Annotated in this window: 53 protein-coding genes and 4 pseudogenes (1 of these 57 cut by a window edge); 55 read left to right on the top strand and 2 right to left on the bottom strand. The window is 46.1% G+C overall.

The window, feature by feature from the left end:
• The 14 genes and pseudogenes from BN6465_RS08215 to BN6465_RS08150 form a co-directional block, all read left to right on the top strand.
• Positions 1-701, top strand: the 3' portion of a protein-coding gene (locus tag BN6465_RS08215; protein WP_066733325.1) for a TrkH family potassium uptake protein. 673 nt of this gene lie to the left of the window's left edge; only the last 701 of its 1,374 coding nucleotides appear in the window; the start codon falls outside the window, past its left edge; its stop codon occupies positions 699-701.
• A gap of 12 nt (positions 702-713) precedes the next feature.
• Positions 714-1,367, top strand: a complete 654-nt coding sequence (locus tag BN6465_RS08210) for a potassium channel family protein (protein WP_066733324.1) — start codon at positions 714-716, stop codon at positions 1,365-1,367.
• A complete protein-coding gene (locus BN6465_RS08205; protein ID WP_066733322.1) occupies positions 1,367-2,149 on the top strand; it encodes a TrmH family RNA methyltransferase in 783 nt (260 codons plus the stop codon). The genes BN6465_RS08210 and BN6465_RS08205 overlap by 1 nt, the downstream gene beginning before the upstream one ends.
• A gap of 188 nt (positions 2,150-2,337) precedes the next feature.
• Positions 2,338-2,979, top strand: coding sequence for a cell wall hydrolase (locus BN6465_RS08200; RefSeq protein ID WP_066733320.1), 642 nt, complete (start codon positions 2,338-2,340; stop codon positions 2,977-2,979).
• A gap of 23 nt (positions 2,980-3,002) precedes the next feature.
• Complete coding sequence (argF, locus tag BN6465_RS21565) at positions 3,003-5,057, top strand: ornithine carbamoyltransferase (protein WP_074017779.1); 2,055 nt, start codon at positions 3,003-3,005, stop codon at positions 5,055-5,057.
• 5 nt (positions 5,058-5,062) lie between these two features.
• A complete protein-coding gene (locus BN6465_RS08190; RefSeq protein WP_066733318.1) occupies positions 5,063-6,043 on the top strand; it encodes a biotin--[acetyl-CoA-carboxylase] ligase in 981 nt (326 codons plus the stop codon).
• Between the two features lie 14 nt (positions 6,044-6,057).
• A complete protein-coding gene (locus tag BN6465_RS08185) occupies positions 6,058-6,396 on the top strand; it encodes a DUF6145 family protein (protein ID WP_066733317.1) in 339 nt (112 codons plus the stop codon).
• Positions 6,393-7,367: a tRNA dihydrouridine synthase DusB gene (gene dusB / locus BN6465_RS08180; RefSeq protein WP_199882807.1), complete on the top strand. Its 975-nt coding sequence runs from the start codon at positions 6,393-6,395 to the stop codon at positions 7,365-7,367. The genes BN6465_RS08185 and dusB overlap by 4 nt, the downstream gene beginning before the upstream one ends.
• A gap of 154 nt (positions 7,368-7,521) precedes the next feature.
• On the top strand, positions 7,522-8,004 hold the full coding sequence (greA, locus tag BN6465_RS08175) for a transcription elongation factor GreA (protein WP_066733315.1): 483 nt from the start codon (positions 7,522-7,524) through the stop codon (positions 8,002-8,004).
• Between the two features lie 74 nt (positions 8,005-8,078).
• Positions 8,079-9,560 (top strand): annotated as a pseudogene (lysS, locus tag BN6465_RS08170) (lysine--tRNA ligase); the annotation flags it as partial.
• A gap of 225 nt (positions 9,561-9,785) precedes the next feature.
• Positions 9,786-10,391 carry a helix-turn-helix domain-containing protein gene (locus BN6465_RS08165; RefSeq protein ID WP_003525258.1) on the top strand — a complete coding sequence of 202 codons (606 nt, stop codon included), beginning with the start codon at positions 9,786-9,788 and terminating at the stop codon, positions 10,389-10,391.
• Positions 10,392-10,499: 108 nt separating this feature from the next.
• The gene (locus BN6465_RS08160; protein ID WP_022156502.1) at positions 10,500-11,165 is read left to right on the top strand and encodes a phosphatase PAP2 family protein; all 666 of its coding nucleotides are present in this window, start codon (positions 10,500-10,502) and stop codon (positions 11,163-11,165) included.
• A gap of 135 nt (positions 11,166-11,300) precedes the next feature.
• The gene (locus BN6465_RS08155) at positions 11,301-12,692 is read left to right on the top strand and encodes a zinc-ribbon domain-containing protein (RefSeq protein ID WP_066733313.1); all 1,392 of its coding nucleotides are present in this window, start codon (positions 11,301-11,303) and stop codon (positions 12,690-12,692) included.
• Positions 12,689-12,868: a hypothetical protein gene (locus tag BN6465_RS08150; RefSeq protein ID WP_029731069.1), complete on the top strand. Its 180-nt coding sequence runs from the start codon at positions 12,689-12,691 to the stop codon at positions 12,866-12,868. The genes BN6465_RS08155 and BN6465_RS08150 overlap by 4 nt, the downstream gene beginning before the upstream one ends.
• A gap of 74 nt (positions 12,869-12,942) precedes the next feature.
• Here BN6465_RS08150 and ant(6) read toward each other — a convergent pair whose 3' ends face one another.
• Complete coding sequence (ant(6), locus tag BN6465_RS08145; protein ID WP_002582178.1) at positions 12,943-13,815, bottom strand: aminoglycoside 6-adenylyltransferase; 873 nt, start codon at positions 13,813-13,815, stop codon at positions 12,943-12,945.
• Positions 13,816-13,869: 54 nt separating this feature from the next.
• Positions 13,870-14,637, bottom strand: a complete 768-nt coding sequence (locus BN6465_RS08140; protein WP_002582179.1) for a nucleoside phosphorylase — start codon at positions 14,635-14,637, stop codon at positions 13,870-13,872.
• A gap of 619 nt (positions 14,638-15,256) precedes the next feature.
• Here BN6465_RS08140 and BN6465_RS08130 point away from each other — a divergent pair.
• The 41 genes and pseudogenes from BN6465_RS08130 to BN6465_RS07945 form a co-directional block, all read left to right on the top strand.
• Positions 15,257-16,081 (top strand): ParA family protein, encoded by an 825-nt coding sequence (locus BN6465_RS08130; RefSeq protein WP_014635910.1) that lies wholly within the window; start codon positions 15,257-15,259, stop codon positions 16,079-16,081.
• Positions 16,038-16,982, top strand: coding sequence for a ParB/RepB/Spo0J family partition protein (locus tag BN6465_RS08125; protein WP_014635909.1), 945 nt, complete (start codon positions 16,038-16,040; stop codon positions 16,980-16,982). The genes BN6465_RS08130 and BN6465_RS08125 overlap by 44 nt, the downstream gene beginning before the upstream one ends.
• Positions 16,983-17,214: 232 nt before the next feature.
• Positions 17,215-17,919, top strand: a complete 705-nt coding sequence (locus tag BN6465_RS08120; RefSeq protein WP_041179104.1) for a hypothetical protein — start codon at positions 17,215-17,217, stop codon at positions 17,917-17,919.
• 70 nt (positions 17,920-17,989) lie between these two features.
• Positions 17,990-22,240 carry a SpaA isopeptide-forming pilin-related protein gene (locus tag BN6465_RS08115; RefSeq protein WP_066733311.1) on the top strand — a complete coding sequence of 1,417 codons (4,251 nt, stop codon included), beginning with the start codon at positions 17,990-17,992 and terminating at the stop codon, positions 22,238-22,240.
• A 148-nt stretch (positions 22,241-22,388) separates the two neighbouring features.
• A complete protein-coding gene (locus BN6465_RS08110; RefSeq protein ID WP_066733310.1) occupies positions 22,389-22,682 on the top strand; it encodes an exodeoxyribonuclease VII small subunit in 294 nt (97 codons plus the stop codon).
• 9 nt (positions 22,683-22,691) lie between these two features.
• The gene (locus BN6465_RS08105; RefSeq protein ID WP_066733309.1) at positions 22,692-23,285 is read left to right on the top strand and encodes a hypothetical protein; all 594 of its coding nucleotides are present in this window, start codon (positions 22,692-22,694) and stop codon (positions 23,283-23,285) included.
• Positions 23,286-23,298: 13 nt separating this feature from the next.
• Positions 23,299-23,532: a hypothetical protein gene (locus BN6465_RS08100; protein WP_066733305.1), complete on the top strand. Its 234-nt coding sequence runs from the start codon at positions 23,299-23,301 to the stop codon at positions 23,530-23,532.
• Positions 23,510-24,067, top strand: coding sequence for a hypothetical protein (locus BN6465_RS08095; protein ID WP_066733303.1), 558 nt, complete (start codon positions 23,510-23,512; stop codon positions 24,065-24,067). The genes BN6465_RS08100 and BN6465_RS08095 overlap by 23 nt, the downstream gene beginning before the upstream one ends.
• Positions 24,068-24,072: 5 nt before the next feature.
• Positions 24,073-24,756: a hypothetical protein gene (locus BN6465_RS08090; RefSeq protein ID WP_066733301.1), complete on the top strand. Its 684-nt coding sequence runs from the start codon at positions 24,073-24,075 to the stop codon at positions 24,754-24,756.
• Positions 24,757-24,771: 15 nt separating this feature from the next.
• Complete coding sequence (locus BN6465_RS21430) at positions 24,772-31,710, top strand: N-6 DNA methylase (protein WP_330384773.1); 6,939 nt, start codon at positions 24,772-24,774, stop codon at positions 31,708-31,710.
• Positions 31,691-32,065: a TnpV protein gene (locus BN6465_RS08080; RefSeq protein ID WP_001129922.1), complete on the top strand. Its 375-nt coding sequence runs from the start codon at positions 31,691-31,693 to the stop codon at positions 32,063-32,065. The genes BN6465_RS21430 and BN6465_RS08080 overlap by 20 nt, the downstream gene beginning before the upstream one ends.
• Before the next feature lie 366 nt (positions 32,066-32,431).
• Complete coding sequence (gene tet(O) / locus BN6465_RS08075; protein WP_000691758.1) at positions 32,432-34,351, top strand: tetracycline resistance ribosomal protection protein Tet(O); 1,920 nt, start codon at positions 32,432-32,434, stop codon at positions 34,349-34,351.
• A 51-nt stretch (positions 34,352-34,402) separates the two neighbouring features.
• Positions 34,403-34,576 carry a cysteine-rich KTR domain-containing protein gene (locus tag BN6465_RS20180; protein ID WP_002779755.1) on the top strand — a complete coding sequence of 58 codons (174 nt, stop codon included), beginning with the start codon at positions 34,403-34,405 and terminating at the stop codon, positions 34,574-34,576.
• Positions 34,577-35,066: 490 nt separating this feature from the next.
• A complete protein-coding gene (locus BN6465_RS08070; RefSeq protein WP_105116765.1) occupies positions 35,067-35,576 on the top strand; it encodes a sigma-70 family RNA polymerase sigma factor in 510 nt (169 codons plus the stop codon).
• Positions 35,577-35,670: 94 nt separating this feature from the next.
• Positions 35,671-36,096, top strand: a complete 426-nt coding sequence (locus BN6465_RS08065) for an RNA polymerase sigma factor (RefSeq protein ID WP_000323895.1) — start codon at positions 35,671-35,673, stop codon at positions 36,094-36,096.
• 83 nt (positions 36,097-36,179) lie between these two features.
• Positions 36,180-36,654, top strand: a pseudogene (locus BN6465_RS20735) (RNA polymerase sigma factor).
• A gap of 154 nt (positions 36,655-36,808) precedes the next feature.
• A pseudogene (locus BN6465_RS08055) lies at positions 36,809-37,841 on the top strand (AAA family ATPase).
• A 517-nt stretch (positions 37,842-38,358) separates the two neighbouring features.
• Entirely contained in the window at positions 38,359-39,324 is a 966-nt protein-coding gene (gene mobV, locus BN6465_RS08050) for a MobV family relaxase (RefSeq protein WP_001820668.1), read from the top strand.
• Between the two features lie 8 nt (positions 39,325-39,332).
• Positions 39,333-40,187 carry a ParB/RepB/Spo0J family partition protein gene (locus tag BN6465_RS08045; RefSeq protein WP_000743700.1) on the top strand — a complete coding sequence of 285 codons (855 nt, stop codon included), beginning with the start codon at positions 39,333-39,335 and terminating at the stop codon, positions 40,185-40,187.
• Between the two features lie 45 nt (positions 40,188-40,232).
• Complete coding sequence (locus tag BN6465_RS08040) at positions 40,233-40,463, top strand: YdbC family protein (RefSeq protein WP_001206986.1); 231 nt, start codon at positions 40,233-40,235, stop codon at positions 40,461-40,463.
• 71 nt (positions 40,464-40,534) lie between these two features.
• Positions 40,535-40,726, top strand: a complete 192-nt coding sequence (locus BN6465_RS08035; RefSeq protein WP_001820669.1) for a hypothetical protein — start codon at positions 40,535-40,537, stop codon at positions 40,724-40,726.
• 54 nt (positions 40,727-40,780) lie between these two features.
• Positions 40,781-42,637, top strand: a complete 1,857-nt coding sequence (locus BN6465_RS08030) for a recombinase family protein (protein WP_001820670.1) — start codon at positions 40,781-40,783, stop codon at positions 42,635-42,637.
• A 1-nt stretch (position 42,638) separates the two neighbouring features.
• Positions 42,639-43,577, top strand: coding sequence for a hypothetical protein (locus BN6465_RS08025; RefSeq protein ID WP_066733299.1), 939 nt, complete (start codon positions 42,639-42,641; stop codon positions 43,575-43,577).
• Positions 43,567-43,959, top strand: coding sequence for a hypothetical protein (locus tag BN6465_RS08020; RefSeq protein ID WP_066733297.1), 393 nt, complete (start codon positions 43,567-43,569; stop codon positions 43,957-43,959). Before BN6465_RS08025 ends, BN6465_RS08020 begins: the two co-directional genes overlap by 11 nt.
• A gap of 16 nt (positions 43,960-43,975) precedes the next feature.
• Positions 43,976-44,929, top strand: coding sequence for a DUF3991 and TOPRIM domain-containing protein (locus BN6465_RS08015; RefSeq protein ID WP_066733295.1), 954 nt, complete (start codon positions 43,976-43,978; stop codon positions 44,927-44,929).
• Complete coding sequence (locus BN6465_RS08010; protein ID WP_066733290.1) at positions 44,926-45,843, top strand: DUF3846 domain-containing protein; 918 nt, start codon at positions 44,926-44,928, stop codon at positions 45,841-45,843. Before BN6465_RS08015 ends, BN6465_RS08010 begins: the two co-directional genes overlap by 4 nt.
• A 133-nt stretch (positions 45,844-45,976) precedes the next feature.
• Positions 45,977-46,120: a DUF3789 domain-containing protein gene (locus BN6465_RS20160; RefSeq protein ID WP_074017777.1), complete on the top strand. Its 144-nt coding sequence runs from the start codon at positions 45,977-45,979 to the stop codon at positions 46,118-46,120.
• On the top strand, positions 46,101-46,442 hold the full coding sequence (locus BN6465_RS08005) for a plasmid mobilization protein (RefSeq protein ID WP_015573066.1): 342 nt from the start codon (positions 46,101-46,103) through the stop codon (positions 46,440-46,442). The genes BN6465_RS20160 and BN6465_RS08005 overlap by 20 nt, the downstream gene beginning before the upstream one ends.
• Positions 46,433-47,803, top strand: coding sequence for a relaxase/mobilization nuclease domain-containing protein (locus BN6465_RS08000; RefSeq protein WP_066733288.1), 1,371 nt, complete (start codon positions 46,433-46,435; stop codon positions 47,801-47,803). The genes BN6465_RS08005 and BN6465_RS08000 overlap by 10 nt, the downstream gene beginning before the upstream one ends.
• Positions 47,787-48,581, top strand: a complete 795-nt coding sequence (locus BN6465_RS07995; protein ID WP_066733286.1) for a PcfB family protein — start codon at positions 47,787-47,789, stop codon at positions 48,579-48,581. The genes BN6465_RS08000 and BN6465_RS07995 overlap by 17 nt, the downstream gene beginning before the upstream one ends.
• A gap of 5 nt (positions 48,582-48,586) precedes the next feature.
• On the top strand, positions 48,587-49,471 hold the full coding sequence (locus BN6465_RS07990) for a hypothetical protein (protein WP_003525218.1): 885 nt from the start codon (positions 48,587-48,589) through the stop codon (positions 49,469-49,471).
• A gap of 9 nt (positions 49,472-49,480) precedes the next feature.
• A complete protein-coding gene (locus tag BN6465_RS07985; protein WP_066733283.1) occupies positions 49,481-49,684 on the top strand; it encodes a hypothetical protein in 204 nt (67 codons plus the stop codon).
• Positions 49,671-50,177, top strand: a pseudogene (locus BN6465_RS07980) (type IV secretory system conjugative DNA transfer family protein); the annotation flags it as partial. The gene BN6465_RS07985 and the pseudogene BN6465_RS07980, both read left to right, overlap by 14 nt.
• Positions 50,178-50,251: 74 nt before the next feature.
• Positions 50,252-52,336: a DUF4368 domain-containing protein gene (locus tag BN6465_RS07975; RefSeq protein WP_242868064.1), complete on the top strand. Its 2,085-nt coding sequence runs from the start codon at positions 50,252-50,254 to the stop codon at positions 52,334-52,336.
• Positions 52,337-52,354: 18 nt separating this feature from the next.
• A complete protein-coding gene (locus BN6465_RS07970; RefSeq protein ID WP_066733279.1) occupies positions 52,355-52,729 on the top strand; it encodes a TnpV protein in 375 nt (124 codons plus the stop codon).
• Positions 52,730-52,739: 10 nt separating this feature from the next.
• Positions 52,740-53,030 carry a hypothetical protein gene (locus BN6465_RS07965; RefSeq protein ID WP_066733276.1) on the top strand — a complete coding sequence of 97 codons (291 nt, stop codon included), beginning with the start codon at positions 52,740-52,742 and terminating at the stop codon, positions 53,028-53,030.
• A gap of 232 nt (positions 53,031-53,262) precedes the next feature.
• Positions 53,263-53,442 carry a hypothetical protein gene (locus BN6465_RS07960; RefSeq protein ID WP_066733274.1) on the top strand — a complete coding sequence of 60 codons (180 nt, stop codon included), beginning with the start codon at positions 53,263-53,265 and terminating at the stop codon, positions 53,440-53,442.
• Positions 53,443-53,562: 120 nt separating this feature from the next.
• On the top strand, positions 53,563-55,623 hold the full coding sequence (locus tag BN6465_RS21195) for a sortase B protein-sorting domain-containing protein (RefSeq protein WP_066733273.1): 2,061 nt from the start codon (positions 53,563-53,565) through the stop codon (positions 55,621-55,623).
• A gap of 258 nt (positions 55,624-55,881) precedes the next feature.
• On the top strand, positions 55,882-56,055 hold the full coding sequence (locus BN6465_RS20960; protein WP_199882806.1) for a hypothetical protein: 174 nt from the start codon (positions 55,882-55,884) through the stop codon (positions 56,053-56,055).
• The gene (locus BN6465_RS07950) at positions 56,052-57,110 is read left to right on the top strand and encodes an AAA family ATPase (protein ID WP_066733272.1); all 1,059 of its coding nucleotides are present in this window, start codon (positions 56,052-56,054) and stop codon (positions 57,108-57,110) included. Before BN6465_RS20960 ends, BN6465_RS07950 begins: the two co-directional genes overlap by 4 nt.
• Before the next feature lie 146 nt (positions 57,111-57,256).
• On the top strand, positions 57,257-57,671 hold a 415-nt coding region (locus tag BN6465_RS07945; RefSeq protein WP_199882805.1), incomplete at its 3' end, for a plasmid recombination protein.

Here is a 57,671-nt window from a genome sequence, read left to right as displayed (position 1 = left end):
GTCGCAGGTATTTTCGGCGGCTTAGATTACACACGAAAATTGTATTAGTCATGACGGTGCTGCTGATTGGAGTGGGCACGTTTAATTTCTTCCTTTTAGAATATTCCAATCCGGGCACTTTCGGGAATCTGCCTCTGGGAGAGAAGATTATGGCCGCCATGTTCCATTCGGTGTCTACCAGAACCGCCGGGTTTGCCACGGTTCCGCAGGATGCTCTGCGGGAAGGAAGCCTGTTCACTACCTGCATATTGATGTTCATCGGAGGTTCGCCGGGAGGAACCGCGGGCGGTGTGAAGACTACGACAATCGCCATGCTAATTCTGACATGCATTACATTCATCCGGGGCGGCGAGGATACCGAGTGCTTTGGCAGGAGAATCAAGCCGGAAAATATTCGTACCGGATTCTGTATCGTGATAGTTTCCTTTGTCACTCTGCTCGTAGGGACGACGCTCGTCACTGTATTTGAGGGCGATGTGGGGCTGGGCCGTGTACTCTACGAGACGACGTCGGCCGTAGGGACCGTAGGATTGTCGGCCGGTTTAACACCGTCGCTCACTGGGGCAAGTAAAGTCGTGATTATGGTGCTGATGTATCTGGGACGTATCGGACCGATTACGCTGGCGCTGGCATTTGGGGCCAAAAAGAACCCGAGAGATAAAATAAGGCAGCTTCCGGCCAGAGGCATTATGGTCGGATAAGGAGGAGAATAAATGAGAAAACAATTTGCGGTTTTAGGACTTGGTAATTTTGGCTTTAGTCTGGCGACCACGCTGGAAAACTTCGGATGTGAAGTCATCGCGGTGGATTCATCCGCCGAGAGGATTCACGAAATTGCGGACGATGTATCCTATGCTATGAGGGCAGAGCTGCAGGATCCGGAATTGATAAAGATGCTGGGCGCCCGGAATCTGGACGGCGTCATTGTGGCTATATCCGAAAATCTTGAAGTCAGCATTCTGGCAACGCTTTTGGCAAAAGAACTGGGAGCGCCCTTTGTTCTGGCGAAGGCCCGCAACGATATCCACGCCGATATTTTGAAAAAGCTAGGCGCGGATGCCGTGGTATTTCCAGAGCGGGAGATGGGAAGCAGGGTAGCCAAAAGCATTGTCGCTACGAACTTTGCAGACTGGATAGAACTTTCTCCGGAATACAGCATGATTGAGACCAGTGTTCCGCAAGGATGGATCGAACATAACTTAAAGGAGCTTCGCGTGAGGGAGCGCTATGGTATCAATGTAGTCGGCGTAATCCGGGACGGCCATGTTCAAGTCAATATGAATCCAGATGAAAATTTCGAGGACGGAGACATGTTGATTGTGATTGGTGAAAACGAAATGCTTAAAGACTTTTCAGAGGAAAAATGATGATAACAAGTACAGGAAATGCAAAAGTAAAACAATTGATTCAGCTACAGAAGAAACGGAAGGCCAGAGACGAGGCGAAAGTCTTTCTGGCGGAAGGGCTAAGGATGGCCTTGGAAGCGCCCAGAGAACAGGTGCTGGATGTATATGTATCTGAAAGTTTTTATAATAAAAGAAATAAAGAGCTCAAGCTGGATGCGTGGGGCGGGAAACTGTGTGTGTTCACGGACTCTGTCTTCGCTCATGTATCAGATACGAAGACTCCGCAGGGAATCCTGACCGTGATGAGACAGATGGAATATAAATTAGAAGATATCCTCGGCCGTGAGAAGCCTCTGCTTGTGATTCTAGATAATCTTCAAGATCCCGGCAATCTTGGAACCATACTGAGAGCCGGAGAGGCGGCAGGGGTTACCGGCGTGATATTGAGCAGAGACTGTGTGGATATCTACAATCCCAAAGTAATCCGCTCTACCATGGGAAGCATTTACCGCATGCCGTTTCTCTATGTAGATGAGCTCCCACAAGTGGTTTCAGCCATGAAGGAGAGCGGGATTCAGAGCTTTGCGGCACATCTGGACGGAAAGCGGAGCTACGATCAGGAAAGCTATACTGGCGGCACCGCATTTCTGATAGGAAATGAGGGAAATGGACTGCGGGCGGATGTGGCGAAGGCGGCGGATACTTATGTCCGAATTCCTATGTGCGGTCAGGTAGAATCGCTAAATGCGGCGGTCGCCGCGTCGGTGCTCATGTTCGAGGCGGCCAGACAGCGCAGGGAATAAGAAAACGTAAGAGTAAAAACATTCCATTTGACAAAAATTGTTGATATATGTTAATATAACCTCCAATCAAATGTAACATTTCTGTAATAAGTTGTAATAAGTTTGCAATTATATGCGTATACTAGTAAAAGGAAGATAAAATCATATCTTCATTTTTAAATGTTACAGAAATTCAAGGAGGTCTAAACATGAAACAAAATAAAACAAAAGCATTGATATGTGCCGCAATGGTATGTGTCATGGGCATTCATACAGGGTTTACCAGCGAAGCCGCCAGTCGGTGGAGTATTGTGGCGGAAGTAGAACGGCCGGAGAAGGCGGAAACAGAGGCGAAGGGACAAGCGTATGTACAAGCCTTTCAAAAAGCGGCGGAGGTTCTGGAAGCAAAACAGGAAGAAGAGCGTCAGGCCAGAGAGGCGGAAGAGGCGAAAGCTCTGGAGGCAGCGCAGTCGGCAGCACAGGGAGCAGTGAGCACGGAGGTTACTGCCGTGTCAGGCAATGATGCAGATCTGCTGGCGGCATTGATTTATTGCGAAGCAGGCGGAGAACCATATGAAGGTCAGGTCGCGGTAGGGGCCGTAGTGATGAACAGGGTAAAAAGCCCTTCATTTCCAAACAGCATCAGCGAAGTCATCTATCAAAGCGGGCAGTTCGGCCCGGCTGTCACAGGAAAGCTTTCCAGAGTGATGGCGGCAGGCAAGACGACAGACAGCTGCTATCAGGCGGCGCAGGAAGCGATTGCCGGAAACAGCCCGGTAGGGGACGCGGTATATTTCGGTGACGGACAGAACTTCGGCCAGCTCATTGGCGGACATTGGTTCCATTCATAGACAAAAGAAAAGGAAGTGGTTGTATGAAACCGGTCATTGATATGAACAGAGAATATGGTTTGGTATTCGACGGCGGAGGAGCGCGCGGCGCCTATCAGATAGGCGCGTGGAAAGCGCTCGAGGAAGCCGGCGTTAAGATTAACGCAGTGGCGGGTACTTCAGTGGGCGCTTTGAACGGCGCCCTTGTTTGTATGGGAAGTGTTGAACAGGCGGAACATATCTGGGAAGAAATGACGTTCTCTAACGTGATGGACGTGGAGGATGAACTGATGGAACGGCTCTTTCAAGGCGAGATACCGCTCCGCGTCCTTATTAAAGAAATGTGGCAGAAGGTGACCGACGGTGGCATTGACATCACACCTCTGCGCAAGTTCATACATGAAGTGATCGACGAAGAGCGCATCCGCGCCTGCGGCAAGGAATTCTGCATACTCACCTTTTCCGTCACAGACTTCAGAGAGCTGGACCTTAGTATAGAAGAAATAGAAGAAGGACTGCTGGAAGATTTCCTGATGGCCAGTGCATACCTTCTTGGATTCAAGAATGAACCGCTCCACGGAAAGACATACATAGACGGGGGCGTTATCAACAATGTGCCTACGAATTCCCTCTTGAAACGTGGTTACAAGGATATCATTCAAGTCCGGATCTTCGGCCCGGGAAGAGTGCCAAGGGCAGTGATACCGGAGGAGGGCAGTGAGTATGAGGTGATTCCCCGTGTGAGTCTCGGCAGTATTTTGGAATTCTCCGGAAAGCGGAGCCGCCAGAACATGAAAATCGGATATTTTGACGCAAAAAGAATGCTTTATGGCCTTGCGGGGAGCATTTACTATATTGAACAAACCCACGAAGAGTGTTATTATGTAGAAATAATGAAAAACATAGGCGAGCTTGAGAAGGCGGAATACCGCTTCAAGCTTAAACTGCCGCTGAATTGTGCGGACGCAGAACTGTTTCTGGCGATGCTGGAGGCGAGCGCAAAGCTTATGCGGATTCAGAAATACAACGTATACACTGTGGATGCGCTTTGGGACAAGGTATGTGAGCGTTATGAGTTATTGATGGAGACGGGACGCATAGAATTTCCAAAGTTTGTTCACGCCTTAACCGGAATGAGAAAGGACTACAAGATGAATTTAAAAGGACGCAATTTTTTGACACTGAAAGACTACACGCCGGCAGAGATTGACTATCTTCTGAACCTTGCCGCTGATTTGAAGGAGAAGAAGAAAAGGGGCATTACGGGAAACAGCCTGAAGGGAAAGAATATCGCCCTTATTTTTGAGAAGCCTTCCACGAGAACGAGGTGTGCCTTCACAGTCGGCGCACAGGACGAGGGAGGGATTCCTACTTACCTTGCAGGGGATGAGATTCAGCTGGGCCATAAGGAGAGCATTGAGGATACGGCCCGTGTACTGGGAAGGATGTTCGACGGGATTGAGTTCCGTGGATTTGAGCAGGAATATGCAGATATTCTTGCAGAGTCCAGCGGTGTTCCTGTGTGGAATGGCCTTACAGACACCTATCATCCGACACAGTGCCTTGCGATGCTGATGACAATGCGTGAAGAATTTGGATATTTGAAAGGCCTGAAAGTGGCTTACTTGGGAGACGGACGTAACAACGTGGCAACCAGCCTTCTGATCGGCTCGGTCAAAATGGGAGTCAGTGTGACTATCTGCGGGCCGAAGCAGCTGTGGCCTAGCAAAGAACTAGTGGAAGAGTGTCAGGAATACGCCAAAGAATCCGGTGCGGTCATCGAGGTCACCTCTGACTTAGACGGCGTAAAAGGGGCAGATGTCCTGTACACAGATGTATGGATTTCTATGGGCGAGGAAAAGAAGGAACAGGAAAGAGAACGCATTTCAAAGCCATATCAGGTGAATAAAGAACTGATGGAGCGTACCGGAAAATCCACCACCATTTTCTCCCACTGTCTGCCGGCCGTAAAGGGCAAAGAAGTGACAGAGGAAGTATTTGAAAGCGAAGCATCCAAGGTATTTGAAGAGGCGGAGAACAGGCTGCATACCATCAAGGCGATTATGGTGGCAACACTTGGGGATATGGAAGAAGCATAGAAGCGATGAAGGCAGAAATTTTGAAAATGCTCCGTGAGAGCGAAGGGTACTTGTCCGGGCAGCAGATCTGCGATGCATTTCAAGTGTCAAGGACAGCCGTCTGGAAGGTGATCAACCAGCTCAAGGAGGAAGGCTATCAGATAGAGGCAGTGCGCAATAAAGGCTATCGGATTGTGGACTGCCCCGATGCGGTGAACAAGGAAGCGGTAAAGAGTTATTTGAAGACTGCGTGGGCCGGACAAAATTTATTCTATTATGAAGAAACGGATTCTACCAATACACAGGCGAAGCGGCTTGGGGAAGAAGGGGCGGCCCATGGGACGCTCGTAGTTGCCGGGCAGCAGAACGCAGGGAAAGGGCGCCGTGGGAAAAGCTGGTCGTCTCCTCCGGGAAGCAGTATCTATATGTCCATTCTGCTGCGTCCCGAACTGCCTCCGGACAAGGCGCCGATGCTGACACTTGTGATGGCTTATGCGGCAGCCCTTGCGATATTGGAGCAGGAAGATATTGGCGTAAAGATTAAGTGGCCCAATGATCTGGTATTAAATAAGAAGAAAATCTGTGGAATCCTCACGGAGATGAGCGCAGAAGTTGACTATATTAATTACGTAGTCATCGGGATAGGTATCAACGCGAACACGGAGTCGTTTCCGGAAGAGCTTTCGGAGACGGCTACTTCTCTGCGCCTTGAGAGTGGAGAATCTGTTTGCCGGGCAAGACTGATTGCCGGAGTGATGGAGCGGTTCGAACAGTGCTACGAGGAATTTGTCCGGGCGGGAGACTTATCTCCTTTTGCGGCAGGGTATAACGATATTTTGGTGAACTGCGGAAGAGAGGTCCGCATTCTGGAGCCCGGAAGAGAAAGGAATGGCATATCTGCCGGAATTGACAATGGCGGGCGGCTTCTTGTAGAATATGAAGACGGTACCACAGAGGCAGTTTTTGCGGGTGAAGTGTCTGTGCGTGGTATCTATAATTATGTATAGAAGGGAACGAGACGATGTATGAGGATAAAATAGTGCTTTGCGGGGCAAACTCGTACGAGCAGAAATATTATCTGAATCCGGATTTTGAGAATCTGCCCCAGCATATCAAAGATGAGCTTAAGATTTTGTGTGTTTTATATGTCAATGATGTAGGCGGAATTCTGACATTAGTTTTTGAAGATGACGGAGAACTAGAATTTCAGGTGACCGCCGAAGAGGGCGATCCGATGTTCGATGAAATCGGCAGTCGTCTTAAAATTAAGGAGATTCAGATGGATGAGTCGAAACAGGAGCTCTTAGGCCAGCTTCAGTTATATTACAAAGTATTCTTTCTGGGAGAAGAGCTATCATGATTCAGACACTAAAGATAGGAAATGTAGAGCTTTCCAACAGATATATACTGGCACCGATGGCAGGAGTTACGGACCTGCCATTTCGTTTGCTTTGCAGGGAGCAGGGGGCAGGACTTCTCTGCATGGAGATGATAAGCGCCAAGGCGATTCAGTATCAGAATAAAAATACAGAGAGCCTGTTGGAAATACATCCGGACGAACCGCCCGTGTCACTGCAGCTTTTTGGCTCTGAGCCGGATATCATAAGCGAGGTGGCAAAAAGGATTGAAGAGCGGCCATTCTCCATTCTGGATATCAACATGGGATGTCCGGTGCCGAAGATTGTAAAAAATGGGGAAGGATCAGCGCTTATGAAGCAGCCCAAACTTGTCTACGAGATAGTCAGCAAGACGGTAAAGGCAGTCAGAAAACCGGTGACGGTGAAAATACGCAAAGGGTTCGACGACGAGCACATCAATGCCGTGGAGATTGCTAAGATTGTGGAAGAGGCGGGGGCCTCCGCGGTCGCGGTTCATGGAAGGACGAGAGAGCAGTATTATTCGGGGAAGGCTGACTGGGATATTATCCGGCAAGTGAAGGAGGCTGTCGCCATACCGGTCATTGGAAATGGGGATGTGACGGACGGTGAGGCTGCCGGACGGATGTTTCGGGAGACCGGCTGCGACGGTGTCATGATTGGGAGAGGCTCACAGGGAAACCCGTGGATATTCAGCAGCCTTTTGGAATATGAAAGAACCGGTACATTTCCGCCCAGACCCGGTATTCATGAGCTGAAAGAGACAATGCTTCGTCATGCAAGGCTGCAGATAGCGTACAAAGGCGATTATATGGGAATCCGTGAGATGAGAAAACATGTTGCGTGGTATACGACAGGGCTTAAGAATTCCGCCCGTCTCAGAGATGAAATCAACCGCACAGAGAGCTATGAAGAGCTTAAGAATCTGCTGGATTCTAGGCTGTCTGCCGAATAGAAACTATAAATGTAAATTGCTTGACATTGTGCACTCTATTAGGTATAATATTGAAATTGTGAAAGTAGACATATAATGAGTAAAACAGGGTAACCTGTTCCTTAGGACTTTAGAATTAAGTAACAAAATCATTTGAGAAAGGGAAGCTGGAGAAATGGAAGAAAAGAAGACATTGCTCACTTACACAGGGCTTAAAAAACTGGAAGACGAACTGGAAAATTTGAAGGTCGTAAAAAGAAAAGAAGTTGCTGCTAAAATCAAAGAGGCCAGAGAGCAGGGGGACTTATCCGAGAACGCAGAGTATGATGCGGCGAAGGACGAACAGCGCGATATCGAGGCAAGAATCGACGAGCTGGAGAAAATTCTCAAGAATGCAGAAGTAGTCGTGGAAGACGAAGTAGATTTAGAGAAAATCAGTATCGGCTGTACAGTTGATGTTTACGATAAAGAATTTGAAGAAGAGATGGAATTCAAGATTGTAGGTTCTACCGAGGCTAACAGCCTTGCAGGAAAGATATCGAATGAATCTCCGGTAGGCAAAGCTTTAATCGGGAAAAAAGTCGGGGATATCGTAGAGGTGGAGACTCAGGCAGGAGTCATGGAGTACAAAGTACTTAAAATTAACCGTTCAATTTAATAGCATAGGAAGCAAATCAGGCAGGGCTTTCCGTATCTGTCTGATTGGAATTTACAGATAAAGGAGTGGAAGAAGTGGCTGCACAGCAAAATAATGGACAGGAACCAGATTTAAACCAGTTGAGGAAGGTGCGCCGTGAGAAACTGGCGGAACTTCAGACAAGCGGGAAAAATCCGTTTGAAATTACGAAATATGATGTCACTCATCACAGTCAGGAAATAAAGGACAGATTCGATGAGATGGAAGGACAGACCGTAACACTCGCAGGACGTATGATGTCCAAGCGTGTCATGGGGAAGGCGTCCTTCTGCAATATTCAGGATCTGCAGGGGAATATGCAGTCCTATGTGGCGAGAGACAGTATCGGGGAAGAGGAATACAAGGCGTTTAAAAAGATGGATATCGGTGATATCGTCGGACTGAAGGGTGAAGTATTCCGCACAAAAACTGGGGAAATCTCTATCCATGCGGCTGAGGTGACCCTCCTCAGCAAGAGCCTGCAGGTTCTTCCGGAGAAGTTCCACGGCTTGACGGACACCGATATTCGTTACCGTCAGAGATATGTAGATTTAATCATGAACCCGGAAGTGAAGGATACATTTATCAAACGCTCCAAGATTCTCAGTGCTATCCGCAAATATCTGGATGGACAGGGATTCATGGAGGTAGAGACTCCGATGCTCGTTTCCAATGCGGGCGGAGCGGCTGCAAGACCTTTCGAGACACATTTCAACGCGCTGGGAGAGGATTTTAAGCTTCGTATTTCTCTTGAGTTATATCTGAAGAGACTGATTGTCGGCGGAATGGAGCGTGTCTACGAGATTGGACGTGTTTTCCGTAATGAAGGTCTGGATACCAGACATAATCCGGAATTCACACTGATGGAATTATATCAGGCATTTACTGACTATAACGGAATGATGGATTTGACAGAGAACCTGTACCGCCATGTGGCACAGGAAGTTCTGGGAACCACGAAGATTGTATATAACGGCGTGGAGATGGATTTGGGCAGACCGTTCGAGCGTATTACTATGGTTGATGCGGTCAAAAAGTATGCAGGTGTTGACTGGAACGAAGTGAATACTTTGGAAGAGGCCAGAGCGCTGGCTGATGAGCATCACGTTGAATACGAAGAAAGACATAAAAAGGGCGATATCCTGAGCCTGTTCTTCGAAGAGTTCGCGGAAGAACATCTCATCCAGCCTACTTTCGTTATGGACCATCCGATTGAAATCTCTCCGCTTACGAAGAAGAAACCGGAGAACCCTGAGTATGTAGAGCGTTTTGAGTTCTTCATGAACGGCTGGGAGATGGCCAATGCTTACTCCGAGCTGAATGACCCGATTGACCAGAGAGAGCGCTTCAAAGCACAGGAAGAACTGCTGGCTCAAGGTGATGAAGAGGCCAATACTACCGACGAAGACTTCCTCAACGCGCTGGAAATTGGTATGCCTCCGACAGGCGGTATCGGATTCGGAATTGACCGCATGTGCATGCTGCTGACTGATTCCGCAGCCATTCGAGATGTACTGCTGTTTCCTACAATGAAGTCCTTACCGAACGACAAGTAAGAAAACCCCAGTATTTATGCGGGTTTCGGGACTTTCCAAACCGAATAAATTTACCTCTTTACACCAAATTTACACCAATCGGTGCTAAAAACGGTGCAGAGACTAAAAAATCGCATAATTTACGGAATGAATGGGCAGTCCCATAGTGGGATTGCCCATTTCTAATAAAGGATACATTCGTATCTGAGTGCAAAAGGAATGTTTATTATGGAATTAAGTGAAAAATTACAAGAGTTGAGGAAAGAAAAAGGACTCACGCAGGAAGAACTTGCGGAAGCGTTATTTGTGTCTCGCACTGCAATTTCTAAGTGGGAATCCGGCAGAGGAGTTCCCAATATCGAGTCATTAAAAGCAATTTCAAAGTTTTTTTCAGTGTCAATAGATGAGTTATTGTCCGGTGAAGAAATACTTAAAATTGCTGACGAGGATAATAAGCAAAAGGAAAAACATACAAGAGACTTAGTGTTTGGTTTACTCGATTGCAGTTTGATTATGTTTCTGTTTCTGCCTTTCTTTGGACAAAAGGGTGATGAGATTATAAAAGAGGTATCTTTACTTTCGCTGACAGGTACCCCGCAGTATATCAAAATACCGTATTTAATTATTGTATTTGGAATTGTACTTACAGGTGTTTTGCTTCTCGCTCTACAAAATTATGAAGCAGTGTTTTGGTTGAAACACAAACATCAAATATCCATTGTGTTAAGCACAGTTGCTACAATAGAATTTATGATAACACTTCAACCTTATGCAGCCTTTTTCACTTTTGTTTTCTTGGCGATAAAGTCTCTGATGCTGATAAAATGGCGATGATACGAAGCGTGTCGCCAATGTGACGGTGAAATTCTTTTCATTTTTATTCATTCCACCTATATTGTAAACAGGCGAAAGCCAAATAATTATGGCAAAGGATTGATAAAAATGAAAAAAGAAAAAAGTCAAAAAGTATTGCTTTCAGGAATAGCAATGGTAGTGTTATTTATTTTGTGGACAGTGGCAATAAGCCTTATTGATGTTCAGCCCATCGGGCCACAAAACTCTTCTGTTGGATTTGCAACCTTGAACGGCTTTATCCACAGCCTGACAGGTGTGCATATGGCAATATATACCGTTACGGACTGGTTAGGACTGATACCGCTTTGCTTTATTTTGGGATTTGCGTTGCTTGGACTTATACAGCTTATTAAAAGAAAAAGCTTATTCAAGGTCGATTCCAGTATTTTGGTGTTGGGAGCATTCTATATTGTTGTAATGGCGGCATATTTGTTTTTTGAATTTTATGTTGTCAATTACCGCCCGGTATTGATTAACGGTTTTCTTGAAGCTTCGTATCCATCATCGACAACCTTGCTTGTTATGTGTGTTATGCCGACAGCTGTTATGCAGCTAAACAGTAGAATTAGAAATACAAAAATGAAAAGAGCATTTGCCTTTGCTTTAATTGCATTTACTGCTTTTATGGTAATTGGCAGGTTGATATCCGGTGTTCATTGGATTACTGATATTATTGGCGGGGCAATTTTAAGTGCGGGTTTAGTGATGATTTATTATAGTGTAACCACTCTTATTGCCCGACAGGAAAGATAAAATTCTAACTGAGGAATCACTTATTGACCTTGAGAGATATTTTCTCCCAAGGTCTTTCTTATTATTCGCAAACTACACCAATCCCGATTTTCTCAATATAATTGGGATAATCACAAAGGAAGGGGTGGTTGTACTATGACGGGCAGTTTAGCAAGCGTTCATCCGGAGCTTATTCCTGAATGGTCAGAGAAGAACTTACCGCTAACGCCGGATAAGATAACCTTCGGTTCAAATAAAAGAGTGTGGTGGAAAGGTGCTTGCGGACACGAGTGGGAAACGAGCGTCAAAGCTCGTTCAAAGGGCGAGAAATGCCCGATATGCTCAGGAGCGAGAGTAATAGAGGGTATCAATGATTTAGCCACATTGAAGCCCCTGTTGGCTCAGGAGTGGTCTAAAAAGAACAAATTAAAGCCTACCGAGGTATCTGTCGCTTCTCATAAGAAGATTATTTGGAAATGTAAACACGGACACGAATGGGAAGCAAGCGTTAAAAGCAGAACGGTAAACGGCACAGGCTGTCCATACTGCTCACATAATAAAGTCCTTGCCGGATTCAATGACCTTGCTTCACAGTATCCCGATATTGCTGCTGAATGGTCTGACAGAAATCTTCCGTTGCTGCCTACAATGGTAACAGCCTTTGCAAACAGTAAGGCTTGGTGGAAATGCAAAGATTGCGGAAACGAGTGGTACACTCTTATTTCAACCCGTTCCGGTGGGAGCAGATGTCCGTATTGTAGCGGATATACATTGCTCAAAGGATTTAATGACTTGGCGACTACGCACCCTGACCTTGCGGCTGAGTGGTCAGAAAGAAATTATCCCCTAATGCCTGATGAGGTAAACGCAAAATCAAGACACAATGTTTGGTGGAAGTGTAAGACCTGTGGCAATGAGTGGAAGTCCGTTATCAATGCTCGTGTAAAAGGAACAGTATGCCCGGTTTGTGCGGACAGGGCGGTTCTTGCAGGATACAATGATTTAGCCACAACGGACAGGAAACTGCTTGCTGAATGGGATTACGAAAAAAACTCTCTGCTCCCGACACAAGTGTCAAGAAAGTCAATGAAAAGTGTGTGGTGGAAATGTTCACTTGGACACTCTTGGAAAGCAAAAATCAGCGACAGAACAATTATCGGAGAAAAATGCACTGTGTGCGAAAACGAATATCGCTCCGTGTTCCCCGGCTTGGCTGTCGCCTATTACGCCAATCAAAAAGGACTAAAGGTACAGCTCGGTTCGGATAAACTATTGGGAATACCTCTTGAAACATACATTCCGTCAGAAAAGCTGGCGATAGAATTTACGAACGGCTCAGAACATATGGAGGTTCTCAAAAGCCACTTATGCAAGCAACGAAATATAAAACTCGTAAAACTCCCTTTTAAGACAACCGAAACGGAAGCGGAGTATGCCGACAGAGTAAAAGCAGTTTTCAAAAGCGTACATATCTTTATTTATTCTGATGTCGAAGCAGATGTTTCGGTAATCAGAGCAAAATTCAATGAATGGAGGAAGCGACTGTGAGAGAAGAAAAGTTCCATATCTATCTTAATGATGACGAATATAGCAGAGTAATACAAACACTTATCCGCTTAAAGAACAGTCTGATTTCACAAGGCAGATACACCGACGGAGTTGACGATGTTCTCTGCAAGGTGCTTTCAACCAAGAAAAGAAAGCTCAAAATCAAATATATCTGAACACGAAAAGAGACCGCCTACACGATGTAAGCGGTCTTTGCTAATTTAGAGTAAGTTCGACAAATTGGAATTTGTCAATACCTATTACCATAAAGATATTTATTTGAAATTCTCTTTTGTGTTTCCAAATATTTTGTAACGTTTTCATCATAATCAGGATAATTATAACCAAGTGAATCTGCCACTTTTTTAGATATTTTTTTGAACAAACATAGACACAAATCAAACGATTTCCACATTTCTTCATACGAACTCATTGAATATGTATTTAGTAAGTTATCCCACAATTCTTTTGAAATATGCTTATCTAAAAATTTATAGTTTTTACCCAAACTGAAATTAAATCCTTTTTCAGTACCGACATACCAACTAATCATCCTAAGAAGCTCATGACGTAATACTTCATTCATATGGTCTATTGCAAATAGTATTTCACCACGAAGTAAGCCCTTGGATACATATGTTGCAACATTCCAAAATTCGTTACAACAGTCATCAAACTTTCTTTCTGTTGGACACTTAATGTAATAATCTTCATCTGTGGGAACTATTTCTGTTTTAATCATATTATCTTTATCTAACATGATTTTTACAAGTTTATCGCGAGTAAGATACTCCTCAAGCATTGAAACAGGTAACAAAGTTAAATCAATCTTTACACCATCATCAAAAAGCATTATATAAGAAAATCCTTTTTCTTCTGGAGGAAATAATTCCATATCTTCAGGTTTTTGCATCATAATTCTGTTACCAAAAACACTAAGCCAGTCATCGCTTTTCAAAAATTCTCCCATATCTATAACAAAAAAAGTAATATCATAATCTTGAAGATTGTCTTTTGGTATATTAACATTAGTGCGAGACCCCTCAAGAGTTACAATTCTAATTCTCTCATCTTGAAAAGCAAAATTCAAAACTAAATCGTATATTTCTTTTTCAGTCCTCATTTCATTCACCTCAATAAAATTATATCACAAAAAAAAGATTGATTCTAACTGTTCTTATAATTTGATAACCGCATCAAGGCAGAGCGTAAGTGCATATTCGTATGCATTACCGCCCCAGTTTCTTTCGTCGTATTTGTCAACATCTGCAAGACTGTCTGCGGTATAAAGTATCATACCCCAGGTTGCCCCTCTGAAATCAGCACAGGCCGCCAGAGCAGAACATTCCATTTCTACAACTGCACAGCCTTCACTTTTGCGATAAGCCACCTTTTCTTTGGTTTCACGGAAAAATCCATCCGTTGACCAGGTTATAACCTCCTGATATTTCATACTATGCTCAAGAATGGTTTCTTCAATTGCTTTTCTTGCCTTCTCGCTGATTTCCACAAATCGAGAAGGGGGCGCATAGTGATAAGATGTTCCCTCATCACGCAGAGCCTTGTTTGGTACGAGGAATGTACTTTCGGGGAACTTTTCCAGAGCACCGCAACTACCTGCCGAGATTACCTCTCTTACACCATAACCAATCAGCCAATCAAGTATCTGTGTGGCTGCTGCCGCACCAACGGGTGCTTGACAAAGCACAATGTCCTCACCCTTGTATTTGGTGATGTAAATGGGATAATGCTTCGTTGCACTCTCAAAAGTGGATACCTGTTTGGTATCACTTTTACTGGCATATTCATCTATGTAAGCACCAAGAAATGCGAACACACATTTCTTGGGTAAGTTCAAACCAAGATTTTCATGAGTGGGATTAAGAACTGCTGTCTGCTCTGTATCAAACTCCAAAATCGGTATTTCGTTTTTAATAATAGCCATACTATCTCTCCGTCAAATTCTTATTTGTCTTTCTCTTAATTTCCTATTATACACCAAAATTATGAATATTTCTACCCGCCGTCTATTGACCTCAATTACGAGGGAAATAGGCGGCTTTTTTGTTTCTAAAAAAATATTTTCAAGAATTTTTTGAAAAAGGGGTGATTTTGGGTGTGCATTTTGACCCCCTTTGTCCAAATGAGTGAAGGGGTTAATTCCGAACCACGAAAAGGTCAGCCCATTCACTTGTATTTTGACAACTGAATAAATCATTCACTAAGACTTTATTTCTGATGATTTTAGCCACCTTATCGGGTACGCCGTGACTTCTGCATTGCAGAACAGCGAGAACTCCCGGTATAAGTAGTAGGTTGTCCCTGTTACGGCGATGACAGTCAGAAGGATAATGATACTTCTCTACGGAGCTGGCGGAGTACCCGGCAGAGGTGAAATTCCTATGATACAGATTAGCAGTCTGTTCCTTAGTGACTTCCCGTGAGCTTATTGCTCGGCAAGGGGTGTTGAGAACAAATATTGCCCGACCGGTTAGGAAATGAGCCGGTCAAGTACATAGCCATACTGCGATGGCTATGAATTTTACGAAAGGAGGACGCACAAAGTGTCGAACTGCAAAACGATTGCGATATGCAATCAAAAAGGCGGAGTTGGAAAGACAACCACTACGGTAAACCTCGGCGTCGGTCTTGCAATGCAGGGAAAAAAAGTGCTGCTCATAGACGCAGACCCACAGGGCGACTTAACCACTTGTCTCGGTTGGCAGGATACAGACAACTTGGGTATCACGCTTGCAACGAAACTCACAGATGTCATAAATGAAACGATGAATGACCCTACGGTCGGTATTCTGCACCACGACGAAGGTGTTGACCTTGTTCCTGCAAACCTTGAGCTTTCTGCAATGGAATTTAACCTTGTCAACGCAATGAGCAGAGAAACAGCCTTGAGAAATTATCTCAGCGAAGTGAAGGACAAATACGACTATATCCTTATAGATTGTATGCCTTCTCTCGGAATGGTAACAATCAATGCTCTATCTGCGGCTGACAGCGTTATTATCCCTGTTCAGGCTCAGTATTTACCGGCAAAAGGAATGACGCAGCTTGTTCAGACCATTTCACGAGTAAAGAAGCGTATCAATCCGGGCTTAAAGATTGACGGTATGCTTCTCACTTTGGTGGATAGCCGTACCAACCTCGCCAAAAGCACGATAGAAGCTCTGAGAGAGAACTTCGGTAGTCAAATCAAGATGTATAGAACATATATCCCGATTGCCGTAAAAGCCGCAGAGACTTCTTCCAAAGGCAAGAGCATTTTTGCCTACGAACCCAACAGTACGGTGTCAAAGGCGTACACCGAATTTACAAAGGAGGTGTTAGCCGATGGCAGGAAGAAAGAGCGACTTCACTCTCACGAAGCTCGATGACTTATTTTCTACGCAGGAACAGAGAGATGAAGAAAAGCTTTCAAAAATCCGAGATATTCCCTTGACTGAGATTGACGATTTCCCCGACCACCCTTTTAAGGTGCGTGATGACGAGGATATGGCACAGCTCATTGAGAGTATTAAGGAACGAGGGGTAATCACTCCGGCGACGGTAAGGCAGAAAGAGGACGGCAGATACGAACTCATTTCAGGACACAGGCGAAAGCGAGCCTGTGAGCTTGCCGGGTTTGATACGCTCCGTTGTGAAGTCGTTGAACTGAACCGAGACGAAGCCACGATTTTAATGGTTGAGAGCAACTACCAAAGGTCGCAGATACTTCCCTCGGAAAAAGCCTATGCCTACAAAATGCGTTTGGAAGCAATGAAAAGGCAAGGAGAACGCACGGATTTAACTTGTGACCCACTGGGGGACAAGTTGGTGGGAACAAAATCTGTAATGTTGTTAGCTGATAAATCAGATGACAGCAAAACGCAGATTCAGCGATATATTCGCCTTACAAACCTTGTTCCCGAACTTTTGGAATATGTGGACGAGGGGCGAATTAAAATGCGACCGGCGGTTGAATTGTCTTTTCTCGATGAGGACAGTCAGCGTGATGTGGTTGATGAAATCGACCTGAACGACGCAACCCCGTCCCACGACCAAACAATCCGTATGCGAAAGTTCTTTGAGGAGGGCAAGCTAACAACCGAAGCAATCCAAGCGATTATGTCGGAGGAAAAACCAAACCAAAGGGAGAAAATTGTTTTGAGGGGCGACAGGGTTCGACAGCTTATCCCGAAGAATATTCCCATAAGCCAAACGGAGGATTTTGTGTGCAAGGCGTTGGAGCATTACAACAAGTTTCTGCGAAGCAGAGCCGACCGTGACAGCCGATAGCCTTCCCCCTTTCTCACACTCTAACCCCTATATATACCGGCTATTAACCTGCTGAAAAATATACTCTATCTCCCTTGAGTATATCTATCTCTAATAACATATAGCTGTCTATAAAAGGGTTCGCACATTTGGAGCAAAAGCAAAATGTCTGCTACGATAAAAAGTTCAGCCAATCGCACCTTTGATGTTTTTTGCCTGATTGAGTACGATTAAGGCGAAAGGAGCGATGGATATGAAAAACAGGCTAATACCTTGTGTTCTTGCCTGCCTGATGATTTTTCTCGTAGGTTGTAGCGGTAACACAGCCAAAGAAGCTGCACAGGAGATAACGAAAACAGAGACTTCTTTTCCGGCTGGTAATACCGAAACAAATTCTCAGGAAGAAACGGCAGAAGAACCGGAAAGCACGGCAGTTCAGGAAGAAACACCATTTACGGCAGAAGAAAGCCAGTCAACCGCTGAAAGTCAAACGGCTGAGACTGTTCAGACAAAACCGGCGGAAGAAAAAACGGCTGATACTCCCGCAACCGAAAAGCCAAAGGCAGAGCCACCAAAGCAGACAACCACGCAGGCTGAATCCGAAAAACAAACGGAGCAGCCGAAAGAACAGACAACTGCCGAACAAAAGCCGGTTGAAAAGCCGACTGAAAAGCCGGCAGAACCGAAACCGACAGAGCCGCCCAAGCAGACATTCGATGTCAGCCCTTATGTAAGTTACGCAAAAGAGTATGCGGTAAGCATAGGACTTTCTCTTGACAGCACGGCGACAGAATGTTGGGACAATCCCATATCCGCAAATCCTAACCGAAGCGGTATCAAGTCTGATATTGAGAGCAGACTTAACCGATACAAGAACAGCGAGGGTTTTACCGCTGTGTGGATATGGACAGAAAAGCTATCCGATACGGAGTACAACATCTATATCGGCTACTGCTAAAACAAAATAATTTTAAGCAGACGCACTGAGTAAAATCGGTGCGTTTTTGCATTTCAAGGAGGAAAACGCAATGGTTAAAACAAAATTCAAGAAAGCCGTCTCGCTTATGTTGGCGGTGGTTATGAGCCTTACTGCTTTTATGGGCATTGGGGCAACGACAGCCTTTGCAGCCGTTGGAGAAAAAGCCGATGTGTACCTCGTCGATTATCCCCGAAGCGGAGATACCAATAACAACGGCGAATGGGGACACGGCAATCTCAACTATATGAACGGTTGGAAAGGCTTGTCCACGAAATACACAGGACTTCGTGCAATGGGTTCGTATTCAGGCAATATTGCCTACTGTATTGAACCGGGTACAGGTCAGCGGACTGGAGACACTCTCACCGAAAAGGACGAGAACTTCTTCAACAACATCAGCCCGAACGGTACGATTTCCGGCGATGATATTCGCCTGCTTATCGGTCGTATCTTGCAGTACGGCTATCGTGGAGGTATTTCGACAAGCTGGAAGTCTCAGAATGAAAGCGACGCCAACTGTATCGCACACGCTTATGCCACTCAGATTTTGATTTGGGAAACGATTGTCGGCGAAAGAGACGCAAGCTTCAATCACGTTTCTACCGGTGGGTATAATGCTGTGCTTGAATGTGTAAGCTCTGCACACCCACTTCGCAGTAAAATCTTGTCTTACTACAACAGTATGGTAACAAGTGTTCAGAATCACACCAAAGTGCCGAGCTTCTGCACAAGGTCAAGCGGTTCTGCAAAGGTAAACGAGCTTGAATGGAACGGAAGCAAGTATGTTGCTACTCTCACCGACACAAACGGTGTGCTTGGCAATTATAATTTCTCGGCAAACATTGACGGTGTTTCTTTCTCCGTCAGCGGTAACAAATTGACTGTTTCGATGGATAAAGCTCCGAGCAAGGAATTTACCATCACAGCCGCAAAGAAAAACGGCGTCCGCAGAGGTGTGGTCGTATGGTCTGACGGTATCCATCAGAACGGAAACGGCATTCAGGATGTGGTCACTTACGCTCAGGAGGTCAGCGACCCTGTCAGCGGCTTTGTCAAAATGAAGGTCAGCTACGGCTCTTGTCAGATTGTAAAGACAAGTGAGGACGGAAAGGTTGACGGCATTCAGTTTACTGTCAGCGGTAACGGTGTAAATCAGACAGTCACAACCGCAAACGGCGGTAAGTTCCAGCTTGATAACCTTATGCCCGGTGTTTACACGGTCACAGAGCAGTCTATTGACAAGTATGTGCCGCAGGAGGTTCACAGAGTAACTGTCGTTGCCGGTCAGGTGGCAAAGGTCAACTTCAATAATGTTCTCAAGAGAGGTAATCTTCAGGTTATCAAATCTTCGGAGGATAATCTTGTAGAGGGCGTTACCTTCCACCTTTACGGCACTTCTCTTGCGGGTATTGCCGTAGATGAATATGCCGTAACAGATAAGAACGGTGTTGCTTCTTTCAATGATGTGCTTATCAGCGGTACTACCCCTTACACTGTTGAAGAAGTAGATACGGCTATCCGTTATGTTGTGCCTGCAAATCAGACCGCACCGATTAACTGGAAAGATGTTACAACCCGCAATTTCACGAACATTCTCAAAAAGTTCAGCGTAACTGTAACAAAGAGCGACCGTGAGGAAGGAACGCCGCAGGGCGACGCTACCCTTGCCGGAGCAGTTTACGGTATCTATAAAGGCGAAACCCTTGTGGACAAGTATGTAACGGATAAGAACGGTCAGTTTACCACAAAGGAATATATCTGTGATGACGACTGGACAATCCGTGAAATCACTCCGTCCGAGGGCTATCTGCTTGATACCACAATCCATAAGGTCGGTGCTGAACCGCAGCTTTATACGGTTGAACACAATCAGACAGCAAATGATGTTACAGAGCAGGTTATGAAAGGTAATATCGCCATCATCAAGCATACCGATAACGGAGAAACACAGATTGAGACACCTGAAAACGGTGCAACCTTTGAAATCTATCTCAAATCTTTCGGCAGCTTTGACGCAGCAGAAGAAGATGAAAGAGATGTTATCGTCTGTGATGAAAACGGCTTCGGTCAGACAAAGAATATGCCGTATGGTGTATATACCGTTCATCAGACCTCCGGTTGGGAAGGTCGTGAGCTTATGAAAGACTTTGATGTGTTCATTGCTCAGGACGGTCAGACCTACCGCTATCTTATTAACAACGCAAACTTTGAAAGCTATATCAAGGTTGTCAAGGTGGACGCAGAAAGCGGTAAAAACATTCCGTATGCCGGTGCAGGCTTCAAAATCTTTGACCCTAACGGTAATCAGGTAACAATGACCTTTACTTATCCTACTCCGACAACGATTGATACTTTCTACACCGACGCAAACGGACAGCTTGTTACACCGGAGAAACTGGAATACGGCAAGGGATATTCTCTTGTGGAAGTTCAGGCTCCTTACGGATATGTGCTTGACAGCTCACCGGTGTACTTTGATGTGGCAGAGGAACATTCTTCCGATGAGGGTGGTATTACCGTGATTAAGGTAGATAAGCCTAATATGGCACAGAAAGGTACTGTCAGCATTGAAAAGACCGGCGAGGTATTCTCAGGGGTAAACATCTCCGGAGAGGAAAATACCGATGTGATTTATCAGCCTGTCTATGAAGTGAAAGGTCTTGCAGGTGCGGTCTATGAGATTACCGCAGCAGAAGATGTTATCACGCCTGACGGAACACTCCGTTATGCAAAGGGCGAGGTCGTAGATACTGTTACCACATATGAAAACGGACTTGCAAAGAGTAAGGAGCTTTACCTCGGCAGATATACGGTAGTTGAAATTACCGCACCGGAGGGTATGGTTATCAACAAGGAAGCACACGAGGTCGAGCTTACCTACGCAGGTCAGGAAGTCGCCGTGACGGAAACTGCAACCAGCTTCGTAAACGAGAGACAAAAGGTTACGGTAAGTCTTGAAAAGGCAATCGAAAAGAACGACATCTTCAATATCGGCAACGGCGATGAAGTAAAAAACATCAGCTTCGGACTTTTTGCCGCCGAGGAACTTGTTTCCGCAAGCGGTACTTCTATCCCGGCAGACGGACTGATTGAGATTATCTCTCTTTCCGAAAACGGCAAGGCAGTTATCAAAACCGACCTTCCTTTCGGAAGCTACTATGTAAAGGAGCTTGCAACCGATGAGCATTATATCCTTTCCGACAGCAAGTATCCGTTTACTTTCAGCTATGCGGGACAGGATACCGAAAATGTTGAGATTGCAGTCAACGACGGCAAGCCGATTGAAAATAAGCTCATTTACGGCTCTGTCTCCGGTAAGAAGATTACCGAGAACGGCGAAGAACTCGGAGGTGCAGTTATCGGACTGTTTAAGGCTGATGAAACCAAATTTACAAAAGAAAATGCTTTGATGACTGCTACCTCTGAAAAAGACGGTAGCTTTTCTTTTGAGAAAGTGCCGTATGGCAACTGGCTTGTAAGAGAAATTGAACAGCCGGAGGGATTTGTTCTCAATGAAACTTCTTATGAAGTTAAAATCTCCGAAGTCGGTCAGGTCATTGAGGTTGAAATCGTCAATGAGTATGTTCACGGCAATATCAAGTTGACTAAGGTCGATGAAGATTACCCGGACAACAAACTGACGGGTGCAACCTTTGAGGTTTACAAAGATGTAAACGGCGACGGCAAACTGGACGACGGCGACGAGCTTATCGGTACGCTTACTGAAACAACTACGGGTATTTACGAGATGAAGGAGCTTCTTTACGGAAAATACCTTGTAAGAGAAACCAAAGCACCGGAAGGCTTTGAGCTTGATAAGGGTGTGTACTCTGTTTTCATCGAAAAAGATGAAAACACATACGAGGTAGAAAACAAAGCCGGCGTCGGCTTTATTAACACGGCAATGAAAGGAAACCTGAAAATCGTTAAGACTTCCTCTGATGGTAAGGTTGAAGGTTTCACTTTCAGAGTTACGGGAGTAAACGGTTATGACCGCAGCTTCACGACCGATAAGAACGGCGAAATCATTATCGAGGGACTTCGTATCGGCGATTACACCGTTTCCGAGGTTCAGGATACTGTTTCTGCTTCCTATGTGCTTCCTGCGGATAAGATTGCAACCGTAAAGGTCGGCTCTACTACCGTTGTGGAAATGCACAATGAGCTGAGAGACACACCAAAGACCGGAGATAACAGCAATGTCGGCTTGTGGACTGCACTTGCGGGACTTTCTGCCCTCGGTATTGTAGGCACAGCCGTTGTTGCGTACAGAAAAAAGAAGAAGGAGGACAATGAGTAATGGACGCTAAAACAATCGTAGCAGTTGTATTGGTCGCCTTTATTATCGGCGGCTTTATCTTCTTGCAGATTAAGAACAGAAAGAAATAAGGAACGCTTGTGTGGGCGGAGTGAAAACTTCGCCCACGGTTCTTTTACGGAGGTGCATTATGAACAAGCTAAAGACGGTTGACAGCAAGGTGCTTGCAATACTCAGAGAATGCCCCGAAACGAGGTATGACGATATGCAGCTTATCCTTTGCTATTACAACCGATACAGCTATATGAGAGTCGGAGATTTACCGCTTGAGGATATAGTCAACAACTATAAAGGGTACGGCTTGCCGTGCTTTGAGACTATCCGCAGAGCAAGACAGAGAGTGCAATCCCTGTTTCCCGAACTGTCAAGGCAGTGCAGTGGCTGCGACTGCGGAAACATCAGAATTGTGATTGAAGTAAGCTGAGGTGTGGATATGAACGAGGAAAAAAGAAAAATCGGTGAATACACCGTTCTCTGCTCGGTCAATGTGGGCGAAAAGGAGGTTATCTTGGCTTCCAATGAGCAAAGCACAAACGGCAATAAGTTTTTGTGCGGCTTTGCGGAGCGAAACGACCTGTTTGAACTGTGTTCGGAATGTATGGTAAGCGATGACTATATCGAAATCGTACACCTTTTCGGAAGCCGTGTGACAAAGGAAGCGGAGCTTTTCAAGGAACAGGTCGAAAAACTGGATATTCCAATCACAATCATAACGGAAGCCGACTGTATCCCCGACCACTATTCCAAAGACATCAACGGCAAAATCATAGCCATTGACCCCAAGGTATTAAAGCCTGAATTTCAGAGAGCTGACAGACAGCTTTATTATGTTACAGGTGGTTTCGGTGCGTCGGCAAACAGCCGTGGAAGTGCCGTGTTTTGTACCAATCTTCACACCGGCAAATCAACCCGATATGAAAGAATGGATGTTATGGGCGAAATAAAGCCTGAGCGTCTGCCTGAATGGGCAAAGGAAAAGGCACAAGAGCTTTCAAACAAGAAGCGAAATAAAGACAAAGAACGATAAGGAGGACAAAGCAATGAAGGAAAATTTCACTTTTCAGCAAAAGACAAAGCTTCTGACAAAACTGTTTGACGCAGGCTGCAATACCGAAAAGAAATTGCAGCAGCTCGACATGGAGAGCATTTTGAAAATTCCGGGTATCACTATTCCGGATATGAGTCTGATTATCGAGCTTCAGAAGCAGACCAAAGCCAATAAGCTGTTCTCTTATTTGGGAGGTGGCACTGATGAGCAGGCAGGAACAGAATGACCGTCATATCATTTGGAGCGACATTAGCCTTGACCTTGATGATTGGCGAGAGTCTTTGGAGGAACTGTATCCCGGATATTCCGATGATGAGCTTTACGACATTATGGTAAAATCCAATGCCGAAAACCTTTATGATGAACGAGTAAATCTCAACATTCAGTTTTCACAGCCGATTATCGTTATCGGCGACCTCGGCAGATGGAACGGCAGAGTGTCGGGCTACAAGATGATTGATTCCGGCAACATTAAGGACTGCCTTTACTCCGATACCGATTACACCGAATGGTATGTGGATAAGTACGGCGACCTTAGAGCCGATGCCGTTCATCACGACGGAACAAACCATTATCTATACCGTGTATTCAAAGACGGTGTTACCGATACGCAGATTGAAAATCTGCAAGATAAAATCTACAACGGAAAAGCCACAAGAGCCGACATCACACGAGTTACCAAAAGACTCGGCGATGATATTGCCGGCGTATATGGTTTTTCTATTCCAAAGCAAAGACAACCAAACGAACAAGCGAGGTGATGAAAATGGATTACAGAGTATTGACCGAAGCAGAGCGTAAATACACCTTCAGCCAAAGTCAGCAGCTCTCTATGCAGACCGGTCTTATCGGATATTTGCGAGCCGACTTCGGTTCTACCGGGAACGAGTTTTGGACGACTTGGAACGATTTCAGAAAAGACCTGAAAACCGATGAATTTAAGGCTGAATTTGACGATGTGATAAACGGATTGCGTGACGGCGATGTTTTGTCCGGCAGAAAGGCTATGTCCTCTTACTGTTATTCCACTCCCGACAGTTCCTTCAATGATGACCGCAACCACTACGGCATTCGTCTTGATACGGAAAAGTACAGCTATCTTATGAGGTTTAACCCCAACAGGGGCGAGTACAATCTGTACTGCTATTGCTATCAGAAAGAGTGGCTGAACAGCCACTTGAAAAATGCCGAGCGTGGTATCCGATTTATCGACCCGCACTATCAGGAGCAGTTTCGCATTGCGGACGGAGAGAAAATTTCAATTAAGCTCGGCGACGGAAAAACAATGGAGAGGACTTGCAGATATATTGATGACTACCATTTGGAGGTCGGTACAAATCTCTACCACATCTGCGAATTTGCCGAGCTTTGCGAGAGAAACGGTCATACCGTAGAACCAGCCGCAAAAGAAAACACGAAGCCTGCAAAGGACAAAGAAAAATCACGATAAGGAGGTGCAGACGAGGTGGCAAGGAAATTTGACCTGATTTCGGAGCTATACGAAAGAACCTGTTTTGCAGTTACAGACAACCCGGTAAACTGGCAATCGTTTCTGAAAACAGCAGGCAGAAATTTCAGGCTCCGATTTGATGAACAGCTTCTTATTTATGCCCAAAGACCCGACGCAACAGCCGTGCTTGAAATCGAACGATGGAACGGCACTTTCGGTCGCTGGGTAAATCGAGGAGCAAAAGGTATTGCCGTATTTGAGGACGCAGACAGAAGCCGTCAAAGGCTGATTCATTACTTTGATATATCGGACACCCACGAAAGCAGATATTCCCGCCCTGTTCCGATTTGGGAGATGAGACCCGAATTTGAAGCAGAGGTTATTGAAACGCTTGAAAACACTTTCGGTGCGGTAAACGATACAACGAGTATTGAAAATGTCGTCAAAGAGAGCATTGCCAATGCCGTCGAGGACAACATCGCAGACTATATCTCCGACTTTATGAGTTTGGGTGCAGGAAGCGATATTGAGTATTTGTCTGCCGACGAAGCAAATGCCTTGTATTTGGAGCTTGTCAGAAACAGCGTATCATATATGGTTATGGCACGATTGGGACTGGACGCAGACAAGGTTTATTCTCCCGATGACTTTGCCGGTATTTCAAACTTCAATTCACAGGAAGTTCTCAATGCGGTGGGTATTGCTACAAGCGACATTGCTGAAATGGCGTTGCTTCCAGTCAGCAGAACAATCAGCACGCTCAGCAAGGAAAATCGCATAATTGATGAACAGGGGCAATCCGAATACAATAAAGACATCAAAGACGAAAGGAGTCAAAGCGATGAGCGAAATCACATACACGATGGTGGGAGATTACAATCTTCCGAACCTGAAGCTGCCGGAGCAGACGGAAGTGACTCTCGGCAGATGGTCGCAGATGAGGAGAACTTATCTGAAGGAACATCACAAAATCCTGTACTACAATCTTCTGACGAAAGGGATTCTGAACAGTCACTTGGCGGAGGTTCAGCAGAGAGCCAGCGAACTGGAGGAAACTCTCGTGAAGCAGATGGCACAGAAAGCCGGGCTGACGGAGCAGATGAAGGCGGGAGATATGATGAAATGGGTTTGCCTGATGAACAACATCAGGAACTCGGCACAGGAAATCGTGAAGAATCAGGTAATATTCGCTTAGAGTATTACGACAGAAACCACGAGGACAAGAGCCTGCCGTTTTTCGGTGGCGACGATACTATCCGAGAAATACTCGGTACTACCCCGCATTTGTCCGCTTCAAAGGAAGAAATCAAAGACTTCTATGAGAGAAATACGGATAATGCGACCCGTACCGAATATATCAAGGGTATTTTCAACAACGATTACACCCAGCTACCTTTAAGCGACGGCAGGCTTGTTGGATACAAAACATTTCAGAATGTCCTCCACTTGTGGGAAGGCGAATACGAAAACAGAACCGCTCAGAGTTTCTACGACTGGGGCGTTATCGCACAGCATTTTGAAGCAATGAGACTTTTGGGAGAATTGACCGATACAATGAAGCCGCTTCCGTCTATGGGCGGTCAGTTGACTCTCATAATGGGCAATCAGGCAGAGGAACAAAAAACCTCTGCCTTTACTTTTTCTCAGGAAATCATAGACGCAGTTCTCACCCGTGGAAGCGGAGTTTCCGAGGGCAAAATGCGTATCTATGAGCAGTTTGAAAAGAGCCTTTCTGCTAAAGAGAACGCCGACTTCTTGAAAAACGAATACGGTTGGGGCGGCTCTTATCCGGTCATCATCGGTGCAGGCATTGACGAACAGCACGACGGAAAAGGTATCACAATTTCAAAAGGTATCGGAAGCGACAAACCGCACATTACGCTTTCTTGGTCTCAGGTTGAAAAGCGTATCGGAGACCTTATCCGTATGGAAAGATACCTAAACCCAAAGGAAAAAGAAAAGTACCCGGAATGGCTTGAAAAGCAGGAAGAAAGGCGAGCCGAGCTTGCAGAGCAGAGAAAAAACCGTGAGATACTCTCTACCGCACCGCCTGAGCCTGAAAACAAAGTGGACGAGCCGGAAGCACAGTATGAATATCATCTCGGCGACAGCGTGTATATCGGAGCTTCGCAGTATGAGATTTTGTCCTTTGATGAAAACCGTGTAAAGCTCTATAACTTCGATATGCCCCTATTCAACAAGGAGCTTTCAAGGGAAGAATTTGACCGAAAAGTGCGTGAAAATCCAATGAACGACCACTTGAAGGTCAGTGTATTACCGGCAGAAGAAAAAGCCGTTACAGGCGAAAACGAAGTTCAAAACGATACCGAAACCGTACAGGATTTCAGTTCGAAAACCGGTTATGACGACGCCTTCTTTATCGACCGGGACAATGAAAGCGTAACTTGGATGTATTATAACCCCGACAGCAATGCCGGAGGTCAGTATGTTACAAATACGCTTTCTTTTGACGAGATACAGCAAGCTGCAAGGGAGTATGACTCGGCTGAGAATTTCTTTGATTATCTCGGCAGTATTGCAAATCAGGAGCTTGCCGATGTAGGTACAGAATGGTTTGAGGAAGCAGAAAGTCAGTTTTCACAACAGCCTGATTTCACAGACTGTACCAAAGCGACAATGCAAAGCCTTGTGGCTGCTGTTTCTGAAGTCCCGGTTTATGACCGAGAAACAGAAATTCTTTATTCCGTGCTTGGCAGATTAAAGATTGACGACATTGGACTCGGTTATGATGAAAACGGTCTTGTTGCAAGGGACGGCGATAACGAATGGCACGGTGCAGAGTTTTATCATTTTCTTGTTGATGAAGCCTTTGTATTTGAAGATGACGGTTCTGTGCTTGGTATCAGACCTGACTTGCTTGATGACTTTAAGGCTTTATCCGAACACAACGGTGTTGAGGTTAAGGACAACCGAGAGAAAGAGCCTGAACCGATTGTCCCCGCTTGGGAGCAAAAGAAAAAGTCAAAGGTAAAGAGCTTTGACCTCCACCCGGATATTCCGATGGCAGAGCGACACAACTTTGACCTTGCCAATAATCAGGTTGAAGAAGTGAACAAGAAAGAACGCTTCCACCGAAACTATGCAGCGATTAAGGTCTTGAAGGATTGTCAAAGCGAAAATCGTTTTGCAACACCCGATGAGCAGAAAATCTTGTCGAGATATGTCGGTTGGGGCGGTATTCCCGAAGTCTTTGACGAACGAGCCGGAGCTTGGCATACCGAATATGCAATGCTAAAAAATATCCTGACGCCGGAGGAATATGCGTCGGCAAGAGAAAGCACCTTGACCGCCTTTTACACTCCGCCCGAAGTATCTACTGCCATTTACAAGGTGTTGGAACAGATGGGATTTCAGGAGGGCAACCTGCTTGAGCCGTCTTGCGGTATCGGTAACTTCATCGGTATGCTGCCTAAGTCAATGGAAAACGCAAAGGTTTACGGCGTGGAGCTTGATACCGTTTCAGCCGGTATCGCTCAGCAACTTTATCAGAAATCTTCTATTGCGGCACAGGGCTTTGAGGAAGTAAATGTCCCCGACAGCTTCTTTGACGGCGTTATCGGCAATGTGCCTTTCGGAGATTTCAAAGTCTCCGATAAACGATACGACAAGTACAATTTCTTAATCCACGATTATTTCTTTGCAAAATCGCTTGATAAGTTACGCCCCGGCGGTGTGATGGCTCTTGTGACAAGCAAAGGAACTATGGATAAGGAAAACTCCAATGTGCGTAAATATATCGCACAGAGGGCGGAGCTTCTTGGAGCAATCAGACTTCCGAACGACACCTTCAAAGGCAATGCCGGAACAGAGGTTGTATCCGATATTCTGTTCTTGCAAAAGCGAGACAGGCTAATAGATATTGAGCCTGACTGGGTTCATCTTGACACCGACGAAAACGGTATAAGGATGAACTCATATTTTGTTCAGCACCCGGAAACGATACTCGGCGAAATGAAAATGGTAAGCGGTCGTTTCGGACCGGAAGCAACCTGTGAGCCGTTTGAAAACGCCGACCTTTCGGAGCTTTTGAACGAAGCTGTTTCAAACATTCACGGAGAAATCTCCGAATACGAAGTAGCCGATGAGCTGGAGGAAGAAGATAATTCTATCCCGGCAGACCCTACGGTAAGGAACTTCTCTTACACGGTTTTGGACGACAAAATCTATTTCCGTGAGAACTCCCGTATGTCCCCGGTGGAGGTATCGGCAACCGCCGAGAACCGCATTAAGGGTATGATTGGGATAAGAGATTGCGTCCGCAATCTGATTGAACTGCAAACCGAGGATTACCCGGACAGCGAAATCAAACAGGCACAGGAAAAGCTGAACACTCTGTATGACAGCTTTACAAAGAAGTACGGACTTATTAACAGCCGTGCCAATACTTCTGCCTTTTCCGACGACAGTTCCTATGCTCTGCTCTCTGCTCTTGAGGTCATCAACGAAGATGGCGAACTGGAACGCAAGGCAGATATGTTCTTCAAAAGGACGATAAAACCGCACAAGCCGGTAACGGAGGTTGATACCGCAGACGAAGCTCTCGCTGTCTCTATAGGTGAAAAAGCAGCCATTGATATGGAATATATGATGGAGCTTTCCGGCAAAAGCGAGGAGGAATTATTCGCTGACCTAAAGGGTGTAATCTTTTTAAATCCTCTTTATGAGTACGGTAATTCTTATGAGCCGAAATATTTGATGGCAGACGAATATCTGTCGGGCAATGTTCGTGAGAAGCTGGCGACAGCCAAAAGGTCTGCGACTCTGTATCCCGAAGATTACACCGTCAATGTGCAGGCACTTGAAAAGGTTCAGCCAAAGGATTTGACGGCAAGCGAGATTTCCGTAAGGCTCGGTGCGACTTGGATTCCACCCGAAATATTCCAACAGTTTATGTTTGAGTTTCTCGACACCCCACGCTATGCACAGTGGAATATCAAGGTTCACTACTCTCAGTTTACCGGAGAATGGAACATTGAGGGAAAGAGCTATGACCGTTCCAATGTTAAAGCGTACAGCACATACGGCACTTCCCGTATCAACGCATATAAGATAATTGAGGAAACACTGAACCTGAAAGATGTCCGAATCTTTGACTATATAGAAGATGAGGAAGGCAAAAAGAAAGCCGTTCTCAATAAAAAGGAAACGGCAATCGCACAGGCAAAGCAGGAACTCATAAAGCAGGGCTTTCAGGACTGGATATGGGCTGACCCTGCCCGCCGAGAAAAACTCACGAAGATGTATAACGATAAGTTCAACAGCATAAGACCCCGTGAGTACGACGGAAGCCACATTGTTTTCAACGGTATGAACCCGGAAATCGAACTCCGTGAACATCAGAAAAATGCGGTTGCACACATTCTGTACGGCGGCAATACGCTGTTGGCACACGCAGTCGGTGCAGGCAAAACTTTTGAAATGGTGGCGGCTGCTATGGAGTCCAAACGACTTGGACTTTGCAATAAGTCGCTGTTCGTAGTCCCGAATCACTTAACCGAACAATGGGCGGCGGAGTTTTTACAGCTCTATCCGGCGGCGAATATTCTTGTTGCGACAAAGCGAGATTTTGAGACAAAGAACCGCAAAAAGTTCTGCGGTCGAATTGCTACGGGCGATTATGACGCAGTGATTATCGGTCATTCTCAGTTTGAAAAAATACCGATGTCCATTGAAAGACAGAGGGCAATTCTTGAGCAGCAGCTTGAAGAACTGACAGACGGTATTATGGATTTGAAGCGAAACCGTGGAGAAAACTTTTCCATTAAGCAGCTTGAAAAGTCTAAAAAGTCCGTGAAGCAAAAGCTGGAAAAGCTCAACGACCAAAGCAGAAAGGACGATGTTGTTACCTTTGAAGAACTCGGTGTGGACAGACTTTTTATTGATGAGAGTCATTATTACAAGAACCTCTATCTTTACACCAAAATGCGTAATGTGGGCGGTATTGCTCAGACGGAAGCACAGAAATCCTCCGACCTGTTTATGAAGTGCCGATACCTTGACGAGCTTACAGGCGGTCGAGGAACGGTATTTGCAACCGGTACTCCTATCTCAAACAGTATGGTGGAACTCTATACCATTCAGCGATACTTGCAGTACAACACGCTTGTAAAAAACAACTTGCAGCACTTCGACTCGTGGGCAAGTACCTTTGGAGAGACAGTAACTGCGGTTGAGCTTACCCCGGAGGGAACGGGTTACAGAGCGAAAACCCGCTTTGCGAAATTCTACAACCTACCGGAGCTTATGGCGATGTTTAAGGAGGTCGCCGACATCAAGACGGCGGATATGCTGGAGCTGCCTGTGCCGGAAGCACACTTCCACAATGTTGCGGTCAAGCCTTCGGAAATGCAGAAAGAGATGGTTGCTTCCCTTGCGGAACGAGCCGAGAAAGTTCGTGGCGGCGGTGTGGATTCGAGTGTAGATAATATGCTCAAAATCACAAACGACGGCAGAAAGCTGGCACTTGACCAGCGTATGCTCAACGATATGCTGCCTGATTTTGAGGGCAGTAAAATCAACGCCTGCGTCGATAACATCTACCGTATTTGGGAGAAAACAGCCGATAAAAAATCGGCACAGCTTGTGTTCTGCGACCTCTCAACGCCAAAGAATGACGGCACATTCTCGGTATATAACGACATCAGAAAGAAGCTCATAGAGCGTGGTGTCCCCGAAAGCGAAGTCCGTTTTATCCACGAAGCAGATACCGATGTGAAGAAAAAAGAACTGTTCCAAAAGACCCGTAAAGGCGAGGTCAGAGTGCTTCTTGGTTCTACGCAAAAGATGGGAGCCGGCACGAATGTTCAGGACAGACTTATCGCACTTCACGATGTGGATTGCCCGTGGAGACCGTCAGATGTAGGACGGATTTTGCGGACATTCAAAATAAAAAAGAATGTGGAGGTAACAGACAATGGCAAAATCATTATTTGAGGAACTGGGCGGCAAATACGAAAGGCAAGGGGATTATTTGATACCGTGCTTAACTGTACCCGCCGAAGAAGAACAGGCAATAGGCATCTGGGGGCAACGGCATTTAGATTATCTAAAACAGTACCGTAAAGTTACATACACCAATCTTCTTACAAGCGGCAGGCTAAACGCCTACCTTGCCGACATCAACAGACAGGCACAGGAACGCTTTGAAAGGCTCATAGAGGGTATGAAACAGGCACAGGGCATAACGGAACAGCTAAAGGCAGAAAACGCCTTAGAATGGACAGGATGCCTCAATAACATAAGGGCTTGTGCGAGGGAGATTGTGGAAAAGGAAATTATTTTTGCATAAACAGATGATTAGTGGCAGGGGGAAATCCTGCCGCTTTTTCTGCTTTAGTTTGTCAGCTTGACAAATAAAGGGTTAAGGAATATAATTAGATTCAGTATTATACAAGGAGTTAATAAATATGCGGCAAGGTATTCTTAAATAAACTGTCAATTTGATAGTGGGAACAAAAAGTAGCAGTCCCGTTTCACTTTTAATATGGGGCTTAGTTTTTTGTACCCAGTTTAAGAATACTTTTATCATGTAATTTTATATGCCCGAAAACATATAAGTGTTTTGGGGCTATTGGAGTTATTTACCCAGTGATAGGAGTATTTATCACTGGGTATTTTTATGCCCTTTTTTGGGTGTTGATAGGAGGAAAATCACATGAAAATAATTAACTTAGGCATTCTGGCTCACGTTGACGCAGGAAAGACAACATTAACGGAAAGTTTATTGTATACCAGTGGTGCAATTGCAGAACTAGGGAGCGTAGATGAAGGCACAACAAGGACAGATACAATGAATTTGGAGCGTCAAAGGGGAATCACTATCCAGACAGCAGTGACATCTTTTCAGTGGGAGGATGTAAAAGTCAACATTATAGATACGCCAGGCCATATGGATTTTTTGGCGGAAGTATACCGTTCTTTATCCGTATTAGACGGAGCAGTATTATTAGTTTCTGCAAAGGATGGCATACAGGCACAGACCCGTATACTGTTTCATGCACTACAGATAATGAAGATTCCGACAATTTTTTTCATCAATAAAATTGACCAAGAGGGGATTGATTTGCCAATGGTATATCGGGAAATGAAAGCAAAGCTTTCTTCGGAAATTATAGTGAAGCAAAAGGTTGGGCAGCATCCCCATATAAATGTAACGGACAATGACGATATGGAACAGTGGGATGCGGTAATTATGGGAAACGATGAACTATTAGAGAAATATATGTCAGGGAAACCGTTTAAAATGTCAGAACTGGAACAGGAAGAAAACAGGAGATTCCAAAACGGAACGTTATTTCCCGTTTATCACGGAAGCGCTAAAAACAATCTGGGGATTCGGCAGCTTATAGAAGTAATTGCCAGTAAATTTTATTCATCAACGCCTGAAGGTCAATCTGAACTATGCGGGCAGGTTTTTAAGATTGAATATTCAGAGAAAAGGCGGCGTTTTGTTTATGTGCGTATATATAGCGGAACATTGCATTTGAGGGATGTTATTAGAATATCTGAAAAAGAGAAAATAAAAATCACAGAGATGTGTGTTCCGACAAACGGTGAATTATATTCATCCGATACAGCCTGCTCTGGTGATATTGTAATTTTACCAAATGATGTTTTGCAGCTAAACAGTATTTTGGGGAACGAAATACTGTTGCCGCAGAGAAAATTTATTGAAAATCCTCTCCCTATGCTCCAAACAACGATTGCAGTAAAGAAATCTGAACAGCGGGAAATATTGCTTGGGGCACTTACAGAAATTTCAGATGGCGACCCTCTTTTAAAATATTATGTGGATACTACAACGCATGAGATTATACTTTCTTTTTTGGGGAATGTGCAGATGGAAGTCATTTGTGCCATCCTTGAGGAAAAATATCATGTGGAGGCAGAAATAAAAGAGCCTACTGTTATATATATGGAAAGACCGCTTAGAAAAGCAGAATATACCATCCACATAGAAGTCCCGCCAAATCCTTTCTGGGCTTCTGTCGGGTTGTCCATAGAGCCGCTCCCTATTGGAAGCGGAGTGCAGTATGAAAGCAGAGTTTCACTTGGATATTTAAATCAATCGTTCCAAAATGCGGTTATGGAGGGGGTTCTTTATGGCTGCGAGCAGGGGCTGTATGGATGGAAAGTGACAGACTGTAAAATCTGTTTTGAATATGGATTGTATTATAGTCCTGTAAGTACCCCCGCAGACTTTCGGCTGCTTTCCCCTATCGTATTGGAGCAGGCTTTAAAAAAAGCAGGGACAGAACTATTAGAGCCATATCTCCACTTTGAAATTTATGCACCGCAGGAATATCTCTCACGGGCGTATCATGATGCTCCAAGGTATTGTGCAGATATTGTAAGTACTCAGATAAAGAATGACGAGGTCATTCTGAAAGGAGAAATCCCTGCTAGATGTATTCAAGAATACAGGAACGATTTAACTTATTTCACAAATGGGCAGGGAGTCTGCTTGACAGAGTTAAAAGGATACCAGCCAGCTATTGGTAAATTTATTTGCCAACCCCGCCGCCCGAATAGCCGTATAGATAAGGTTCGGCATATGTTCCACAAGTTAGCTTAACAGCTTGCAAAAGTCATATAAAATGAGATTTGAAAGGATTAGAGACTAATTATGATGAAATGCGAATGGATATTGTGTCCTGTTTGTGGGAGCAAAACCCGTAATAAAATTAGGAAGGACACTGTTTTGGAGAATTATCCCCTTTATTGTCCAAAATGCAGACAAGAAAGATTGATTAAAGTTGACAACTTGAAGATAACTGTCATCAAAGAGCCAGACGCTTAAGACGCAGAGCCGATGAAATTGTGGAACAATTCACGAATCATCGGCTCTTTTTGTTTCGTATTTGAAAGAACAAACTCACCAAATAAAAAAAACGATATTCGGGTGGGTTATTTTGTTATACCCTAAATTACCCTCTGAATTTGTTTTTAAATTTGGAGGGATTTTTTTATGTCCTTTTTTCGGGCAGTTATCTATCTGCTCATACGAAGCAAAATTTATCAATACATAGCATATCAGAGAACGGCAGGAAACCAGTTAAAAAAATTTCTGCCAGTGCAACGGTACTTCTCACCTTGAAAGTAGAAGTACAATCTCCATACAATAGAATTACTATTTCCTATAACCGTAAAGGTCACAGAGCCTTTGCGGTTTTTCTTTTGTCGATTTTTGTTGGAAAGTGCCGTAGGGCTGTTTCTGATATGCGGTGTCGTTCTCCGCCTCTCCATCTGGATTTTTTACATTTCAAAAATTCAGATGGGAGGTATTTATGGTGAAATATGCACCAAGAAAGGTATATATCAGAGAAAGTGGCGGCTATGTGGAATTATCCTACACGGAGTTCTGCCGTTGCAGGGAATCCGACCAGACCTATATGGACAAGCTGTTTATCCCCATTCAAGGCTGTCTGCTTGAAGTCGTGAGGGAGCAATACACAGACTTCTACCGTGACAAGGAACGGTGGCGTTATCTGCAAAAATTAGATACAAAGAATAGACTGCTATCTCTCGACGGATTTACGGACAGCGAGGGGAATCCTCTGGACTTTATCACTGATGAAGCGGTGGACATTGCAGAAACCGTTGTCAATGCGGTCATGGTGGACAGGCTGAAAGCCGCCCTGCCTTTGCTGTCGGATAGTGAACAGGAGCTGATACAGGCAATCTTTTTTGACGGACTTTCCGAGCGTGAAGTCGGGGCGAGGTTGGGCATAACCCAGAGCGTTGTAAACAAACGCAAAGCCAGAATCCTAATAAAACTAAGAAAGATAATAGAAAATTAAAATTTAAGGCGTTCAGCCCCCTTGTTTTTTCCTTTGGGAAGATGAGGGGGCTTTTCTCTGCCCTCTCAATCAATTCTGATTGGAGGAAGTAAGAATGGCATACAACCACGGACGGGAGGACAGGAAATGGCGTATCTGGAAAGAAGCGGAGGAAAAGCTGCTGCGTGAGTGCGGCGTTGATGAAGCGACCATTGAGCAGATACGCATGGCGGACAGGGCAGACTTCAATTCCAACAGGCGGTTTTACCGATGGACGAATGACGTTGCGGAATATCTTGAGGACATGGCAGGCAGGGAGCGGCAGGCGGAAGTGGGTACGGTTGCGGAGTTACTGGAAGAGATTGAGAGCGAAAATCTCTATCAAGTATTAGTCACGGTGGACGGGCGTACCTTGAAAATCGTCCTGCTGAAAATGCAGGGGTATTCCACAAAGGAGATTGCCCCGCTTGTGCATTTGACGACTGGTGCCATCTATGCGAGGTTAGACCATCTGCGGAAGAAGCTGCGGAAAATTTTATAGCTTCTAAAACAGCCTGCCATCCTGCGGGCTACTGGGTGAGGGATGGAAATCCCCTCACTCATTTTTTGCAGGAGGACAACAGGATGGCATACAGGGTTAAGGCATACACGCTTCGGGAGGAATCCACGGAAAGCGGCACAAGGTATTTTATCAGCTTTAAGGACGGGCAGGGCAAATCCCACGAGTTGGAAGTGTCGGAACAGTTCTTTATGGAGTTTCGGCAGATGGAGCGCAGGAACAGGAATCTTTTCTAATGGGACGAGCGGCACAGGGAGTTTAACGAGGTATGGGACGAAACCCTTTACAGACGGGCGTTGCGTGTGCCTAAGAGCCTTGATGAACGCATGGTTGAGGAAGAACGGAATGAAACGCTCTATAAGGCGGTTGGGAGCCTTCCAGAGATACAAAGGCGGCGTTTCCTGCTCTACTACGAGTATGAGTTCAATTTTTACCAAATCGCCGCTATGGAGCATTGCACCGCTTCGGCAATACAGAAATCTGTTGCGATTGCAAAGGAGAAAGTAAAGGCGGAAATTGAAGAAATATCTCCAACCGTGACCGACACCGCCCGAAAAAGAAATCTGTTTTTTATTTGTGTGGGATTGGCGGCATTACATACTCTCACTTTTTTCCGTGGGAGTAAATCTATTTTTAAGGAGGTCAACGCCTATGTGCAACGAAAACAAAGACACCGCCCGAAAGGAGGAAAGCCATGCAGAAGTTACAGACAGTCAACGCCGAAACGCTCCTTTATGAACCGCTTGAGAAACCATCCTTTGTGGTGGACAGCCTTATCCCGACAGGCTTATCGCTGTTCTGCGGCTCACAGAAGATAGGCAAAAGCTGGCTCATGCTGAAGCTATGCTTATGCGTGTCGCAGGGAATCCCTTTATGGGATATGCCGACAATGGAGGGCGATGTGCTTTACCTCTGCCTTGAGGACACGTTCTGCCGCATACAGGACAGGTTATTTCGTTTGACGGACGAAGCAAGCGGGCGGCTCCACTTTGCCGTGGCAAGCTGCAAGCTGTCAGACGGTCTTATCGTGCAGCTTGAAGATTATCTGAAAGATTACCCAGACAGCAGGCTCATTGTCATTGATACCTTGCAGAAAGTCCGTACAGCTTCAAAAGACAATGCCTATGCAAGCGACTATGGGGACATCTCCCTCATCAAAGACTTTGCCGACAGGCACTCTCTGGCGGTCATTGTCGTACACCACATCCGAAAGCAGAATGACAGCGACGTGTTCAACAAGGTGTCTGGGACGACAGGATTAACGGGGAGTGCGGACGCTACCTTTGTTCTGGAAAAGGAGAAACGTGCGTCTGACACCGCCAAGCTGTATGTGACGGGCAGGGACACGCCTTATCAGGAATACACGCTGCGTTTCCGTGATTGCCGTTGGGAGCTTGTGGAGCGGAAAACGCAGGAGCAGCTTGCGAAAGAAACGATACCAGATGTCCTTTTTCGGTTGGTGGATTTTATGAGGGATAAGGAAGAATGGATAGGCACGGCAACGGAACTGTTAGCCGCTATGGGGGAAACGGAAACCATACCCACGGTGATTACGAAATGGCTGAATGAATACCGCACCACATTTTTAAGCGAGAACCGTATCTGCTACCAGTACAGCCGCAGGAAAGACGGCAGGCGGATTGCCCTTGCAAGGAGGGCGGGTGACAGCGGTGATGGTGGTGACAGCGATATTAGGATACCCCCCTGTTACTGTCATTGACGCTTAAAGCCATGTAAAGCTGGCGGCTCTGCCCTGCGGGTGACAGCAGTGACGGTGGTGACAGTGATTTTAGGATACCCTGCCGCTGTCATCCCTACGGGAGAACACCCCGTAAACGCAAAATGCAGGCGTGAGATTTACTCGCCCTTTTCGGTCGTGTAAAACCACCCCTGCGGTCAGAAAAATCATTCCGATTTTTCCGACTGCGTTTACAGGGTGTAACACACTACACTTTGCCCTGCAAAGTCGTGTGCCAGACGTTCCCTCTGGACTCCCTTAAGGCAGGGCTGTGCCCTGCTATCCTACGCCTTACGGCTTCGGATAAAAGAATGGCGGCATGACGGTGACGGCTCTTGCGAGGGGGGTATCCCAAAAACACCGTCATCATCGACATGACCGTCATGCAGGGGGTGAGGGTGACAGTTGCGGCAGTCGGCAGGGGGTATCCCAAAACTGCTGTCACCACCGTCACCGCTGTCACCCCAAAGGACGGTCACCCGCCGAAAGAAAGGAGGAATCCGCCTATGCCTTATGCAATCCTGCGTTTCCAGAAACGAAAAGCGGGCGGCGTTGCGGCTTGTGAACGCCACAACGAGCGGAAGAAAGAAGCCTACAAAAGCAACCCAGATATAGATATGGAACGCTCTAAAAACAATTACCATCTCATAGCACCACCAAAGTACACCTACAAGAAAGAGATTAACCGCATGGTAGCCGAAGCGGGGTGCAGGACAAGGAAAGACAGCGTGATGATGGTGGAAACGCTCATCACAGCTTCACCAGAATTTATGAACCAGTTACCGCCCGAAGAACAAAAAGCGTATTTCCAGACGGCTCTTGACTTCATTTCGGAGCGTGTTGGAAAGCAGAATATCCTCTCCGCTGTCGTCCATATGGACGAGAGAACGCCCCATATGCACCTCTGCTTTGTGCCGATTACGCCAGACAATAAGCTGTCAGCGAAAGCTATCTTAGGCAACCAGAAATCATTATCCGAGTGGCAGACCGCCTACCATGAGCGGATGTCCTCACGGTGGAATCAGCTTGAACGGGGGCAGTCCTCAATGGAAACCAAGCGGAAACACGTCCCCACATGGCTCTATAAATTAGGCGGCAGGCTTGATAAACAGTATGAAGAAATCGTGTCTGCCCTATCCGACATCAACGCCTTTAACGCAGGGAAGAAAAGGGATAAAGCGTTAGATTTACTCTCTGCATGGCTGCCAGACGTGGAGAAATTCTCTAAGGAAATCGGGAAACAGCAGGCGTATATCGACAGTTTGAAAGAGAGAATTGGGCAGGAATCAGACTATGCGGGGCGTATGCGTGATGAAAAGTACGAGCAGGAACTAAAGGTGCAGAAAGCGAATCAGAAGATATTTGAATTGCAGAGAACCAACGAGCAGATGGGGCGGCTGCTGTCAAAAATACCGCCCGAAGTGTTGGAAGAATTGCAGAAAAATCATAGAAGCAGAGCGAAAGAAAGGTAGATATGTGAATGAAGAAACAGGATTTTAAGGTGTTAAAGACCAAAGACTTGTACCCGTTCCCCGACAATCCGTTTCATGTGGCAGAAGATGAAACACTGTCAGAGTTAGCGGAAAGCATCAAGGAATTTGGCATTGTCACGCCGATAATCACACGCCCGAAAGAGGACGGGGACGGTTATGAAGTGATTGCAGGACAGCGGCGTGTCCGTGCTTCTGAACTTGCAGGGATAAATACCGTGCCTGCGTTTGTCCTGCCCTTAGACCGTGACCGAGCCATCATCACCCTTGTAGACAGCAATTTGCAGCGTGAGAATATCCTGCCATCGGAGCGGGCGTTTGCTTACAAGATGAAATCCGAAGCCATGAAGCGGCAGGGTTTCCGCACAGACTTAACCTCGTCACAAGTTGTGACGAAGTTGCGGACGGACGACAAGGTGGCACAGGGCTTCGGCGTGGGCAGGATGACCGTGCAGCGTTTTATCCGCCTGACGGAACTGATACCGCCGATTTTGCAGATGGTGGACGAGGGGAAAATCGCCCTCACGCCTGCGGTGGAACTGTCCTTCTTGAAGAAAGACGAGCAGGAAAACCTCTTTGCCACGATGGAGAGCGAAGAAGCAACGCCCTCACTCTCACAGGCACAGCGGATGAAACAGTTAAGCCAGAGCGGGCGGCTTGACATGGATACGATATTTGCGATTATGACGGAGGAAAAGGGCAACCAGAAAGAAACCTTGAAAATCAACACAAGCAAGCTGAAAAAATACTTTCCGAAGAACACAACGCCGAAGCAGATGGAGGAAACCATCATCAAACTTTTGGAGCGTGAGTTGCAGAGGAAACGCAACCGTGACAGCCGCTAATCTTCTTTTTTCGGGAAGTAAATACAGAGAGTTGAGGTATGGAGAATGAGAGAAATCCAGTATGAAATCGTAAAGGAAATCGCAGTATTGTCTACGGGCGACAGTGGCTACACAAAGGAAATCAATCTCATTTCATGGAATGGGAAAGAGCCGAAGTATGACATCCGCAGCTTTTCCCCGAACCGTGAAAAGTGCGGCAAGGGAATCACGCTGAACGCTGATGAAGCGGCGGCACTCCTTAAAGCATTACAGAAAGAATTAAACAGCGAGGATTAATGGTATCTGATTGGCAGGGCGGGGACATTTCCAAACTCTTCCCTGCCCTGTCTGGAAAGGAAGATTTAAGTATGGGCGAGGATAAGAAAGCAGATAAAAAGAGAAAGCGTATCGTGCCAAAAGCACCAGTGCAGATGATAATCAGCCGTGAATATGTCGGCACACAGACCGTTACAGAAGCGTTTGTCCCGATTATCTCCGAGGATATTCGGAAGAAGATTGCCGAGGGCGACACCTTCGACAATGAGGGGCTGTCCGCTTAGAATGTACGCAATGGGACATGAAAACAGATAGGACAGATACGGAGGTTTTACAGTATGGCAGGAATCAAAGAAGAAAAGAAAATCTATTTAGTCGGCATTTATTGCCGCTTATCTAAAGACGATGGTACGGATAACGAGAGTGCGAGCATTGCGACACAGAAATCCATCCTCACGGATTATGTGAAAAAGCAGGGATGGCACATAGCAAAAACGTATGTGGACGATGGTTATTCTGGTACAAATTTCCAAAGACCAAGTTTCCAGAATATGATAAAAGACATTGAAAGCGGTCTGATAAACTGCGTGATTACGAAAGATTTATCCCGTCTGGGGAGAAACTATCTTGATTGTGGGTTATATCTGGAAGTTTTCTTCCCAGAGCATAACGTGAGGTATATAGCGGTCAATGACGGCGTAGATACCTTGAATAAATCTGCTATGGACATCACGCCTTTCCGCAACATTTTAAACGAAATGTATGCCGCTGACATATCTGTTAAGATAAAATCGGCATATCGGGCGAGGTTTCAACAGGGGAAATTCATGGGAACTACCGCCCCTTATGGCTATATCAAAGACCCTGCCGACCACAACCATCTGCTGATAGATGATAAAGTGGCACATGTTGTAAAAGAGATATTCGACCTTGCATTAAAAGGGAATGGAGTTGCCAAAATTTGCAGACATCTTAATAAACAGCATATCCTACGCCCTGCCGCTTATGCGGCGGAGCGTGGCGAAACAGGCTTTGAACGTCATTTTGAGGGGAACGAGGACAAACGCTATATTTGGAGTGGGAACAGCGTGAGGAGCATTTTAAGAAGCCCGATATATGCGGGAAATCTTGTAGGCTACAAACGGATTGCCGCCAATATGAAAAGCAAGAAACGCCCCTCTAAGCTGCCCGAAGAATGGGAAGTGATACCCAATACCCATGAGGGAATAGTCACGCAGGAGGAATTTGATATTGTCCAACAGCTTATTACAAGTCGTAGGCTTCCACAGAACAAGGGAGGATTTGTAAATATTTTTGCAGGCGTTATCAAGTGTGTGGACTGCGGATGTGCTCTGCGGGCAATGAACGTACACAGGAGGAAACGCCCAGAGATTATCGACTGTGTACAGTATTCATGTAATAATTATGCAAGAAACGGAAGAAGCGAGTGTAGTGCCCACAATATAGAAGCAAGGGATTTATTCAATGCCGTTCTTGCCGACATCAACTGTTTTGCGGATATGGCAGTGAATGATGAAAAGGCGGTCAGGGCCATAGAAAAGCGGCTCACGGAAACAGACCAGAGCAGGGCGAAAGCATTAGAGAAAGAACGTAAGAAGCTGAACAAACGCCTTGCGGAACTGGACAGGCTGTTTTCCTCTCTCTACGAGGATAAGGTCATGGAGCGTATTACCGAGCGGAATTTTGAGATGATGTCGGGGAAATACCAGAAAGAGCAGCTTGAAATTGAAGCAAGGCTGAAAGAGGTGACGGAAACTCTTAATGAAAGCTACGAGAAATCACGGGGAATCCGTGACTTCCTCGCCCTTATCCGAAATTATCAAGGCTTAAAAGAACTGGATGCAACAGTTATAAACGCACTCATAGACAAGATACTTGTTTCGGAGCGTGAGAAGATGGCAGACGGAACAGTGAAGCAGGAAATCAAGATTTACTATAAATTCATCGGCTTTGTCGATGAATTACATATCATACCTACAAAACGGTGGGCAGCAATGCCCGCTAAAAATTGTACGGTGTGCGGCGTTGAATATGTCCCGGGCTCTGGTGCATCAAGGTATTGTCCTGCTTGTGCCAAGAAGATACGGAGGGAGAAATCAAACGAGAGCAAACGCAGGAGCAGAGAACAGAAAAGGATAGCATGTATGAACTGTCCGCAAAAAATGACCGACTGACTTGGAGCAACGTTCCGGTCGAATTATCCGTCAGGGTAACTCAAACCCCGATGTAGATATTTACCGCTATGTAACAGAGCAGACCTTTGACGCATACCTCTATCAGCTTGTAGAGGGAAAGCAAAAGTTCGCCAGTCAGATTATGACGAGCAAATCCCCGGTGCGTTCTGCCGAGGATATTGATGAAACCGCCCTGTCCTATGCAGAGATTAAAATGCTTGCCACCGGCAATCCGTATATTAAGGAGAAGATGGATTTGGACATTCAAGTTCAAAAGCTGAAGCTCTTAAAATCTAACTTTCTCTCTGAAAGATACGCTTTGGAAGATAAGATAATCAAATATTATCCGCAGAGAATTACAGCTTTGGAAAACCGCATTGAAGGCTTGAAGCAAGATGTAGAAACTGCGAAACAGCACCCGAAACCAACGGACGACCGCTTTGTCGGTATGGAGGTTAAGGGTGTTTTTTATTCCGAAAAAGCCGACGCCGGTAAAGCAATCATCGAAGCCTGCAAGCAGATGAACAGCCCCGACCCTATTCTTCTTGGCAAGTACCGAGGGTTTGAAACGGAGCTGCTTTTTAATACCGCAGAGCGAAATTATGAGGTTCGACTGAAAGGTGCGACAAGCAGAAATGTTCCTCTCGGCGATGACGCACACGGCAATATTATCCGTCTTGATAACGGAATTGAGAGATTTGCCGAGAGCTTATCGCTTGCGGAAAATGACCTTGAGAACACCAAAAATCAGTTGGAAACCGCAAAGAAAGAAGTCCAAAAACCATTTATCCAAGAGGAAGAACTCAAAACAAAGCTTGCCCGACTGGACGAGCTGAATATCTTGCTCAATATGGATAAGCGAGAAAACGAAATTGTCGGCGGCGAACCCGATGAGGGCGAAGTGCCGAACACACGAAAGGAGAAAACCTATGAACGATAAAATGACACCCGATAAGGAAAGAGAAAACTGCCCTTGCAGAAAATCAATCATCAACCCTTTTGACGCAATGATGATGGTTGTGGTCAGGAGACTTGATAAAGCATATCTCGAATTGAAAAGAAGCAAACCACCCGCAAAGGAAGCAGAATTTGCCCTTAGAAGTGCAAAGCTTTCTTTCTACGGTGAGTTGGTTCGACAGAGCATTGAAACGGTGTTTTCGCCGGAAGAAATCATTGCTTTGTATGAAAACGACGACCTTGCGGAAGGTGCTTGGACTGTTTGGAATGACATCGGCTGCCCTGTTGATAAGATACTCATTATCATTGCAAAGCTCAGTATCAACGAACCGATTCAGAAAGCAGTTGCCGATTTGCTGATGTAGAACGGCGGTGATAATTATGCCGTATATTGCACCGGAGGTCATAACCGAAGCCAAACGAATGGACTTATTAACCTATCTCAGAGAGTATGAACCGGGCGAGCTTGTTAAATTTTCAAGCAACACCTACACCACAAGAACCCACGACAGCTTGAAGATTTCCAACGGCAAATGGATGTGGTGGTCGAGAGGTATCGGGGGCAAATCTGCCCTCGATTACCTTATCAAAGTCCGTGAAATGGATTTTGTGGAGGCGGTTCAGACCATTATGGGAAACGGTTCAGTCAGCTTTCCGACTTGTGAAAACATCAAAAGCTATGAGAACCAGCCTTTGCTTCTGCCCGAAAAAAGCCCTACTGCCGATGTGGTATTTGATTACCTTTTCGGGCGTGGGATTGATTATGAAATCATCAACCACTGTTTGGAACAGGAGCTAATCATTGAGTCGCTCCCATATCACAATGCTGTTTTTATCGGCTATGACGAGAACAAAGAACCTAAATACGCCGCTTACAGAGCAACAAATCAATCAAGGATTATGGGCGACTGCACCGGCAGTAAAAAGCAATATTCTTTCCGCCTGACTGCCGAGAACACCGGAGAGGTTCATCTCTTTGAGTGTGCCATTGACCTGCTTTCCTATGCAACTTTGATGAAGCTGGAGGGCAAAGACTGGCGACAGCTTAACCTTGTTTCTCTTGCGGGAGTGTATTCCCCAAAGCAGAAAATCGAGGACTCGAAAGTGCCTGTTACACTTGGCAGGCTGCTTGAAAAGGATAAAACAATCAGGCGAATTGTTCTTCATTTGGACAATGATATTGCCGGAAGAAAAGCGACCAAAGCGTTGCAGACGATTCTTTCAGATAAGTATGAAGTCGTTGACGACCCTCCCCAATACGGGAAAGATGTCAACGACTTTCTTTGTAAACGCTTGGGAATAAAAGATAAAACCGAAAGGAGTTTTGCACGATGAAACTAAAAGAAATCAGAGAAATGTACCCGGAGGGAACGCAGATTGTACTCACTGAAATGGCTGGCGAAAGTCAAATGCCCTATGGGTTAAAAGGAACGGTCAAGTTCGTTGACGACGCCGGACAGATTCATATGAGTTGGGAAAACGGAAGCTCCCTCGCCTTGAATATTAACGAGGATACCTTTGAAAAGGTAGAAGCACCTGAGAAGATTTCCGTCATTCTTGTTGAGCCGGGCAGGTATCCGAAGCTCATTGAAATCGAGGATACGCTTGAAGCAATGCAGTCTCTTGTGGAGGGAGATATTGAAGAATATATGCCCTTTGAGGACGAAGTTGCCATCATCTGCAACGAGGAAGGAAAGATGAACGGCTTGCCGTTGAACAGGGCAGTTTATTCCGAGCCTGAGAATGTTGAGATGAGTTATCCGCAGTTGAAAGCTCATTTCCGGCAGGCAGAAAAAGAAAGAAACCACACGACCGGATATATTGTTTTTACGGATGACAGCTTTGACAAGCCTTACACAGAGGAACAAAGAACCTATGTTGTCAGCAGTAACAATAAGGCTTTCATTGAGGGTATGGGCGGATATTCTATCTATGCTTCTTCCCTTGACGGCTCGGATAAATGTGTGCGACTGGAAGCATATATGGCTGATGAACACGGCGGCAAGGATGGTTGGAAGATTGAAAAATGTTATGTGAAAGACGACAGCAACCGTGAAATGCTCGACATTATTGCCGGCAAGTTCTTCATTGCATACGCACCGATTGAGTCGGAAAAGTTCCTCAGTATGCCGAAAGAACTGGCTCGTAAGTACGAGGAAAAGTTCAAATACCCGGAGAGATTTTATAAGTCCTTGGACGGTATTGAAGCAAAGCCGTATAAGCCTGTCTCAAAGGATATGGAGAGATAAGAGTCAATCTATGGGGCAACCCTGAGTGTCTGCATAATCTTAGCGAGCAGACCATTTATGGACAGGAATGTCCAAAACGGTACACTCGTTAGGGGTTGCCCCTAATACCCCAAGCAAGAAAGGAGCATAAGAAATGCGGGAGATAGTATTGGTTGCCGCCGGGTTAATCATTGGCGGCTTTTTTGGAGTAACAACAATGTGCCTGTTTCAGATAAATCGGGACAGGCACTATATTTACAGAAAGGACAGCGATAAAAATGAGCAAGAGAAACATTGAAAAGCACATTCTGATGAACAAGGCAGAAGCTCAGGATTTGCAGAAAAAAGCAAAACGGGCGTGTCTTTCCGAAGGCGGTCTTATCCGTTTGCTTCTCAAAGGCTATGAGCCGAGAGAAAAGCCCGACGAAAGATTTTACGATGTTATGCGTGAGCTTTCCGCAATCGGCAACAACATCAATCAGCTTGCGGCGAAAGCAAACACCCTCGGATTTGTGGACGCACCGCAGCTCAAAAAGGAAGCCGAGCGTTGGCACAAGTTTCAGGCTGATGTGGAGCGTACTTTTTTAAGACCCGATAAGAGCGATATGAAATGGCAGTAAGTAAATTGTGGTCTGTCACATCAAGGCTCGGTCAGGTAATCGACTATGCCGCCAATCCCGAAAAGACTGCGGCAGATATTTACACCGAGGAACAGTATCAGGCTCTCCGTGATGTTCTCAGCTACGCAAAGGACGAAGAAAAAACCGAGCGTGAATTTTTCGTTGAGGGTATCAACTGCAACCCTGCGACCGCAAGAGACCAGTTTGTATCTGTGAAAAAAGCATACGGCAAAGACGACGGCATACAAGCCTATCACGGATACCTGAGCTTTAAGGAACAGGACATTTCCCCGGAGCTGGCACAGAAAATCGGAATGGAATTTGCAAACGAGGTGTGGGGCAAAAGATTTCAGGTGGTGGTTACTACTCATCTGAACACGAAGCACCTGCACTGCCACTATGTAATCAACTCCGTTTCCTTTGTGGACGGCAAGCGGTTATGGGGCGATGAAAAAGCGTGGTTCAAGTTCCGTTTGGTTGCCGACCGTCTCTGTGAAAAGTACGGACTGTATTACAATCCAAACCCAAACCGCAGTAAGCAATCCTCTTATTACTATAAGCAGGAGCAAGCAGGTATGCCGAGCCGATATTCAATGACCCGTGACGCCATTGATGAAGCGATTGCACACAGCACCAACTTAAAGACCTTTGATTATATTCTCACGCAGATGGGTTATGAACATTGTCTCAGCGACAGCCGAAAGTATTGGACGATTGTTCCGAAAGGATACAAGAAGCCGATACGACTTAAATCCCTCGGAGAGAATTATACCGAGGAAGCAATCAAGCGTAGGCTGACGGAAAATCAAAAGGTTCTCATCGTTCCTTTTGCAAAGGAAACGGTAAGAGTCACACAGTACCGATTGCCCACAAGAGAACACAAAGTCAAAAAGGTCGGCGGACTTTATGGGCTGTATCTGCATTACTGCTATAAGCTCGGCTATCTGCCGAAGTACAAAAAACAGAATACCGCAAGACTTCACTATCTTTTGAAAGAAGATTTGCTGAAGCTCGACAAAATCACTCAGGAGACAAGGCTGCTTGGACGGGAGAACATTTCTACCGACGAGCAGCTTTTCTCATATAAAGAGTCCGTGTTGTCGCAAATCAAAGCCTTGACTGACGATAGAACGCACCTGCGAAAACAGCTAAGAAGAAATTTGAGTGACGATGAGCTATCAAATGTCAAAGAGCAGGTTGCGGCAATCACGAGCAAGCTGTGGACTCTCCGCAAAGAGGTCGGTCTTTGTGATGACATAGCCGAAAGGTCAAAGGTCATTGAAGCCAACCTTGAAAAGGTTAGAGTTTACGAAGAAAAACAAGAAAGAAAGGAGCAGAACCGTAATGACAAACGGAGGTGATGCGGCAGAACAGGTCGTCAGGCTATCGCTTGAGGGCTTTGAAGTAGCCGCAAAATTAAGCGGAGCGGCAGCAAAGAATATTGCCGTTCTATTAGTCTCTGTTCTCAAACAGGAACAGAAAACAAAAGGCAAGGCTCGACTTACCAATATGATTAAGTCGGGCAAGGAGCTGAAGGTGTTTTCTATCCCCAACAAGGACTTGAAGAAGTTTACCGAGCAGGCAAAACGCTACGGCGTTCTATACTGCGTACTCAGGGATAAAAACACAAAGGGCGATAATGTACCGATTGATATTATTGCCCGTGCAGAGGACGCTTCCAAAATTCAGAGAATCGTTGAGAGATTTGAACTCGGTAAAGTTGATAAGGCTGCGATTGTCACCGAGTCTCAGAAGGCTGTCGAAAAGCGTGAAGCTTTGGAAAAAGACAAGCCGACGAAAACCAAAAACGAAATCATCACTGAGGAAGCCGTCAGAAAACCTATTCAGAAAGAGGGGTATTCCCAGTCAAACCCCACAGTCGCCAAAACGGACAAAAACCCTCCGTCAAGGCACGACTCCGAGCCGGTAGATATGCAAACTGATAAGGGTACTGTAAGCGACAGACAGAGAAAGCCGTCGGTAAAAGCAAAGCTCGACCGATATAAGGCACAGTCCAAGCAGCAGAAAGAAGCAGAACGCAAAGAGCCGGAGGTATCCAAGCCGGAGGTCAAGAACGCCCCGGCACAGACCGTACACCAGCAGCCGAAACCCAAAAACAAAAATGTGAAAGAGAGGTAATCACAATGACAAACAATTTTACCCCTGCTAAGGCAGGACAGCAGAGCAAACGACTTTCCAAAGAGGAATATGCCGAGAAGATGAAAGCGGAAAAAGAAGCCGTATATCAGATGGCGGACGACACCGCAAAGGCGATCGTTTCCGACCCGGAAAAGTTCAAAGCCTTCCTTGATACGCAGAGCCGTCTTGACCGATACTCTGCGGTCAACGCACTTCTGATTTTTAAGCAGCTTCCCGAAGCAAGCCAGCTCAAAAACTTTGATGACTGGAGCAAGGATAATGTGAAAATTCAGAAAGGTGCGAAAAGCATTTCCATTCTTGAACCTGTCGAGTATGCAAAGAGAGACGGTACAACCGGCATTTCCTACAATGTGAAAAAGGTCTTTGATGTTTCGCAGACCAACGGCAAGAGACCGCCTGCACCGACTGTCAACCGTGACCCGAAAGCACTCATTACCGTTATGCTGGATTCTTCCCCTGTTGAAGTGGAAGCAACAAATGAACTTCCGTATCCCAATATGGCGGCGTTTTACAACAACGAGGAACAGACCTTGTATGTAAAGCGTGATGTGGGAGACAGCGTAGCGGTCGCTCAGTGCGTAGCACAGGAGCTTGGCCACGCACAGCTCTCCATCAACAGCGACAGTTACAGTAGAGCGGATATGGGCTTTCAGGCGGTATGTATCGGCTATATGCTTTGCAAGAAGTACGGCGTCGATACACAGAATTTTGCTATCAACCGTATTCCTGAGAAGCTCGCCGGCAAAGAGCCGAAGGACATTCGCTATGAGCTTTCCAAAACAAGAAATGCAATGGCGGATATTCACTCCCGTGTTTCCGATGAGCTTTATAAAAAGAAGCAGGAACGAAGCAAAGACTACGAAAGATAAGGTGAGACTATGGCGAAGGAAGAAATGTATCATATCGCATTGGACGATTATGAACACGGCATTATTATCCGTTCTCTCAACGACGAGAAAACAGATTTGATGAACGAGGGTAAATCTACCGATGCGGTGGACGACCTTATCATCAAGGTCGGAACTGCCCCAAAGAAAAAGTTCAGAGTTGTCGAAAAGGAACGCTCCTGTGAATCGAGATAACGAAAGGCAGTCTGCTATTATTCTTTCCGTCATCGGTATTATCCCGGTCGTATGGCTGGCACTTCTGATTGCACCTTCTGTAAAAGGAGGATTGCCGGAAATACTGCCAAGCCTATTAACAGCGTTCAACAACCCATTTCATATTGAGCTATGCGAGGACAGCCTAAAAACTGTCCTCGTTTTGCTTCTCTGCTATGCAATGGGTATCGGGATTTACTTCTCGACACAGAAGAATTACCGAAGGCGTGAAGAACACGGCTCTGCAAAATGGGGCAACGCAAGAACCGTAAATAAGAAATACAGACAGTCTCCGGCTTCTGCAAATAAGCTGATGACACAAAATGTCTGTATCGGACTCAATGCGAAGAAGCACCGAAGAAACTTAAACACCCTTGTGTGCGGCGGTTCGGGAGCCGGTAAGACAAGGTTTTACTGTAAGCCGAATCTTATGCAGTGCAACACATCGTTTGTCATTCTTGACCCAAACGGAAAAGAAGTTTTAGGATATATATTGCAAGCAGTCCATTGAATATGGCTACGAATAAAAGACGGAAAGGAGGTCAGAAAGTGCCTAAAATCAGGGATTTTGATAGAGTTACAGCCCTCTATGAGAGGCTGTCCAAGGATGATGAGCAGCAGGGCGAATCGAACTCAATACTGAATCAAAAGAGATTTCTCGAAGATTTTGCCCGCAAAAGCGGTATGACGAACATCAAGCATTTTACCGATGACGGCTATACAGGGCGTAACTTTAACCGTCCCGGATTTCAGGCAATGCTTGCAGAAGCCGAAGCCGGAAAAATCGGCACGATTATCGTCAAGGATATGAGCCGTTTCGGCAGAAACTATCTTGAAGTTGGCTTTTATACCGAGATTCTGTTCCCCAAGAAGCAGATACGCTTTATCGCAATCAATAACAGCGTGGACAGCGACAAACCACAGGATAACGACTTTACCCCGTTCCTCAACATAATGAACGAGTGGTATGCCAAGGACACCAGCAACAAGATAAAGTCCATCTTCCTGTCCCGTATGAGCGATGGAAAACGCTGCTCCGGCAGCATTCCCTACGGCTACAATCGACTGCCCGAAGATAAGCAGACCTTAGTGGTCGATCCTGTTGCTTCTCAGGTGGTAAAACACATCTTTGAGCTTGCGGCAGAGGGCTTGACACCTCCGGCAATCGCAAGACAGCTAACGGAGGAAAAGGTGCTTATCCCATCGGCGTACACCCTCCAATATCACCCTGAGCAATGCAACCGAAAAGCAGAGTACGGCTGCACAAACTGGAACGCAAACACGGTAAGAGAGATTTTAAGCCGACAGGAATATCTCGGTCATACTGTGCTGAGAAAGACCATCGGAACGAACTTTAAGACCGATGAACGCCGTTTTGCCACCGATGAGGAACGCCTTTTGTTTGAGGACACCCACGAGCCTATCGTTGACGGCGAACTTTGGGAGCAGGCGCACAGAAGATTGAAACACGCCACACGCCGTATAAAGGAAGGGACGCACCAAGAGGAATGCTTACTGCCCGGTCTTGTGTATTGCGCTGATTGCGGCAGTAAGATGTCCTATCAGACGAACTACTACAAAAGCGGAGAACCCTATCACTCGTTCCGATGCAGCAGCTACGGAAACAGAACCGTGAACTGCACCATCCATCATATCAGCGACAAAGTCCTCTATCAGCTGGTACTGCGCTCTATCCAACGCCTTTCAAGCCACATTATCGCAGATGAGCGTGGCTTTGCGGAAGAACTGAAAAGCAAATGGGAAGCACAGGCGAACGGCAAACCGCAAAAGCAGAAGGATGAACTTCAGACGATCAATCGCAGACTGAACGAGCTTGACCGCCTGATTGGAAGCCTTTATGAGAATTTCATTTCAGGTCTGCTGCCCGAAAAGCAGTACAAGTCCCTGATGAAGAAATACTCTGCTGAGCAGGACAGCCTTGAGAGCCAAGTATCGGAAATTCAGGAGAAGCTGGAGCAAACCAAAGCGTCCTCTGCCCATATCGGACGGTTTATCAGGCTCATCAAGAAGTATAAGCAGCCCACAGAGCTGACGAAAGAGATGGCGTGTGAACTGATTGATAAAATCGTTGTTCACGAAGCCGTGGGCAAGAAGCCGAACCGACAGCAGCAGGTGGATATTTACTATAACTTCATCGGGCAGTTTGACCTCCCACTTTCCGAAAAGGAAATTGCCGAAGCAAGACAAAAAGCCGAGCAAGAAGCGGCGGAAAAAGCCAAGCGCAAGAAGAACCGGCAGCGTGAGAGCAATGTTGCCCATCAAGCCAAAGCAAAGGCGGAACGCTGGGCAGCGAATGACGGTCATAAGTATCCGAAGCGTGTGTGCGAACAATGCGGCAAAGAGTTTTATCCAAGCAGCACAAGGCAGAGGTTTTGCAATACTGACTGCACAAAAGCCCATCAGCAGGCAGAAAAAGAGAAGAAACGCTTTGCCGAAAAGGGAGAGCACACCTTCCGTCAAAAGGTCTGCAAGATATGCGGCAAGCCCTTTTGGCCGTCCAACGGTCAGGAGGTGCTGTGCTCCGAGGAATGCAAAACCATCAACCGCAGGCAGAAACAACTTGCCTATTATCATCGTAAGCAATCCGAGCAGAAAGCCGGAGAAGCAATATAATTCAAGGAGGACAACATAATGGAAAAATTCATCACAGACGAAAGAACAGGCTTGTGTTATGAGCTTGTCGGGGATTACTACCTGATCGCCGGAGAGGACGAGCCGGAGGGCAGACCCATCGGCATTTGGGGACAGCGACACCTGCGGTATATCCGCAAACACAAGGCCGGTCTGTATGCCGAGCTGCTTACCACTGGCAAGCTGAACGATTACCTTGCAGACATCAACGAGCAGGCGGAAGCATTGTTTTCTCGGCTGGTAAAGCAGCTTTCCGAAAAGGAGGGCGTAACGGAAGTGCTTAAAGCGGAAAACCAAATGCTGTGGGTACAGAGGATGAACAGCATCCGCAACACCGCTATGGAGGTTGTTTCAAACGATTTGATTTACTGTTAGGAGGACGGCTATGAAGGTCAAGCTGGACGATTATGAGGTGCGGGTGCTGATAAACGGCTTAATACAGCAGCACAGGAGCTATGACGCAGAAACCAACGGTCAAATTGACTCACTCGCCCTTCGCCTGTGTGACATTGCTGAAGCAATGAAGCCGGGGCGAAAGAAGAAAATCCCCTTTGAGCCGGTAGAAATCAGAGTAATTTGTCAGTGCCTTATGGAGTGGCGAAATCGAGAGATACAGGCGAAAAGACACGGCGCAGTGGATGCTATAAATGAACTGCTGATACGGTTTACCCGCTAAAGAGAAAAGTCGCTGTCACAGACGGCGACTTTTCCTTTTCGGGTAGTATTCAAGAAGTCATAAAGTTCCGTGAGTAATGGAAGAAGCCAACGCTTTGAGAAAATAGAGAAGAGTAATATTCTGAAAACCACTTGAGATTTTGGGGAAAATCTGCTAAAATACTTTTGTATATCTATGGGGTAGGGGAATTCATATCCTTTTGCCTTAGAAATTATGGAAGGAGGACTTGACTATGGCAAACGGAAATGCGACAATTATTGTCGGCTCGCCTCGGCTCGGCAGGAGCATAGCACCGTTTTTTCAGCGTGTCAAGTCTTATTTCATACATTTTATAACGAACCGATTGCCGGAGACAGGGTGCATTATGCCTTGGCTTCGGCTTTTTGCGTTTGCCGAAAGGACGGTGGTTTGATATTGAAGTCCTAACCACGACCGGCAAATCTATCTTTTCCGGTTAAACCTTCTATCTTCTCCGGCATGTCCGCTGCTGGAGGAAGTAAATAGCGGACAATTAAAAAATGGAGGAACTGTTATGAAGAAAAAACTATTTGCAATCCTACTCAGCATTGTAATGGTAGCTGGATTGCTACCGACCGTAGCCTTTGCTGCGGAAAACTACGATCTGTATGTAAACGGCGAACAGTTCACAAGCGAAAAGCTCTCTATCGCTTGTGGAGAAGGAACCGCAAGCTATGACCCGAATACAAAGACCCTTACGCTTAACAATGCCGCAATTACAAACGGCGGCAAAAGTGATGAAAGTCCTAAGTACGGTATCAGAGTAGTCGGAGACACCGATTTAACGATCAAACTTTCCGGCACAAACAGCATTACTTTAGATAACGGCGGCGGAATTTTTGCAGACGGTAGCAGTGATAATTACAATATTATCGGTGACGGTAAGCTTACAATCAATGTAAAATGGGATGCACTCTATACGCTTAATGGCAACATCAGCATATCCGAAGGTGCAAAGCTTGATATAACTTCTGCCCAGGGCTGCGGAATTACTTCTTATAATAAAGGAATACTTTCCATTGACGGCGCAAAGGTTGCGGTTTCTTCCTATTACACTGCTGCAAGCGCCAAGGAACTGGAAATCAAAAACAACAGTGAGGTTGTTTTGATCGCAAGCGAGGATCGCTTTAACGCAGCGTATATGGGCGATGAAAACGGCGCGGGCAAAATTGAGATTATCAACTCCAAGGTGGAAGCAACAAGCTATTATCCCGCTTTGTTTACCGAGGGCAATCTGACGGTTAACGGCGGCGAGGTAAAATGCACCTCTACTGCGGACGGCGCAATATGGACAAAAGGCAATATTCTGATCAAAGGCGGCGCCAAAGTAACCACTGACAGTAAATTCCCGATGGGCGGTAACGGTACTTTTACCGTAGAAGAAGCAGAGATTGATGCAAAGAATACGAATGAGAATAATATCCCTGCAATTTTCGATGAAAGTGTGCCTGTGATTGCCGATGGCTATCACCTGAACTATGCAAAAGCCGTAGACTCGGAAGGAACAGAAATTGACCTGCTTTCCAGCGGAACCCAATATTTTGCACTTTATAAGAATGTCCATTTTATCACAAAGGCTGTCTATCCGGTTTCTTTCGTTGTAACGCCGGACGGTCTGACCAATGTTGTTGTTAAAGTGAATGGTCAGGAGGTTACCGGCTCTGTCAGTTTGGAAGCAGGAACTTACCCTGTTGAGGTAACAGCCGATAACTGCAAAGCATACACCGACAATATAACGATCACCGCCGATGCGGCAACGCATACGCAGACCATTGCAATGACTTATCTACCTGCCGACTACACTAAGGTCGACGCAGCCATTGACAAGGCAAATGCCCTGAACAAGGACGAGTACAAGGACTTCACTGCCGTGGAAGCTGCCGTCAATGCTGTTGTCCGTGACAAGAATATCACTGAGCAGAGCGAAGTTGATGCAATGGCAAAGGCAATTGAAGATGCCATTGCCGCCCTGCAATACAAAGATGCCGACTACATCAAAATTGAGGTTCCTTTCAAGCTCACTGTGAAGAAGACCGGGGAAATGGATCCTGGTAAGGAGACCTTCAAGTTTGCCATCGAGAGATTCGGTGCCACCACCGAATATGTGCTGGTTCAGGATACCGTTGAGACCGAAGGCGAAAAGACCTACGAGGGTAAATTTATCTTCACGATCAAAGAAAATCAGGCAGGCAATCTCTCAGAGGGCTTCGTTATCCGTCAGGTCAAGGGAAATGCAGAAGGCTGGACTTACGACGAGACAAAGTTCTATGCAATACCGATGTTTGCCGATACCTACACAAATGTTGCGGGCTGGTCTTTCCTCAAGTATGATGAGAACGCTGAACTTGACTACAACAACCCGATTGAAGAAATCGGCTTCACTAACAGCTATAGTGCCAAGAAACCTGTTGTTCCTTCGGAGCCGACTGAGCCTACCAAACCTGACGATACCATCAAATCCCCGCAGACGGGAGACACAAGCAATATGGTTCTGTGGATTGCCCTGCTGCTTGTCAGCGGTAGCGCAGCCATTGGTACAACGGTTGTAAGCAGGAAGAAAAAGTACAACAGATAATTGAATAGCGTTCCCTTGCTCCATCTTCCGAGCAAGACAAAAGCGTCGTAGCAATACGGCGCTTTTTTGTTACCCGGAAGCGACAAACAGCGGCTTTTGAATGGCGGACGGTAAGGATACCGCCGCTAAAACAAAGCCGCTCATATCGAAAGAAAACGCCCAAAATCGCCCCGAAACCATACAGCGGGAAACGGTTTTGGGCGTTTCTGCGTTTCGGGAGCAAATCGGCAATTCGGCAGCGAAAAGGAGGTGCCCGCTATGCCCCGTATGCCGAAATACCTCAAGGAAGAATGGGCGTTCTTTCTTGATGAGCGTGGCAGGAAGAAATATAACGAGCTTTGCAGGAAATGCGAAAGGAGCTGCAAGCAGAGCTTCCGTGCCACCGTTATCCAATGCCCGCACTATCTATCGAAAAGGAGAACAAGACAATGACAGACTATCCGAACAACATTCCCGCAAAGCTGGAAATCATCAAGGCAAGCGAGATTACACCCAAGGAGGTGCGCTGGCTGTGGTATCCCTATATCCCCTTCGGCAAGGTCACACTGCTGCAAGGCGACCCCGGCGACGGCAAGAGTAAGCTGATGCTTTCTCTTGCCGCTTTGCTTTCCAAGGGAGCGCCGCTACCCTTTGCCGATGAGGACGAGAGCGGCGAGCCGATGACCGTTATCTATCAGACCACCGAGGACGATGCAGACGATACCGTTGTGCCGAGATTTAATTCGGCGGGCGGTGATGGGGACAGGCTCATCTTCATCAAGGAGGACGAAAAGAGCCTGACCTTCGGAGATGACCGTATCCGTGAAGCCGTGGAGAAGTACAACGCCAAGCTGCTGATTCTCGACCCGATGAGTTCGTATATCGGTGACACCTGCTCGATGAACAACGCCAACGAAACAAGAGCTGAGTTCAACCACCTGATTGCCGTTGCCAAGGACACCGGCTGCGCCATCGTTATCATCGCCCATATGAACAAGGCAAAGGACACAAGTCCCCTCTATCGCACCAATGGCTCTATCGACATTGCCGGTGCAGCGAGAAGCATTCTTGCCGTCACACGCACAGCAAACAAACAGAACCCCGCCGAGCGTTATCTGGTGCAGGTCAAGAGCAATCTTGCACCGATGGGCTCGGCTATTCTCTTTGAGGTAGCCGACAAGGGCGTGAACTTTCTTGATGAGCTGGAGCTGAGTGCGGAGGACGCTTTCTCTGCTTCTGCGCCGAGGATGGGCAGACCGAATGCCCGTGAGGAAGCGGCAACGGATTTTATCCGTTCCCTGCTGGCGGGCGGTAGGCGGCTGGCTTCCGATTGCGAAGCAAAGCTTGAAGCCGCAGGCTTCAAGAAATCAACCTACAAGAAGTCCAAAAAGAAAGCCGGAGTTTGCTCCGTGAAGGACGGCTTTCTTTGGTACTGGACTTTGCCGGAGGTTGAAAAACCGATTGAGAATGGGCAGGAAGTCACGGACGAGGACGACCTGCCTGTTTGATTGAGGTTTTGAGGGAGGTCAAGGGAGGAAAGCCCTTGCCCACGACATCTTTGCAGCGAAGCTGAAAGTGTCATAGTGGGTTACGCACTTTGAAAAAGTTGCGTAACCCGCACCCCCTCCCTTTCCGCTGACTGGAGGTGATGAGAATGGCGGAAGGAAACTGGAGCGTTATCCGAGTGGAGAAAATCTCCGCAGAGGGAGCGCAGAAAACCGAGCGACACAACGAGCGCAAGAATAAAAGCTACGCAAATCTCAATGTGGACACCGAGCAAATTGCCCGCAATGTTCACTTCAAGGACACGGGCGGTTTTACCTACAACGAGTATTTCCAGCGGCTCATTGACGAGGGCAAAATCTCCACAAGAGGACAGAAAGCCGGTGCAACCATTTTTAATGAGTTGGTCATTGATGTGAACACAAGGTACTTTGAGGAACACGGCGGCTACGAATACGCCAAGCAGTTCTACGAGGAATCCTACCGCTTCGGCTGTGAGATTTACGGCGAGGAGAACATCGTGTCGGCGGTTATGCACGCCGATGAAATCAACAAGGCGGTGTCCG

This window comes from Bariatricus massiliensis, assembly GCF_900086725.1.
Taxonomy (GTDB): Bacteria; Bacillota; Clostridia; order Lachnospirales; family Lachnospiraceae; genus Allocoprococcus; species Allocoprococcus massiliensis.
This window is presented reverse-complemented; position numbering and strand designations above follow the sequence as displayed.

What these genes read in the sequence shown, in the direction of transcription:
- BN6465_RS08105 (WP_066733309.1), top strand. Translation starts at nt 22,692, where the DNA reads ATGAACGAGGAAAAAAGAAAAATCGGTGAATACACCGTTCTCTGCTCG.
- BN6465_RS08115 (WP_066733311.1), top strand. Translation starts at nt 17,990, where the DNA reads ATGGTTAAAACAAAATTCAAGAAAGCCGTCTCGCTTATGTTGGCGGTG.
- BN6465_RS07995 (WP_066733286.1), top strand. Translation starts at nt 47,787, where the DNA reads ATGACAAACGGAGGTGATGCGGCAGAACAGGTCGTCAGGCTATCGCTT.
- BN6465_RS08160 (WP_022156502.1), top strand. Translation starts at nt 10,500, where the DNA reads ATGAAAAAAGAAAAAAGTCAAAAAGTATTGCTTTCAGGAATAGCAATG.
- argF (WP_074017779.1), top strand. Translation starts at nt 3,003, where the DNA reads ATGAAACCGGTCATTGATATGAACAGAGAATATGGTTTGGTATTCGAC.
- BN6465_RS08200 (WP_066733320.1), top strand. Translation starts at nt 2,338, where the DNA reads ATGAAACAAAATAAAACAAAAGCATTGATATGTGCCGCAATGGTATGT.
- BN6465_RS08190 (WP_066733318.1), top strand. Translation starts at nt 5,063, where the DNA reads ATGAAGGCAGAAATTTTGAAAATGCTCCGTGAGAGCGAAGGGTACTTG.
- BN6465_RS07960 (WP_066733274.1), top strand. Translation starts at nt 53,263, where the DNA reads ATGGCAAACGGAAATGCGACAATTATTGTCGGCTCGCCTCGGCTCGGC.
- BN6465_RS08000 (WP_066733288.1), top strand. Translation starts at nt 46,433, where the DNA reads ATGGCAGTAAGTAAATTGTGGTCTGTCACATCAAGGCTCGGTCAGGTA.
- BN6465_RS08120 (WP_041179104.1), top strand. Translation starts at nt 17,215, where the DNA reads ATGAAAAACAGGCTAATACCTTGTGTTCTTGCCTGCCTGATGATTTTT.
- BN6465_RS07970 (WP_066733279.1), top strand. Translation starts at nt 52,355, where the DNA reads ATGGAAAAATTCATCACAGACGAAAGAACAGGCTTGTGTTATGAGCTT.
- BN6465_RS08030 (WP_001820670.1), top strand. Translation starts at nt 40,781, where the DNA reads ATGGCAGGAATCAAAGAAGAAAAGAAAATCTATTTAGTCGGCATTTAT.
- BN6465_RS07990 (WP_003525218.1), top strand. Translation starts at nt 48,587, where the DNA reads ATGACAAACAATTTTACCCCTGCTAAGGCAGGACAGCAGAGCAAACGA.
- BN6465_RS08090 (WP_066733301.1), top strand. Translation starts at nt 24,073, where the DNA reads ATGGATTACAGAGTATTGACCGAAGCAGAGCGTAAATACACCTTCAGC.
- BN6465_RS08015 (WP_066733295.1), top strand. Translation starts at nt 43,976, where the DNA reads ATGCCGTATATTGCACCGGAGGTCATAACCGAAGCCAAACGAATGGAC.
- BN6465_RS08110 (WP_066733310.1), top strand. Translation starts at nt 22,389, where the DNA reads ATGAACAAGCTAAAGACGGTTGACAGCAAGGTGCTTGCAATACTCAGA.
- BN6465_RS08155 (WP_066733313.1), top strand. Translation starts at nt 11,301, where the DNA reads ATGACGGGCAGTTTAGCAAGCGTTCATCCGGAGCTTATTCCTGAATGG.
- BN6465_RS08205 (WP_066733322.1), top strand. Translation starts at nt 1,367, where the DNA reads ATGATAACAAGTACAGGAAATGCAAAAGTAAAACAATTGATTCAGCTA.
- BN6465_RS20960 (WP_199882806.1), top strand. Translation starts at nt 55,882, where the DNA reads ATGCCCCGTATGCCGAAATACCTCAAGGAAGAATGGGCGTTCTTTCTT.
- BN6465_RS08125 (WP_014635909.1), top strand. Translation starts at nt 16,038, where the DNA reads ATGGCAGGAAGAAAGAGCGACTTCACTCTCACGAAGCTCGATGACTTA.
- greA (WP_066733315.1), top strand. Translation starts at nt 7,522, where the DNA reads ATGGAAGAAAAGAAGACATTGCTCACTTACACAGGGCTTAAAAAACTG.
- BN6465_RS20180 (WP_002779755.1), top strand. Translation starts at nt 34,403, where the DNA reads ATGATGAAATGCGAATGGATATTGTGTCCTGTTTGTGGGAGCAAAACC.
- BN6465_RS08165 (WP_003525258.1), top strand. Translation starts at nt 9,786, where the DNA reads ATGGAATTAAGTGAAAAATTACAAGAGTTGAGGAAAGAAAAAGGACTC.
- BN6465_RS08045 (WP_000743700.1), top strand. Translation starts at nt 39,333, where the DNA reads ATGAAGAAACAGGATTTTAAGGTGTTAAAGACCAAAGACTTGTACCCG.
- BN6465_RS08210 (WP_066733324.1), top strand. Translation starts at nt 714, where the DNA reads ATGAGAAAACAATTTGCGGTTTTAGGACTTGGTAATTTTGGCTTTAGT.
- BN6465_RS08020 (WP_066733297.1), top strand. Translation starts at nt 43,567, where the DNA reads ATGAACGATAAAATGACACCCGATAAGGAAAGAGAAAACTGCCCTTGC.
- BN6465_RS20160 (WP_074017777.1), top strand. Translation starts at nt 45,977, where the DNA reads ATGCGGGAGATAGTATTGGTTGCCGCCGGGTTAATCATTGGCGGCTTT.
- BN6465_RS08080 (WP_001129922.1), top strand. Translation starts at nt 31,691, where the DNA reads ATGGCAAAATCATTATTTGAGGAACTGGGCGGCAAATACGAAAGGCAA.
- BN6465_RS07965 (WP_066733276.1), top strand. Translation starts at nt 52,740, where the DNA reads ATGAAGGTCAAGCTGGACGATTATGAGGTGCGGGTGCTGATAAACGGC.
- BN6465_RS08010 (WP_066733290.1), top strand. Translation starts at nt 44,926, where the DNA reads ATGAAACTAAAAGAAATCAGAGAAATGTACCCGGAGGGAACGCAGATT.
- dusB (WP_199882807.1), top strand. Translation starts at nt 6,393, where the DNA reads ATGATTCAGACACTAAAGATAGGAAATGTAGAGCTTTCCAACAGATAT.
- BN6465_RS08005 (WP_015573066.1), top strand. Translation starts at nt 46,101, where the DNA reads ATGAGCAAGAGAAACATTGAAAAGCACATTCTGATGAACAAGGCAGAA.
- mobV (WP_001820668.1), top strand. Translation starts at nt 38,359, where the DNA reads ATGCCTTATGCAATCCTGCGTTTCCAGAAACGAAAAGCGGGCGGCGTT.
- BN6465_RS08140 (WP_002582179.1), bottom strand. Translation starts at nt 14,637, where the DNA reads ATGGCTATTATTAAAAACGAAATACCGATTTTGGAGTTTGATACAGAG.
- BN6465_RS08035 (WP_001820669.1), top strand. Translation starts at nt 40,535, where the DNA reads ATGGGCGAGGATAAGAAAGCAGATAAAAAGAGAAAGCGTATCGTGCCA.
- BN6465_RS08100 (WP_066733305.1), top strand. Translation starts at nt 23,299, where the DNA reads ATGAAGGAAAATTTCACTTTTCAGCAAAAGACAAAGCTTCTGACAAAA.
- BN6465_RS08065 (WP_000323895.1), top strand. Translation starts at nt 35,671, where the DNA reads ATGGCATACAACCACGGACGGGAGGACAGGAAATGGCGTATCTGGAAA.
- BN6465_RS08185 (WP_066733317.1), top strand. Translation starts at nt 6,058, where the DNA reads ATGTATGAGGATAAAATAGTGCTTTGCGGGGCAAACTCGTACGAGCAG.
- BN6465_RS08095 (WP_066733303.1), top strand. Translation starts at nt 23,510, where the DNA reads ATGAGCAGGCAGGAACAGAATGACCGTCATATCATTTGGAGCGACATT.
- BN6465_RS07985 (WP_066733283.1), top strand. Translation starts at nt 49,481, where the DNA reads ATGGCGAAGGAAGAAATGTATCATATCGCATTGGACGATTATGAACAC.
- BN6465_RS08040 (WP_001206986.1), top strand. Translation starts at nt 40,233, where the DNA reads ATGAGAGAAATCCAGTATGAAATCGTAAAGGAAATCGCAGTATTGTCT.
- BN6465_RS07950 (WP_066733272.1), top strand. Translation starts at nt 56,052, where the DNA reads ATGACAGACTATCCGAACAACATTCCCGCAAAGCTGGAAATCATCAAG.
- BN6465_RS21195 (WP_066733273.1), top strand. Translation starts at nt 53,563, where the DNA reads ATGAAGAAAAAACTATTTGCAATCCTACTCAGCATTGTAATGGTAGCT.